Source organism: Streptomyces sp. NPDC059567, from assembly GCF_042735655.1.
GTDB lineage: Bacteria > Actinomycetota > Actinomycetes > Streptomycetales > Streptomycetaceae > Streptomyces.
The window spans coordinates 71871-124906 of the sequence record NZ_JBHWBS010000005.1 but is presented as its reverse complement, the minus strand read 5'-3'; the positions used below and the strand labels follow the sequence as shown (position 1 = coordinate 124906).

At 71.5% G+C, this 53036-nt stretch carries 58 protein-coding genes and 1 pseudogene (1 of these 59 only partly in view); 34 read left to right on the top strand and 25 right to left on the bottom strand.

What is annotated here, in order from left to right; genetic code table 11:
- Positions 1-536: the 5' portion of a response regulator transcription factor gene (locus ACFVZW_RS04720; protein ID WP_383549665.1), read on the bottom strand. Its footprint begins 262 nt before the window's first position; only the first 536 of its 798 coding nucleotides appear in the window; the start codon lies at positions 534-536; the stop codon falls past the left edge of the window.
- 226 nt (positions 537-762) lie between these two features.
- Here ACFVZW_RS04720 and ACFVZW_RS04715 point away from each other — a divergent pair, with 226 nt between their 5' ends.
- The 7 genes from ACFVZW_RS04715 (at position 763) to ACFVZW_RS04685 (ending at position 5351) form a co-directional block, all read left to right on the top strand.
- Positions 763-1566 (top strand): alpha/beta hydrolase, encoded by an 804-nt coding sequence (locus tag ACFVZW_RS04715; protein ID WP_384516691.1) that lies wholly within the window; start codon positions 763-765, stop codon positions 1564-1566.
- Positions 1567-1611: 45 nt separating this feature from the next.
- A complete protein-coding gene (locus tag ACFVZW_RS04710) occupies positions 1612-1866 on the top strand; it encodes a MoaD/ThiS family protein (protein ID WP_329117999.1) in 255 nt (84 codons plus the stop codon).
- A 10-nt stretch (positions 1867-1876) separates the two neighbouring features.
- Positions 1877-2971, top strand: a complete 1095-nt coding sequence (locus ACFVZW_RS04705) for a hypothetical protein (RefSeq protein WP_384516688.1) — start codon at positions 1877-1879, stop codon at positions 2969-2971.
- Positions 2972-3061: 90 nt separating this feature from the next.
- On the top strand, positions 3062-3751 hold the full coding sequence (locus ACFVZW_RS04700; RefSeq protein ID WP_384516686.1) for a DUF2993 domain-containing protein: 690 nt from the start codon (positions 3062-3064) through the stop codon (positions 3749-3751).
- A gap of 195 nt (positions 3752-3946) precedes the next feature.
- On the top strand, positions 3947-4027 hold the full coding sequence (locus ACFVZW_RS04695; protein WP_352021666.1) for an Ms5788A family Cys-rich leader peptide: 81 nt from the start codon (positions 3947-3949) through the stop codon (positions 4025-4027).
- Positions 4028-4176: 149 nt separating this feature from the next.
- Complete coding sequence (locus ACFVZW_RS04690; protein WP_384516683.1) at positions 4177-5016, top strand: sulfurtransferase; 840 nt, start codon at positions 4177-4179, stop codon at positions 5014-5016.
- Positions 5017-5063: 47 nt separating this feature from the next.
- Entirely contained in the window at positions 5064-5351 is a 288-nt protein-coding gene (locus tag ACFVZW_RS04685) for a DUF1416 domain-containing protein (protein ID WP_073819964.1), read from the top strand.
- A 140-nt stretch (positions 5352-5491) separates the two neighbouring features.
- Here the strand turns inward: ACFVZW_RS04685 and ACFVZW_RS04680 are convergent, their stop codons facing one another.
- On the bottom strand, positions 5492-6478 hold the full coding sequence (locus tag ACFVZW_RS04680; RefSeq protein ID WP_384516680.1) for a glycosyltransferase: 987 nt from the start codon (positions 6476-6478) through the stop codon (positions 5492-5494).
- 112 nt (positions 6479-6590) lie between these two features.
- On the opposite strand from ACFVZW_RS04680, the gene ACFVZW_RS04675 reads away from it, so the two are divergent.
- From ACFVZW_RS04675 to ACFVZW_RS04665, 3 genes are all read left to right on the top strand, one after another.
- The gene (locus ACFVZW_RS04675; RefSeq protein ID WP_376433122.1) at positions 6591-7055 is read left to right on the top strand and encodes a GtrA family protein; all 465 of its coding nucleotides are present in this window, start codon (positions 6591-6593) and stop codon (positions 7053-7055) included.
- 144 nt (positions 7056-7199) lie between these two features.
- Positions 7200-8663: a hypothetical protein gene (locus ACFVZW_RS04670; RefSeq protein ID WP_384516678.1), complete on the top strand. Its 1464-nt coding sequence runs from the start codon at positions 7200-7202 to the stop codon at positions 8661-8663.
- A gap of 9 nt (positions 8664-8672) precedes the next feature.
- Complete coding sequence (locus ACFVZW_RS04665; protein WP_384516675.1) at positions 8673-8939, top strand: DUF3099 domain-containing protein; 267 nt, start codon at positions 8673-8675, stop codon at positions 8937-8939.
- Positions 8940-8980: 41 nt separating this feature from the next.
- Here ACFVZW_RS04665 and ACFVZW_RS04660 read toward each other — a convergent pair whose 3' ends face one another.
- Positions 8981-9343 (bottom strand): DsrE family protein, encoded by a 363-nt coding sequence (locus ACFVZW_RS04660; protein ID WP_137994334.1) that lies wholly within the window; start codon positions 9341-9343, stop codon positions 8981-8983.
- Positions 9344-9449: 106 nt separating this feature from the next.
- On the opposite strand from ACFVZW_RS04660, the gene ACFVZW_RS04655 reads away from it, so the two are divergent.
- From ACFVZW_RS04655 to ACFVZW_RS04630, 6 genes are all read left to right on the top strand, one after another.
- Positions 9450-10337: a hypothetical protein gene (locus tag ACFVZW_RS04655; RefSeq protein ID WP_384516672.1), complete on the top strand. Its 888-nt coding sequence runs from the start codon at positions 9450-9452 to the stop codon at positions 10335-10337.
- Positions 10334-11182, top strand: a complete 849-nt coding sequence (locus tag ACFVZW_RS04650) for a hypothetical protein (protein ID WP_384516669.1) — start codon at positions 10334-10336, stop codon at positions 11180-11182. Before ACFVZW_RS04655 ends, ACFVZW_RS04650 begins: the two co-directional genes overlap by 4 nt.
- The gene (locus tag ACFVZW_RS04645; RefSeq protein ID WP_384516666.1) at positions 11179-12252 is read left to right on the top strand and encodes a hypothetical protein; all 1074 of its coding nucleotides are present in this window, start codon (positions 11179-11181) and stop codon (positions 12250-12252) included. Before ACFVZW_RS04650 ends, ACFVZW_RS04645 begins: the two co-directional genes overlap by 4 nt.
- A gap of 222 nt (positions 12253-12474) precedes the next feature.
- Entirely contained in the window at positions 12475-13047 is a 573-nt protein-coding gene (locus tag ACFVZW_RS04640) for an FABP family protein (protein WP_383549702.1), read from the top strand.
- A gap of 64 nt (positions 13048-13111) precedes the next feature.
- A complete protein-coding gene (locus ACFVZW_RS04635) occupies positions 13112-13549 on the top strand; it encodes a Fur family transcriptional regulator (protein WP_384516663.1) in 438 nt (145 codons plus the stop codon).
- A 10-nt stretch (positions 13550-13559) separates the two neighbouring features.
- Positions 13560-14525: a YgfZ/GcvT domain-containing protein gene (locus ACFVZW_RS04630; protein WP_384516660.1), complete on the top strand. Its 966-nt coding sequence runs from the start codon at positions 13560-13562 to the stop codon at positions 14523-14525.
- A 36-nt stretch (positions 14526-14561) separates the two neighbouring features.
- Here ACFVZW_RS04630 and dtd read toward each other — a convergent pair whose 3' ends face one another.
- On the bottom strand, positions 14562-14987 hold the full coding sequence (dtd, locus tag ACFVZW_RS04625) for a D-aminoacyl-tRNA deacylase (RefSeq protein WP_383549714.1): 426 nt from the start codon (positions 14985-14987) through the stop codon (positions 14562-14564).
- A 127-nt stretch (positions 14988-15114) separates the two neighbouring features.
- On the opposite strand from dtd, the gene ACFVZW_RS04620 reads away from it, so the two are divergent.
- Both ACFVZW_RS04620 and ACFVZW_RS04615 read left to right on the top strand, forming a co-directional pair.
- Entirely contained in the window at positions 15115-15708 is a 594-nt protein-coding gene (locus tag ACFVZW_RS04620) for an ABC transporter substrate-binding protein (RefSeq protein WP_384516657.1), read from the top strand.
- Between the two features lie 75 nt (positions 15709-15783).
- Positions 15784-17028 (top strand): GNAT family N-acetyltransferase, encoded by a 1245-nt coding sequence (locus ACFVZW_RS04615; RefSeq protein WP_384516655.1) that lies wholly within the window; start codon positions 15784-15786, stop codon positions 17026-17028.
- Between the two features lie 25 nt (positions 17029-17053).
- Here ACFVZW_RS04615 and ACFVZW_RS04610 read toward each other — a convergent pair whose 3' ends face one another.
- Complete coding sequence (locus ACFVZW_RS04610; RefSeq protein ID WP_384516652.1) at positions 17054-17809, bottom strand: ABC transporter permease; 756 nt, start codon at positions 17807-17809, stop codon at positions 17054-17056.
- On the bottom strand, positions 17802-18767 hold the full coding sequence (locus ACFVZW_RS04605; protein WP_384516650.1) for an ATP-binding cassette domain-containing protein: 966 nt from the start codon (positions 18765-18767) through the stop codon (positions 17802-17804). Before ACFVZW_RS04605 ends, ACFVZW_RS04610 begins: the two co-directional genes overlap by 8 nt.
- A 100-nt stretch (positions 18768-18867) precedes the next feature.
- On the opposite strand from ACFVZW_RS04605, the gene ACFVZW_RS04600 reads away from it, so the two are divergent.
- From ACFVZW_RS04600 to ACFVZW_RS04590, 3 genes are all read left to right on the top strand, one after another.
- Positions 18868-19635, top strand: coding sequence for a TetR/AcrR family transcriptional regulator (locus ACFVZW_RS04600; protein ID WP_384516647.1), 768 nt, complete (start codon positions 18868-18870; stop codon positions 19633-19635).
- Positions 19632-20246 (top strand): TetR/AcrR family transcriptional regulator, encoded by a 615-nt coding sequence (locus ACFVZW_RS04595; protein ID WP_384516645.1) that lies wholly within the window; start codon positions 19632-19634, stop codon positions 20244-20246. Before ACFVZW_RS04600 ends, ACFVZW_RS04595 begins: the two co-directional genes overlap by 4 nt.
- Before the next feature lie 62 nt (positions 20247-20308).
- Positions 20309-22288 (top strand): HelD family protein, encoded by a 1980-nt coding sequence (locus ACFVZW_RS04590; protein ID WP_384516642.1) that lies wholly within the window; start codon positions 20309-20311, stop codon positions 22286-22288.
- A 197-nt stretch (positions 22289-22485) separates the two neighbouring features.
- On the opposite strand, the gene ACFVZW_RS04585 is transcribed toward ACFVZW_RS04590, so the two are convergent.
- Entirely contained in the window at positions 22486-23358 is an 873-nt protein-coding gene (locus tag ACFVZW_RS04585; RefSeq protein ID WP_384516639.1) for a LysR family transcriptional regulator, read from the bottom strand.
- A gap of 72 nt (positions 23359-23430) precedes the next feature.
- Here ACFVZW_RS04585 and ACFVZW_RS04580 point away from each other — a divergent pair.
- Positions 23431-24307, top strand: a pseudogene (locus ACFVZW_RS04580) (DMT family transporter); the annotation flags it as partial.
- On the opposite strand, the gene ACFVZW_RS04575 reads toward ACFVZW_RS04580, so the two are convergent.
- The 8 genes from ACFVZW_RS04575 to ACFVZW_RS04540 all read right to left on the bottom strand — a co-directional run bounded on the left by ACFVZW_RS04575 (position 24272) and on the right by ACFVZW_RS04540 (position 31955).
- Complete coding sequence (locus ACFVZW_RS04575; RefSeq protein ID WP_384516637.1) at positions 24272-25870, bottom strand: MFS transporter; 1599 nt, start codon at positions 25868-25870, stop codon at positions 24272-24274. The pseudogene ACFVZW_RS04580 and the gene ACFVZW_RS04575 sit on opposite strands and share 36 nt — an antisense overlap.
- A 114-nt stretch (positions 25871-25984) precedes the next feature.
- Positions 25985-26470, bottom strand: a complete 486-nt coding sequence (locus tag ACFVZW_RS04570; RefSeq protein ID WP_384516634.1) for a MarR family winged helix-turn-helix transcriptional regulator — start codon at positions 26468-26470, stop codon at positions 25985-25987.
- A 166-nt stretch (positions 26471-26636) separates the two neighbouring features.
- Positions 26637-27173 carry a hypothetical protein gene (locus ACFVZW_RS04565; RefSeq protein ID WP_384516632.1) on the bottom strand — a complete coding sequence of 179 codons (537 nt, stop codon included), beginning with the start codon at positions 27171-27173 and terminating at the stop codon, positions 26637-26639.
- Complete coding sequence (locus ACFVZW_RS04560; RefSeq protein WP_384516629.1) at positions 27170-28630, bottom strand: hypothetical protein; 1461 nt, start codon at positions 28628-28630, stop codon at positions 27170-27172. The genes ACFVZW_RS04565 and ACFVZW_RS04560 overlap by 4 nt, the downstream gene beginning before the upstream one ends.
- 17 nt (positions 28631-28647) lie before the next feature.
- Entirely contained in the window at positions 28648-29127 is a 480-nt protein-coding gene (locus ACFVZW_RS04555; RefSeq protein ID WP_384516626.1) for a hypothetical protein, read from the bottom strand.
- A 354-nt stretch (positions 29128-29481) separates the two neighbouring features.
- On the bottom strand, positions 29482-30090 hold the full coding sequence (locus tag ACFVZW_RS04550; RefSeq protein ID WP_384516624.1) for an isochorismatase family protein: 609 nt from the start codon (positions 30088-30090) through the stop codon (positions 29482-29484).
- Positions 30091-30398: 308 nt separating this feature from the next.
- Positions 30399-31382, bottom strand: a complete 984-nt coding sequence (locus ACFVZW_RS04545; protein ID WP_384516621.1) for a GlxA family transcriptional regulator — start codon at positions 31380-31382, stop codon at positions 30399-30401.
- 129 nt (positions 31383-31511) lie between these two features.
- Positions 31512-31955 carry a hypothetical protein gene (locus tag ACFVZW_RS04540; protein WP_384516618.1) on the bottom strand — a complete coding sequence of 148 codons (444 nt, stop codon included), beginning with the start codon at positions 31953-31955 and terminating at the stop codon, positions 31512-31514.
- A gap of 205 nt (positions 31956-32160) precedes the next feature.
- On the opposite strand from ACFVZW_RS04540, the gene ACFVZW_RS04535 reads away from it, so the two are divergent.
- A complete protein-coding gene (locus tag ACFVZW_RS04535; RefSeq protein WP_384516615.1) occupies positions 32161-32955 on the top strand; it encodes an SDR family NAD(P)-dependent oxidoreductase in 795 nt (264 codons plus the stop codon).
- 355 nt (positions 32956-33310) lie between these two features.
- On the opposite strand, the gene ACFVZW_RS04530 is transcribed toward ACFVZW_RS04535, so the two are convergent.
- The 3 genes from ACFVZW_RS04530 to ACFVZW_RS04520 form a co-directional block, all read right to left on the bottom strand.
- Positions 33311-34315, bottom strand: coding sequence for an NADP-dependent oxidoreductase (locus ACFVZW_RS04530; RefSeq protein WP_384516792.1), 1005 nt, complete (start codon positions 34313-34315; stop codon positions 33311-33313).
- 171 nt (positions 34316-34486) lie between these two features.
- Positions 34487-34825: a hypothetical protein gene (locus ACFVZW_RS04525; RefSeq protein ID WP_384516613.1), complete on the bottom strand. Its 339-nt coding sequence runs from the start codon at positions 34823-34825 to the stop codon at positions 34487-34489.
- Between the two features lie 60 nt (positions 34826-34885).
- Positions 34886-35578, bottom strand: coding sequence for an SDR family oxidoreductase (locus ACFVZW_RS04520; protein WP_384516611.1), 693 nt, complete (start codon positions 35576-35578; stop codon positions 34886-34888).
- A gap of 125 nt (positions 35579-35703) precedes the next feature.
- Between ACFVZW_RS04520 and ACFVZW_RS04515 the strand changes: the two genes are divergently transcribed.
- The 4 genes from ACFVZW_RS04515 (at position 35704) to ACFVZW_RS04500 (ending at position 37985) form a co-directional block, all read left to right on the top strand.
- Complete coding sequence (locus ACFVZW_RS04515) at positions 35704-36288, top strand: TetR/AcrR family transcriptional regulator (RefSeq protein ID WP_384516608.1); 585 nt, start codon at positions 35704-35706, stop codon at positions 36286-36288.
- Positions 36289-36532: 244 nt separating this feature from the next.
- Positions 36533-36955, top strand: coding sequence for a helix-turn-helix domain-containing protein (locus ACFVZW_RS04510; RefSeq protein WP_383549763.1), 423 nt, complete (start codon positions 36533-36535; stop codon positions 36953-36955).
- A gap of 28 nt (positions 36956-36983) precedes the next feature.
- On the top strand, positions 36984-37547 hold the full coding sequence (locus ACFVZW_RS04505) for a hypothetical protein (protein ID WP_384516606.1): 564 nt from the start codon (positions 36984-36986) through the stop codon (positions 37545-37547).
- Between the two features lie 96 nt (positions 37548-37643).
- A complete protein-coding gene (locus tag ACFVZW_RS04500) occupies positions 37644-37985 on the top strand; it encodes a DUF2516 family protein (RefSeq protein WP_384516603.1) in 342 nt (113 codons plus the stop codon).
- A gap of 37 nt (positions 37986-38022) precedes the next feature.
- Here ACFVZW_RS04500 and ACFVZW_RS04495 read toward each other — a convergent pair whose 3' ends face one another.
- The 3 genes from ACFVZW_RS04495 to ACFVZW_RS04485 form a co-directional block, all read right to left on the bottom strand.
- Positions 38023-39294 carry a PP2C family protein-serine/threonine phosphatase gene (locus ACFVZW_RS04495; RefSeq protein WP_384516600.1) on the bottom strand — a complete coding sequence of 424 codons (1272 nt, stop codon included), beginning with the start codon at positions 39292-39294 and terminating at the stop codon, positions 38023-38025.
- Positions 39295-39690: 396 nt separating this feature from the next.
- Positions 39691-40767, bottom strand: a complete 1077-nt coding sequence (locus ACFVZW_RS04490; protein ID WP_384516597.1) for an NlpC/P60 family protein — start codon at positions 40765-40767, stop codon at positions 39691-39693.
- 259 nt (positions 40768-41026) lie between these two features.
- A complete protein-coding gene (locus tag ACFVZW_RS04485; RefSeq protein ID WP_384516595.1) occupies positions 41027-41833 on the bottom strand; it encodes a class I SAM-dependent methyltransferase in 807 nt (268 codons plus the stop codon).
- Positions 41834-42032: 199 nt separating this feature from the next.
- Here ACFVZW_RS04485 and mshA point away from each other — a divergent pair, with 199 nt between their 5' ends.
- The 3 genes from mshA to ACFVZW_RS04470 all read left to right on the top strand — a co-directional run bounded on the left by mshA (position 42033) and on the right by ACFVZW_RS04470 (position 45622).
- Complete coding sequence (gene mshA, locus ACFVZW_RS04480) at positions 42033-43376, top strand: D-inositol-3-phosphate glycosyltransferase (protein ID WP_384516592.1); 1344 nt, start codon at positions 42033-42035, stop codon at positions 43374-43376.
- Entirely contained in the window at positions 43369-43863 is a 495-nt protein-coding gene (locus tag ACFVZW_RS04475) for a YbjN domain-containing protein (RefSeq protein WP_384516589.1), read from the top strand. Before mshA ends, ACFVZW_RS04475 begins: the two co-directional genes overlap by 8 nt.
- Positions 43864-43984: 121 nt before the next feature.
- Complete coding sequence (locus ACFVZW_RS04470) at positions 43985-45622, top strand: glycosyl hydrolase family 28-related protein (protein WP_384516586.1); 1638 nt, start codon at positions 43985-43987, stop codon at positions 45620-45622.
- Here the strand turns inward: ACFVZW_RS04470 and ACFVZW_RS04465 are convergent.
- Positions 45612-47102 (bottom strand): MDR family MFS transporter, encoded by a 1491-nt coding sequence (locus ACFVZW_RS04465; RefSeq protein ID WP_384516583.1) that lies wholly within the window; start codon positions 47100-47102, stop codon positions 45612-45614. The genes ACFVZW_RS04470 and ACFVZW_RS04465 overlap by 11 nt on opposite strands.
- Positions 47103-47226: 124 nt before the next feature.
- On the opposite strand from ACFVZW_RS04465, the gene ACFVZW_RS04460 reads away from it, so the two are divergent.
- Entirely contained in the window at positions 47227-47988 is a 762-nt protein-coding gene (locus tag ACFVZW_RS04460) for a phosphoglyceromutase (protein WP_376433186.1), read from the top strand.
- Between the two features lie 157 nt (positions 47989-48145).
- On the opposite strand, the gene ACFVZW_RS04455 is transcribed toward ACFVZW_RS04460, so the two are convergent.
- Positions 48146-48637, bottom strand: coding sequence for an SRPBCC family protein (locus ACFVZW_RS04455; RefSeq protein WP_384516580.1), 492 nt, complete (start codon positions 48635-48637; stop codon positions 48146-48148).
- Between the two features lie 277 nt (positions 48638-48914).
- On the opposite strand from ACFVZW_RS04455, the gene ACFVZW_RS04450 reads away from it, so the two are divergent.
- Positions 48915-49382: a GNAT family N-acetyltransferase gene (locus ACFVZW_RS04450; protein ID WP_384516577.1), complete on the top strand. Its 468-nt coding sequence runs from the start codon at positions 48915-48917 to the stop codon at positions 49380-49382.
- A 78-nt stretch (positions 49383-49460) separates the two neighbouring features.
- Here ACFVZW_RS04450 and ACFVZW_RS04445 read toward each other — a convergent pair whose 3' ends face one another.
- The gene (locus tag ACFVZW_RS04445) at positions 49461-49610 is read right to left on the bottom strand and encodes a hypothetical protein (protein ID WP_384516574.1); all 150 of its coding nucleotides are present in this window, start codon (positions 49608-49610) and stop codon (positions 49461-49463) included.
- A gap of 451 nt (positions 49611-50061) precedes the next feature.
- Positions 50062-50742: a phosphate signaling complex protein PhoU gene (gene phoU, locus ACFVZW_RS04440; protein ID WP_383549807.1), complete on the bottom strand. Its 681-nt coding sequence runs from the start codon at positions 50740-50742 to the stop codon at positions 50062-50064.
- Positions 50743-51006: 264 nt separating this feature from the next.
- Here phoU and ACFVZW_RS04435 point away from each other — a divergent pair, with 264 nt between their 5' ends.
- Entirely contained in the window at positions 51007-52236 is a 1230-nt protein-coding gene (locus ACFVZW_RS04435; RefSeq protein ID WP_384516570.1) for a sensor histidine kinase, read from the top strand.
- Complete coding sequence (locus tag ACFVZW_RS04430; protein WP_017242433.1) at positions 52233-52913, top strand: response regulator transcription factor; 681 nt, start codon at positions 52233-52235, stop codon at positions 52911-52913. The genes ACFVZW_RS04435 and ACFVZW_RS04430 overlap by 4 nt, the downstream gene beginning before the upstream one ends.
- The last annotated feature ends 123 nt before the right edge of the window (positions 52914-53036 follow it).

The following is a 53036-nucleotide window of genomic DNA, read 5'->3' as shown; positions in this document are numbered from 1 at the left end:
CATACCTCCTGGAGGAGCTGGGCGCGGGTGAAGACCCGGCCCGGGTGCTGCGCGAGGTACTTCAGGAGCTCGAACTCCTTGAAGGTCAGGTCCAGGACCCGGCCCTTGAGCTTGGCGCTGTACGTCGCCTCGTCCACCGAGAGATCACCGTTGCGGATCTCCATCGGGGAGTCGTCGGAGACGATCTGCTGGCGGCCCATCGCGAGCCGCAGCCGGGCCTCGACCTCGGCCGGTCCCGCGGTGTCCAGGAGGACGTCGTCGATGCCCCAGTCGGCGGTGACGGCCGCGAGACCGCCCTCCGTGACGACGAGGATCAGCGGGCAGCCCGGCCCGGTGGAGCGGAGCAGCTGACAGAGGCTGCGCACCTGCGGGAGGTCGCGCCTGCCGTCGATCAGGATGACGTCCGCGCCGGGGGTGTCCACGAGGGCGGGGCCCTCGGCGGGAGCCACGCGCACGTTGTGCAGCAGCAGGCCGAGTGCGGGAAGCACCTCGGTCGACGGCTGGAGTGCGTTGGTGAGGAGCAGCAGTGAGCTCATCGAGCCCTCCCTGCTTCGGTGCCCTGTCGGTCGTGCTTCGTTCGCTCGTCCATGACGTCGGTTCCTCCTCGGTCCCTGCGAGGACTACGGCACTGCTTCGTACGCATCACTGCTGGCTCTCGCGCCCTGAGAGCTTTTGTTCATCCGGTCGTAACAACGGTCGGTAAACACAAAAGGACCCGGGGGCTGCGTTGCCCGGATCCTCATGCCAAGCAGAATAGCCCACATGACTTCCGAGGCTGAGGGTCGATTTCACATCGTGGATGTTTCCTCGATCACTTCCGGCTCCCAGCGTGCCACTTTGCGCACCGACGACGGTGTCCGTATCGAGGCTGTTTACGAACCGTATACGCGGGGTGTCACCGATACGGCCGTCGTCCTCGCCCACGGCTTCACCGGCTCGGCCGACCGGCCCGCCGTCCGCCGTGCGGCGAAGGCGCTCGCCGAGCACGCGGCCGTCGTCACCTTCTCCTTCCGGGGGCACGGCCGTTCGGGTGGTCGCTCCACCGTCGGCGACCGGGAGGTCCTCGATCTCGCGGCCGCGGTGCGCTGGGCCCGGGAGCGGGGCCACGCGCGCGTGGTGACCGTCGGCTTCTCCATGGGCGGCTCGATCGTCCTGCGCCACGCGGCCCTGGAGCGGGACACGGGCGGGCACAGCGACGCGGTCGCCGCCGTCAGCGCGCCCGCCCGCTGGTACTACCGGGGTACGCCCTCGATGCGACGGGTCCACTGGGTGATCACCCGCCCGATGGGCCGGCTGGTCGGCCGCTACGGGCTCGGCACCCGGATCGACAACCGCGACTGGGATCCCGTGCCGCTGTCGCCGGTCGAGGCGGTCCCGATGATCGCGCCGACCCCGCTGCTGATCGTGCACGGCGACCGCGACCCGTACTTCCCGGTCGACCACCCGCGGATGCTGGCGGCGGCCGGCGAGTGCGAGCTGTGGCTGGAGCGCGGCATGGGACACGCCGAGAACGCGGCGGGCGAGGAGCTGCTCGGCCGACTGGGGGACTGGCTCACCCGCCGATAGCCCATCATGGACAGCGGCGCGCACACGAACGAAGGGAGCGCCGCTATGGCAGCGGGAACCATCCGCTACTGGGCCGCGGCCAAGGCCGCCGCCGGTGTCGCCGAGGAGCCGTACACCGCCGGGACCCTGGCCGAGGCGCTGGAGACGGCCCGCGAGAAGCACCCGGGCGAGCTCGTCCGGGTACTCCAGCGGTGTTCGTTCCTCGTCGACGGTGACCCCGTCGGGACCCGTGCCCATGAGACGGTACGGCTTGCCGAGGGCGGCACGGTCGAGGTGCTCCCGCCGTTCGCAGGAGGGTGAACCGCACAGCATGAGCAGCGATCAGCAGCAGCCGTACGATCCGGGCCGCGACCCGTACGCGGGTCAGCAGCCGTACGGGCAGCAGCAGGGCCGGCAGGAGTACGGCCGGCAGCAGTACGGACAGCAGTACCAGGACCCCCACGTCACGCAGACGTGGGAGGGCCAGACCTGGGACACCCAGTACCAGCCCGTCGTCCAGCCCTTCGCCGCGGACGCCGCGTACCTGCCTCCGCAGCCCGCCGCGCAGGCCCTGCCGCCCGAGGCGCCGGTCGCCCACGGGGAGCCGGCCGCCGGGCCCGCGACCGCGGCGCCCGAGTACTCCGCCCCCACCACCGGCGGCAACGCCCGGATCACCGACGCCCAGCGCGCCAGGGCCGAGGGCCGCTCGCCGATCATCGAGCCGGGGATGCAGCCGGCCGCCCTCACCGCGGTCCTCGGCGTCCTGCTCGCCGCCGGCGCGGCGGTCGGCCCGTACGCGCTGCTCGTGCCGCTCGTGCTGCTCCAGGCCGTCACCGCCGCCGGCTGGTTCCGGCTCAACGGCATGTGGCCGGCCCGGCAGGGCATCGCCCTCGCCTTCGCCGGCGGCCTGACCGCCGATGTGGCGCTGCTCGCCGCCGGCCGGGAGAACGCCCCGGCCGCGATCATCGGCACCCTCGGCGTCTGGGTGCTGCTCACCCTCGTCCTCCAGCTGCGCAGCCACGCCGACCCCGACGAGCGCATGTACGGCCTGATGGCGACCGTCGCGTCGGCCGCGCTGGCCATCGTGGCCACCGGGCACCTCGGTGCCGCCCCGGACGCCGTGGTCGTCGGCGGGGTCGCGGTCGCCGCCGCCGTCCTCGCCCGGGCGCTCCCGCTGCCCGGCGCGGCCTCCGTCGTCGTGGCGCTCCTCGCCGCCGCGGGCGCCGGCATCGCGGCCGGCGGGTTCACCGGCCTGGGCGCCTCCGGGGCTCTGCTCGGCCTCGGTGCCGGGGTGTGCGCGCTGGTCGGGCTGCGGGCCGCGAGCTATGACTACCCGTCCCGCTTCGTCCACATGACCGCGGGCGTCGCGCTTCCGCTGACGGCCGCCGCGCCCGCCGTCTACCTGCTGGGCCGTGCGCTCGCGTAGCGCTTCTCACGAGCCCGAGGGAACCATCCGGCCCTCCGACACGTCGATCTTCGTGTCGGGGGGCCGGAGACTTTCTTGGGGGGACAGCTCGTGCGAGCACTGCGCGTACTGCTGATCGTGGCCGTCGTGCTCGGCGGGATCTTCGTCGGTCTCGACCGTCTGGCGGTCAATTACGCGGAGTCGGAGGCCGCCGACCGGGTGCGGCTCGGCCCGGCCCGCTCCGGATCGACCGATGTCGACATCAAGGGCTTCCCGTTCCTGACCCAGGTCATGGACCAGCGTCTCGACGAGGTCGACGTGAAGCTGACCGGCGTCGAGGCCACGGCCGGGGGCCGGAAGATCCGGATCGGCGAGTTGTCCGCCGCGTTCCACGACGTGACGCTGAACGGCGACTACACGAGCGCCCGCGCGGGCAGTGTCAGCGGGACCGCGCTGATCTCGTACGAGGACCTAGCCGCGGCCTCCGAGCGCGAGGTGAAGGTCGCCTACGGCGGCAACGGCAAGCTGAAGGTCACGGGCGGGGTCAAGATCCTGGGCCGTACGGTCACCAAGAGCGTCGTCTCGACGGTGACGCTCGTCGACGGGGACACGATCCGGGTGCGGGCCGACAAGGTGCCCGGCGACGGCATCCCCGGCCTCGAGGACCTCGTCCGCAAGCGCACCGACTTCGACCGGGAGATCGGTGGACTGCCGGCGGGCATGAAGCTGGAGAAGGTCGAGGCCCGCGAGGACGGCCTGGCCGTCGCCGTGACCGGCAAGGACGTCGTGCTGGCGGGCTGATCCGCCCCTCGACCGCTCCTTCTCCACATGGTGAGACGGTCCCGTCCGATCCGTAGAAGCAGAACCGGGACGCCCCGGTCCGGACCGGGGCCGCGACCCGTTTCCACGTGATCACGTCTCGCATCTCGGACGATCGCGTCTCAAAATACGACACACCGGTGACACGGCCGCCTGTCCGTCCCTACGATCGTGGGCATGAAGCGACAGGCGGAACTCACGAAGCGGCGGGCAGTAGACCTGTGCCGCGTCGCCGCCATGCTCTGTCGCTCCGTCTGAGCGGGACGCCCGATTCCCGTATTCCTCAGGCCCTTCGACGAACCGTCGGGGCCACCCCGTGTAGCCGTACGCGACCTCGTACACGCGATGACGCGTACCCGCACCACCCTGCACCACACCGCCGAACACTGCCCCGGAGGAGAAACAGCATGAGCCGCAGCGACGTCCTGGTAGACGCCGGCTGGGTCGAGGCGAACCTCGACAACCCGCAGGTGGCCGTCGTCGAGGTCGACGAGGACACCTCGGCGTACGAGAAGAACCACATCCGCAACGCGATCCGGATCGACTGGACCAAGGACCTGCAGGACCCGGTCCGCCGTGACTTCATCGACCAGGAGGGCTTCGAGAAGCTCCTCTCGGCCAAGGGCATCGCGAACGACACCACGGTCGTCCTCTACGGCGGCAACAACAACTGGTTCGCCTCCTACGCCTACTGGTACTTCAAGCTCTACGGCCACCAGGACGTCAAGCTCCTGGACGGCGGCCGCAAGAAGTGGGAGCTCGACTCCCGCGACCTCGTCGCCGAGGTCCCGGCCCGCCCGGCCACCGAGTACAAGGCCAAGGCCCAGGACACCTCGATCCGCGCCTTCCGCGACGACGTCGTGTCCGCGATCGGCGCCCAGAACCTGGTCGACGTGCGTTCGCCCGACGAGTTCTCCGGCAAGCTGCTCGCCCCGGCCCACCTCCCGCAGGAGCAGTCGCAGCGCCCCGGCCACGTGCCGAGCGCCCGCAACATCCCGTGGTCGAAGAACGCCAACGACGACGGCACCTTCAAGTCGGACGACGAGCTCAAGGCCCTCTACGAGGACGAGCAGGTCGACCTGGCGAAGGACACCATCGCCTACTGCCGCATCGGTGAGCGCTCCGCGCTGACCTGGTTCGTGCTGCACGAGCTGCTCGGTGTCGAGAACGTCAAGAACTACGACGGCTCGTGGACCGAGTACGGCTCCCTCGTCGGTGTGCCGATCGAGCTCGGCGCCAACAAGTAAGTCTCCGGACCCCTCCCCGGACCTCCCCGACCGTAAGGACAGAAGACATGTGCGGTGCGCAGCCCGGCGGCCCCGACGCCTCGACGATCAAGCCCGGTGAGACCACCATCCAGGGCTTCGTGACCAAGGACGGCCAGCCCGTCACCGGTTACGTCCGCCTCCTGGACTCGACCGGCGAGTTCACCGCGGAGGTCCCGACCTCCGCCACCGGCCAGTTCCGCTTCTACGCGGCCGAGGGCACCTGGACCGTGCGCGCCCTGGTTCCCGGCGGCACCGCCGACCGTCAGGTCGTGGCCCAGCAGGGTGGTCTCGCGGAGGTCGCCATCGCGGTGTGACGCCGCGACGCGAACAGGCCGAAGGGCCGCACCTTCCGGGGGTTGGACGCCACCGAACCATCAGGTGCGGCCCTTCGTGCCGAACGGAACAGCCCCCGCCGGGTACGCCCGGCGGGGGCTGTTCCGTATGTCACGGGGAACTACGAGCGGGCCAGCGTGTCTTCCTGCTCGCGCGGCGTCTTGTCCAGGTCGAAGCCCTTGGTGGAGCGGCTCGGCGCCGGGTACGCGAGGTGGGCGAGACGGGACTGCTCCTGGCGCAGGTGCATGAACGACTCGAGGATGTACCCCACCAGCAGCACGAGCACCGCGATGGTCATGATCGCCGCGGCGAGGATGGCCGTCGGGAAGCGCGGCACCTCGCCCGTGTTGATGTAGTCGACGATGACCGGCGTGCCGAGGCCCAGCGAGACGAGGGCGAGCAGGCCCGCGAGCACGCTGTGGAAGAGCGAGGGGCGCTGACGACGGGCCAGGCCGAGGATCATCTTGAGGATGCGCCAGCCGTCCCGGTAGGTGCGCAGCTTGCTCTCGCTGCCGGCCGGGCGGTCCTTGAAGTCGACGGGCAGTTCCGCCGTGGGGAGCCGCAGGTTGAGCGCGTGGACCGTCATCTCGGTCTCGGTCTCGAACTCGTGCGACAGGGCCGGGAAGGACTTGATGTAGCGGCGCGAGAAGACGCGGTAACCGCTCAGCATGTCGGTGACGTCGTTGCCGAAGAGCGTACGGACGGCGCCCGTCAGCATCTTGTTGCCGACGGCGTGACCCGGACGGTACGCACCCTCGACCGTCTCGCGACGGGCACCGACGACGTGGTCGTAGGGGCCCTCGAAGAGCAGGTCGACCAGATCGCCGGCACGCGACGCGTCGTAGGTGTCGTCGCCGTCGATGATCAGCAGCGCGTCCGCGTCGACGTCGGCGAAGGCGCGACGGATGACGTTGCCCTTGCCCTTGCGCTTCTCGTGCCGCACGATCGCGCCGGCCTCGAGGGCGACTTCCACCGTGCGGTCGGTCGAGGCGTTGTCGTAGACGTATATCTCGGCCTCGGGCAGCGCTGCCCGGAGATCACGGACCACCTTGCCAATGGCCGCCTCCTCGTTGTAGCAGGGGACGACGCAGGCGATCGTGGGTCTCATCTGTTGATCCTTTAGACTTGTGGAATCCCCACGAGGCGATGGGGGCATCCAGAGACCACGAGTGGTCATGGGTGGAGTCACGTGAGAATACCCTGCGGCTAGGCTCCTTTTCATGTCCGATCAACTGTCCCTCCGCCTCCGCCTGCGTGACGTCATCCGCGGCCTGTGGCGGGAAGTCGCCAAGTTCGGGGTCGTCGGGGCCGTCGCCTTCGTCGTGGACGCCGGCGGCTTCAATCTGCTCGTCTTCGGCCTTCCGGGGGTCGGCGACGGGCCCATGGCGTCCATGCCGGTCCTGGCATCGGTGGTCGCCACGGCGGCGGCGATGGTGGTCGGCTGGATAGGCAACCGCCACTGGACCTACCGTGACCAGCGCTCGGAGACGTCGTCGCGCGAGGTCGTCGTCTTCGTCCTCGTGAACCTCGCCGGGATCGTGATCACGGCCGCCCCGGTCTATCTGTCGCGTGCGCTGGGGTTCGACTCGGCGCTGACCGACAACATCACCCGGCTCTTCGGCTGGGCCGTGGCCACGCTGGTCCGGTTCGTCGTCTACCGGCGCTATGTGTTCCAGGCGGCGTAACGCCTCGGAGTGCCTGATGGAGCCCGGTCAAGGCAGCTCCTCCGCGTTCACCTGATGGGCGTTCGGTGCGTGCGGCGTGTTGACCTTGTGCTGTTAGGCTCCCGCCTCATGACACCTGAGCGACCCGTGCGACCGATCTCGCGGATGTGGTCAAATCTGTCGGATCGTCCGCTCTGGCCCTGGGGTCTCGCCGCCATCGCCGCGTTCTGCGGCTGGGGCACGGCCATGCTGTTCTCCCCCGGTTACCTGAGCCTCGACAGCGTCGACCAGCTCCAGCAGGCGCTGGGCAAGACGCCCGTGACGGACTGGCACCCGCCCGTGATGGCCCTGCTGTGGCGGGCGCTCATCGACGTGACGGGCAGCCCCGGCGCCATGGCCGCCCTCCAGTCCGCCGTCCTGTGGGCGGCGCTGTGGGTCATCGCCTGGCGGGTCTGGGCGCGCACCGGCAACCGTGGCGGCTCCCTCGCGATCCTCGCCATCGGACTGGCCCCGCACATCATCACCTTCACCGGTGTGGTGTGGAAGGACGTCCAGATGGCGTTCGCCCTCCTCGCCGCCTGCGCGATCGCCTTCGTCGCCCGTGATCTGCCGGCCGACCGCACCGTCACGCGCTGGCTGCTGCTGGCGCTCGGGGCGATCCTCATCACCTACGCGATCCTGGCCCGCAAGAACGCGCTGCTGGCCGGCGTCCCGGTCTTCTACCTGCTCGTACGCTCCCTGTGGCCCACGCCCGGACGGCGGAAGTGGCTGATCTCGGCGGGAGCCCTGCTCGCCACCGCGGCCGTGGCGAGCGGAGTCGTCTCCTCCGTCGCGAAGCCGCTGGAGACCCGCCAGTTCTCGCAGATCCTGCTCGACGACCTGGTGCACGTCCTGACCGTGGAGGAGGTGCGGGCGGCGGCCGGGAAGGCGGCGACGTCGCCGGACTTCCAGGAGGCCATGGTCACCACGACCAAGCGGTGCACGCCCGAGAAGAACCTGTCCGACGCCTACTGGCGCTGCTACCCGCGCGACACGTCCCTGGGTCTGACCGAGCTGGGTCGGCACGCGGACGAGCTGACCGACATGTGGATCAGCGAGATCCCGGGCCATCTGCCCGAGTACGCCCAGTACCGCCTTCAGGTCTTCTCCAAGGTGCTGTTCCAGGGCCGGTACACGTACCAGGACGGAACCATCGCGGACGCGCCCGGAATCGGTGAGCCGGTGGAGCGGCGCACGCAGATCCTCAAGTACTACGTCGTCGGCATGGGCGAGGACCTCCCGATGATCTTCGCGGGCTGGTTCTGGCTGGCCGTCGCGCTCACGCTGACCTTCAAGCCGGGCCGCGGGCAGTACGCGATGCCGGTCCGCGTCCTGGGCATCAGCTCGGCGCTGTACATCGCCGGCTACCTGCCGACGGTGCCCGCGGGCGACTTCCGGTACTTCTACTGGCCCGCTCTCGCCGGCACGCTCGCCCTGCTGCTGGTCTGGCTGGGGCGGAAGGCGGCGACGGGCTCCGGCCAGGCGGACGCCACCGCGACGGAGGCGGCTCCCGTCCCCCTGCGCAAGCGGGACGGCGACGACGCGGCCGCGGCTCCCGCCGAGCTGTCAGTGGCCGACGCCCGGTCGTAATCTGAAGGTATGTACGCGCGACGGCGCCACGTCTACTTCTGGATGATGGGCATCTGCCTGGTGCTCTTCGTCGGGGCGTGGGCCGTCGTGCGGCTCTTCTCGATGCCGGTCGCCATCGGGATGTGCGTGGTCGCCATGGTCATCCCGCCGATCGCCGCGATGGTCGCGAACCGGCGGGGGCCCGAGGACCGCTGGTGGGACGCCCCGTCCGGGGACCCGCAGTCCGACGAGTGGTGGGACGAGCTCGACGGCAAGAAGCGCCACGACGACCGCTGAGCGCGTGGCGCCTCGGGGCCCGATTACGGGAGAACCCCGACTCAGTAGACGAGCGCCTGGGTGCCGTCCGTCATGGCCTCCTGGACGAAGACCTGCGCGCCGGCGATCCGTACGCCCTCCAGGACGTCCTTCTCCGTGATCTCGCGGCGCGCCGCGCACTGGGTGCAGAGCGTGATCCGCCCCGCCGCCAGGATCGAGTCGATGAGGTCCGGCAGCGGCGCGGCATGCGGCAGCTCGAACTCGGCCGCGCGCCCCGGGAGCGCGAACCACGAGGACTCGCCCGTCAGCCAGAGCGAGACCTCGACGCCGCTCGCCACGGCGACCGCGGCCACGGTGAAGGCCTGGGAGCAGCGTTCGGGGGCGTCGGCCCCGGCGGTCACCTTGATCACGAGCTTCTTCGCCATATACCGAACTGTAATGCGGACCACTGCAACCCCATGCATCACTCACGGGTCAGTTGGGTGCGCGGGTTACGGAATCTGCGCTTCAGGTCTCGTGGGGGGACCCCCTTTGGAAGCCACAGAATCAACGGAAAACGCCGGAACGGCACCGGAGCCGGTATCGACGCCGGCCCCGGACGCGGGCCCGGACGCGGCCCCGGTCGCGGTCGCGCCGCCGGCCCTGGAGACGCCGTCGGCCGAGGACGCGCCACCGGCTTCGGAGGCCGAGTCGCCGCGTCCTCGCCAGGTCGGCCGGACCATCGCGCTGATCGCCGTCGCCGCCGTGCTCGGCATCGTCGGCGGTACGGCGGTGGGGTACGGCATCCAGGCCGAGCGGGAGCCGACGCCGCTGCCCGCGCTCAACCAGCCGGACCTCGCCTACCCGAAGCCGCTCCCGAGGGACCAGAAGCCGGTTCCGCTCACGGCCGCCGAGGACCGCAGGGTCAGGACGGACGGCGATCTGCGCAAGCTGCTGCTGCCGAAACCGGCTGGCGCGCAGAAGGCGGAGTTCGCGGACGAGGACGGCTGGATGTCGCTGCGCGCGTACGCGAACGACTTCATCAGCCCCGGCTCCGCGCTCAGCTACCAGCTGGAGAACCGGATCCGGCGCATCGCGACCACGTCGTGGAAGGCGGGCGGGAACCGTTCGGTCGAGATCCGGCTGCTCCAGTACCGGTCCAGCGACGTCCTCGGCGCGAAGGAGCATGCCGAGGACCAGATGGCGTACATGCCCGATGAGAAGTACGCCCGGAACGAGGGCGATCCGATCAAGGGCTCCGCCAACGGCCGCTACTACATCTTCCCGGTGCACAAGGAGTCCGGATACCTGGACTTCTACGAGGCCCGGGCGTACTTCCACCGCGGCGACATCATGGTCGAGATCTCGGTCTTCGACACCAAGAAGATCTCGAAGAAGGACATCAGTTCGTTGGCCGAGCGACAGTTGGGGCGCCTGTGAGCGAGGACCGGAACACCGCGATCGACGTGAACGACGTGTTCGCCGCGACCGTCCCCGCCGAGGAGCCGAAGAAGCCCGGCACACCCGGCCGGGGACGCAAGCTGCTGACGGTCGTGCTGCCCGCGGTCCTCGTGCTCGGGGCGGTCGGCGGTGGCGTCACGTACACGCGCGTCACCGTGGACTCCGCGGATCGCACGGCGCCGACGGTGGTGTGGGAGCAGCCGGACCTGTCGAAGATGCCGAAGGACCCGGCGCTCGACGTCGCCCGCGGCAAGTCGGCGACGCCGCTCGGCAAGCTGCTGCTGCCGGTGCCGTCCGCCTATGAGCTCGGCCCCGACATCGAGCTCTACGGGAACGACGGCGAGCTGGGCGCGAAGGAGGCCGTCGCCCTGCTGAAGCAGGACGGCAAGGGGCTCTCCGGCAAGAAGCGTCGCGACTACGAGAAGCGGGTCGACCGGCTGGGCGTGCAGGGGATCGCCGTCCGCTCCTTCGCCTGGCCGGAGCAGGGCCTGGTGGTCGACATGCACCTCACGCGGATGAAGGACAAGAAGAGGATCCGCGACATGTTCGAGCTCCGGAAGGAGCTGTCCGGTCTCCTGGGGTTCCCGAAGGGGCCGAAGATCGGCGGGCACGCCAACTCCGCCTGCTTCATGGTTCCGGAGAACAAGGACCTGGACAAGAAGGAGAAGGCCGTACAGCTGGAGGGGATGCTGTGCGCGGCGTACGACTCCGAGGTCTTCGTCACGGTCACCGCCGCGGGCGCCAAGCCGTTCGAGAGGTCGGCGGTGGCCGAGCTGGTGAAGAAGCAGCTGGACCACATCAAGTCCCCGGGGGAGTACGTATGACGACCGAGCAGACGGATACGGCGACGGACACGAAGATCCCGTCCCAGGCCGAGCCGCAGGACGTGCTCCCGGCCCCGGCGGAGCCGGAGGCGACCGCCGCCCCGGAGACCCCGGCCGCCGAGCCCGCCCAGCCGGCCCCGGCGGTTCCGGCCGCCGAGGCCGAGGTCCCGCAGACCCCTGCGGTTCCGGCCGCCGAGGCCGAGGTCCCGCAGACCCCTGCCGTTCCGGCCGCCGAGGCCGAGCCCGAGGTCCCGCAGGCCCCGCAGACCCAGCAGGTCCCGCTCACCCTTGCGGGGCCGCCGGGGGCGCCTGCCCGGAAGCTCTCGCGTCGCGTCCTGTGGGCCGCAGCCCGCTGGACCGCCGCCGTGCTCGTGTGCGGCGGGCTCGGGACCGGGACCGCGTTCGCGATCGCCTCCATGGAGCGCCATGAGGTGCCCGGTCTCGCGACCGAGAGCGACGGCCGCTGGGAGTACCCGAAGCTCAGCCTTCCGGCGCTCCCGGCCGACACCCAGCGCCCCTTCACCGATGGCAACGTGGGCGAGATCCACCACGCCGACCTGCGCAAACTCCTGCTGCCGGCCCCGGTGGGTGCCACGCCCGACCCGAAGCTGAACGGCGGCTGGGCCACCGTGGACCAGTACCTCTCCGCGTACCGGCCGGAAGACCGCGCCGAGCTGAAGGAAGCGCTGACCGAGTCCGCGCTGCGGCACATCGCGGCCCGTGGCTGGACCACGGCCGACGGTACGACGACCCGGATTCACCTGCTCCAGTTCAACTCGGTGGCCTTCGCCGAGGCGTACAAGGACGACGCCGTACGGGCCGGCTCGGTCGACGCCCCGCTCCTCGGGGTCGAGGGCATCAAGATGGAGAGTGAGCTCGCGAGCGCGGTCCGCGTGCCCTACACCGCCCTCTACACCTTCATCGAAGCGCCGAAGGACGCCGATCAGACCCGCTGGGCCTACATCCAGGCGGGCGACACGCTCGCGCTGGTCACGCAGACCCGGAAGGGGGAGGCGCTGCAGGTTCCGTTCCAGCAGACCGTCACCCTCCAGAACCAGCTCCTGGGCTGATCGCGCTAGACCCACCTCACAGAGAGGGCCGGGCCCCCGCAGACTAAGCTGGGGTCCGGCCCGTTCTGCCTTCACCGCTCATTCGAGGAGCACCTGTGATCATCTTCTTCGAAGTCCTCCTGGCCCTGGTCTGTGTCGCCGTGCTCGCGTTCACCGGTCTGGCCGTGAAGAAGCTGTACCAGGGCCAGCGGTAATCACCTCTACAGATCGACAGAGCTGCTCATGATCGAGATCCCGTCCGACCTCAACCCGGACCTCGTCCCCCTCGCGTTCCTCCTCGGAACGTGGGAAGGCGCGGGCGTGGCCGACTTCCCCGGCGCCGAGAAGTGCAACTTCGGCCAGTCCGTGACGTTCAGCCACGACGGCCGTGACTTCCTCGAGTACCACTCGCACTCCTGGGTCCTGGACAACGACGGAAACCAGGTCCGCCCGCTGGAGAGCGAGAGCGGCTACTGGCGGATCGACAAGGACCGCAAGGTCGAGACCGTCATGGTCCGCGACCAGGGCATCGTGGAGATCTGGTACGGCGAGCTCGCCGACAAGAAGCCGCAGATCGACCTGGTGACGGACGCCGTGGCCCGCACGGCGGCCTCCGGCGCGTACAGCGGCGGCAAGCGGCTCTACGGCTACGTCAAGGGCGACCTGATGTGGGTGGGCGAGAAGGCCACCCCCGAGGTCCCGCTCCGCCCGTACATGTCGGCGCACCTGAAGAAGGTCGTCACGCCGGAGGAGGTCGCGGAGATGGCGCGCAACCTCCCCGACATGCCGGACGACGGCATCGCCTTCTTCAAGTAATCCCACGAGAACCAGCACCACAGGACCCGCCGGGATTCCGCCACGCCCTCCTACACTGGGGGGCGTGGTGAGCACCGACTGGAAGAGCGACCTGCGGCAGCGCGGCTATCGACTGACGCCCCAGCGCCAGCTTGTCCTGGAGGCCGTGGACACGCTGGAGCATGCGACTCCCGACGACATCCTCGGCGAGGTCCGCAAGACCGCGTCCGGTGTGAACATCTCCACCGTGTACCGGACCCTTGAGCTCCTGGAGGAGCTCGGGCTCGTGTCCCACGCCCATCTCGGGCACGGGGCGCCGACGTACCACCTCGCCGATCGGCACCACCATCTGCACCTGGTCTGCCGGGACTGTACGGACGTCATCGAGGCGGACGTGGAGGTGGCCGCGGAGTTCACCGGGAAGCTGCGGGAGACCTTCGGTTTCGAGACGGACATGAAGCATTTCGCGATCTTCGGCCGGTGCCGGGACTGCGCCGAGAAGGACGCCGCCGCCGAGTCGTAGGCTTTTCCTCATGAAGAGCCCTCTGCTGTCCCTGCCCGGCGCCGTCCCCGCCGAAGGCCGTGACGAAGGCGTCGCCGCACACTACGGCGATCTGTTCCGTGAGCAGCGCGCCCTCGCCGCGGGCGACGGCTTCGTCGATCTCTCGCACCGCGGTGTCGTCACCGTCACCGGCGACGACCGGCTGAGCTGGCTCCACCTGCTGCTCACGCAGCACGTCAGCGAGCTGCCGGCCGGCCGGGCCACCGAGGCCCTGATCCTCTCCGCCAACGGCCACATCGAGCACGCCCTCTACCTCGTCGACGACGGCGAGACGGTCTGGGCGCATGTCGAGCCCGGCACCCAGGACGAGCTCATCGCCTATCTGGAGTCGATGAAGTTCTTCTACCGGGTCGAGGTCGCCGACCGTACGGACGATTTCGCCGTCGTCCACCTGCCGGCCGGCTCCATCGCCGAGGTGCCGGCGGGTGCGGTTGTACAGGAGACCCCGCACGGCCGCGATCTGTTCCTGCCCCGCGCCGACCTGGAGTCCTTCGCGGCCTCCCACGGACCGGCCGCCGGCATCCTCGGGTACGAGGCGCTGCGGATCGAGGCGCACCGGCCGCGGCTCGGTTTCGAGACCGACCACCGGACCATTCCGCACGAGCTGGGCTGGATCGGCAGCGCGGTGCATCTGCAGAAGGGCTGCTACCGCGGGCAGGAGACCGTCGCCCGTGTCCACAACCTGGGGAAGCCGCCGCGGCGGCTGGTCTTCCTGCACCTGGACGGCAGCGAGGTCCATCTGCCGGGCCACGGCACCCCGATCCGGCTCGCGGCGGACGGCGGCGAGGGCCGGCAGCTCGGCTTCATCACCACCTCCGCCCGCCACCACGAGCTGGGGCCGATCGCGCTGGCGATGGTGAAGCGGAACGTGCCGGTGGACGCGGAGCTGATCGCCGGCGACACCGCCGCCGCGCAGGAGACCGTCGTCGAGCCGTAGCCCGCCGCACCGCGGAGCCCGCTGGACCTTCAGACCCTAGACCTCGACGAGCACCGTGAACGGGCCGTGATTCGTGAGCGAGACGCGCATGGCCGCTCCGAACCGGCCCGTTTCCACGCGCGCGCCCAGCGCGCGCAGCTGCGCCACCACCTCGTCGACGAGGGGCTCGGCGACGGGGCCGGGTGCCGCGGCGTTCCAGGTGGGCCGACGGCCCTTGCGGGCGTCCCCGTAGAGGGTGAACTGAGAAATCACCAACAAGGGCGCATTCACGTCCGAACAGGATTTCTCTCCCTCCAGCATCCGGACGGACCACAGCTTTCTGGCGAGCTGGGCCGCCTTCTCCGGGGTGTCGTCATGGGTGACTCCCACCAGCACACACAGTCCTTCGCCGACGATCTCGCCGACCGTCTCCCCTGCGACGACGACGCTCGCGCCGTCGACTCTCTGTACCACTGCTCGCATACGGACCAACCTACAGACCGACGCATCTGCGGCTGAACGGGTGCAGAGCGCCTGCACACACACGTGCGGGAGTGGCACCATGCGTGTCAGGCGGTGCGGCTCCGCACCGGTCGAGGGGACGATTCACATGAGTGCACCTGGCGCCGGGCAGACGCCTTCCGGTCCCGTACAGCTGACCCGGGTCGGCGCGGCCGTACGACCACCCGTGCAGCGGAGGGCCGAGCCCGCCCTGCCGGAACGGCCCACACCCGATCTCACCGCCCTGCGGCTGCCGGAGCTGCGCACCCTGCGCCGTGACGCCCAGGGGGACGAGGCGGACCTGAGCTACGTACGGCGGATGCTGCAGGGCCGGATCGACATCCTGCGGGCCGAGCTCGCCCGGCGTACGGATCCGGAGGCGCCGATCCTGGACCGGCTCTCGGAGATCCTGGCGGACGCGCCGTCGCGGCTGCGGACCTCGGCGCGGCACGTGACGCTGTCGACGCCCCGCAGCGAGGAGTACCGGCGGCTCGCGACGGAGATGCTCTCGGAGGTCGAGCTGTCGGACCTCGGCGCGCGGACGGACGACGAACTGCACGCGGCGATGGGCCGGCTCGCGGGGTACGAACAGCAGGTCTCGAGGCGGCGGCAGCAGCTGCAGCGGACGGCCGACGACTGCAGCGCCGAGATCGCCCGCCGCTACCGCGAGGGCGAGGCGCAGGTGGACGACCTGCTCATCTGAGACAGCGCGGACGGCATGTGGTGTCGGTGGAAAACCCGGGTGCGGGCTGTGTCGGGGGCGGCATAGCCTCGGAGGATGACTCTTGAGGTGCGCGCTGTCGGCGAGTCCGAGTACCCCGACTGGCTCCGGGCCGTCAATACCGGGTTCCTCCGGCCGCCGGTGGTGACGGACGAGGAGGTCGCCGACCGGCTGCCGCACACCGATCTCTCCCGTGTGCTCGGCGTCTTCGACGGCGGCCGGGTGGTCGCCACCTTCCGTTCGTTCACGCAGGAGTTGAGCGCCGTCGGCGGCGGCTCGCTCGTCGCCGACGCCGTCAGTGGCGTCACGGTGTCCGCCACGCATCGCCGGCAGGGGCTGCTCAACCGGATGATGGCGCGCGATCTCGCCGCCGCGAAGGAGCGGGGCGACGCGGTCGCCACGCTCATCGCCGCCGAGTACCCGATCTACGGCCGGTACGGCTTCGGCCCCGCGACCTGGACGGCCGAGTGGACCGTGGACGTCCGCCGCGCCGGTCTCGACCCGCGGCGCACCGGGCGGCCCGAGGACGGCGGCCGGATCGAGTTCGCCGACGGCGAGGAGATCCGCAAGATCGGCCCCGGGCTGCACCGCGGGCTCGCCGGCGTCCGGGCCGGGATGGTCGAGCGGGACAGCCGCCGCTGGGACGTCGAGACGGGTCTCGCCTTCCACAACTCCCCGTGGACCGAGCCCTTCTACGTCGTCTTCCGCGACGAGGGCGGCGAGCCCCAGGGCTTCGCCGCCTACACCTGCGACGACACCTGGGGCGACGCCAAGCAGCCCCTCAACACGGCCAAGGTCAAGGATCTGATCGCCGTCACGCCGGCGGCCGAGCGGGCGCTGTGGCGCTATCTGTGCTCGATCGACTGGGTCACCACGGTCAAGTCCGGCAACCGCGCCCCCGACGACCTCCTCCCGCTGCTGCTGCCCGACCCGCGGGCCGCCCACATCACCACGCAGGCCGACATGCTGTGGGTCCGGGTGCTGGATGTGGCCAAGGTCCTGGAGGGCCGTACGTACGGGACCTCCGGCAGCCTGGTCCTCGATCTGCGGGACCCGGCCGGTCTGGCGGGCGGCCGCTACCGTCTGGACGCCTCCCCGGACGGCGCCACATGCGCGCCGTCCACCGCCTCGGCCGATCTCGCCCTCGACATCGCCGAGTTGGGCACGCTCTCGCTCGGTGACGAGTCGGTGGTACGGCTCGCGGCCCTCGGCCGGGTCGAGGAGGTCACCCCGGGGGCCGCGGCCCGCGCGGACGCCCTGCTGCGGACCTCCCGCCGGCCCTGGTGCCCGGACATCTTCTGACCGTCGGGTACCGGCCGCGTGGCCGTCACGCCGTCCGGCGGCGGAAGAGCGCTCCGGACGCGGTGACCGCGAGGGCGAGCAGAGCGGCGCACCAACCCAGCGCGATCCACGGGGTGTTGCCGACCGGCTGGTCGAGGAGCAGTCCGCGCAGCGACTCGATGACCGGGGTCACCGGCTGGTGTTCGGCGAAGCCGTGCAGCCAGCCGGGCATGGTCTCGATGGGCACGAACGCGCTGCTCGGGTAGGGCAGGAACATCATGAAGAAGGTGACTCCGCCCGCCGCCTCGGGCGTGCGGGTGAGCAGTCCGACGGCCGCGGACAGCCAGGAGATCGCCGTGATGAAGGCGACGAGCAGACCGATCGCGGCCAGCCAGCCCAGAGGTGTGGCCGAGGGGCGGAAGCCGATGGCGAAGGCGGCTCCGAAGACGAGCGCGGTGGAGATGAGGTTGCGGGCCACACTGGCGCCGACATGGCCGGCGAGGATCGGCGTACCGCCGATGTCGAGCGAGCGGAACCGGTCGATGATGCCGCCCTTCATGTCCTCGCTGACGGCCACGGCGGTCCCGGCCGAGCCGAATCCCGAGCAGAGGATGAGGACCCCGGGCACGACGTACGTCACGTACCGCGTTCCGGTGTCGATGGCCCCGCCGAAGAAGTAGACGAAGATCAGCATCAGCATGAGCGGCAGCATCATCGAGGTGATGACGGCGTCGATGTTGCGGCGGCTGATGCGGATGCCCCGGCCGGTCAGGGTGCCGGTCACGGTGAGGACGTCAGACATGGGCGGTCTCCTTGTCGGTCAGGGCGAGGAAGACGTCGTCGAGGGTCGCGGTGTGGAGCGAGAAGCGGACGATGTCCGTGCGGTCCGGGTCGAGCGCGTCGAGGAGGGCCCGTACCTCGGCGGCGCTGCCGTCGGTCGGCAGGCCCAGGGTGAGGGTGTCGGGGGAGTGGTGGCTCGGGGCGGGCGCGTCGGGTGAGCGCCGGCCCGCCCGGTCCGCGAGCCGGAGGTAGGCGTCGTGGTCGCGCAGGACGAGGTCGAGGCGGTGGCCGGCGACGCGTGACTTGAGCGCGTCGGCGCTGCCCTCGGCGACGATCCGGCCGGAGTCCATGACGGCGATGCGGTCGGCGAGCCGGTCGGCCTCCTCCAGGTACTGGGTGGTGAGGAAGACAGTGGTGCCGCTGTCGGAGAGGTCCCGGACCACCTGCCAGAGCTCCATGCGGCTGCGCGGGTCGAGGCCGGTGGTCGGTTCGTCGAGGAAGATCACCGCGGTGTCCTCGGGGTCGCGGACGAGCCCGGCCGCGAGGTCGAGGCGGCGCCGCATTCCTCCCGAGTAGGTCCGGGCGAGGCGCCCGCCGGCGGCGGTGAGGCCGAAGCGCTCCAGGAGTTCGGCGGCGCGCCGGTCGGCGGCCGCGCGGGAGAGGCCCGAGAGGCGGGCCATCATGCGCAGGTTCTCGCTGCCGGTCTGGGTCTCGTCGACGGCGGCGAACTGGCCGGTGAGGCTGATGGCGCGGCGGACCCGGGAGCGTTCGGTGGCGATGTCGTGCCCGGCCACGCGCGCGTGCCCGGCGTCGGGTGCGGTGAGGGTGGCGAGGATGCGGACGGTGGTGGTCTTGCCGGCGCCGTTGGGGCCGAGCAGGGCGAAGACGGTGCCCTGCTCGACGCGGAGGTCGAGGGAGTCGAGGACGGTGAGCTCTCCGTAGCCCTTGCGCAGCCCGGTGGCTTCGATGGCGGATGGCATGGCGGTTCCCCCTGGATCGCTACTGCGTATGCCTTACGCGTTACTGTGTAAGGGTTACGCATTACTAGGATGGTCGTCAAGCGGATGAAGGGCGGCTGTGGTGGCGGACGACAAGAGCGGGGGCGGCGGAGGCTTCCTGCCCGCGAGCATCGAGGCCGCCTGGGGGCTGCGTGAGCGCCCCTCCAAGGGCCCCAAGCCCGGGCTCACCCTCGACCGGATCGTGGCGACGGCCACCGGCATCGCCTCGGCGGAGGGGCTCGACGCGGTCTCCATGGGGCGGATCGCCAAGGAGCTCGGCGTCTCGACCATGTCCCTCTACCGGTACGTCGGCGCCAAGAGCGAGCTGTACGTCCTGATGCAGGACGTGGCCACGGGCGCCCCGCCCGCGCCGCTCCCGGCCGGCACCGGCTGGCGCGAGGGGATCGAGCACTGGTCCTGGGCGATCCGCGAGGTCTATCACCGCAACCTCTGGATGCTCCGCGTCCCGCTCTCCGGCCCGCCCGCCACGCCGAACACGGTCGCCTGGTGGGAGCGGGCGATGGAGGCCCTGGAGGGCACCGGTCTCGACGAGGGCGCCAAGATCTCGGTGATCATGCTGGTCGGCGGATTCGTGCGCAACGAGGCGCTGATGATGGCCGACCTCGCCGCCGTCATCAGCGCGAGCGGGCAGGGCCCCGAGGAGGTGCTCGCCCGGTACGGCCACACCCTGCGGCGCCTCGCCGATCCGGCCCGCTATCCGGCGGTGGCGCGGATGCTCGACTCGGGCGTGATGGACGAGCCGGACGAGCCGGACCATGAGTTCCGCTTCGGTCTGGAGCGGATCCTCGACGGGGTCGCGCTGCTGGTGGAGCGGGAGGGCGGGAAGTGACCGGGCTTCGGGAGCGGAAGAAGGAGCGGACCCGGCAGGCCATCTCGGAGGCCGCCATCACGCTCTTCCTGGAGAAGGGCTTCGACGCGGTTCCGGTCGCCGAGATCGCGACCGCCGCCGAGGTCTCCAAGCCGACCCTCTTCAGATACTTCCCGACCAAGGAGGACCTGGCGCTCTACCGGTTCGCGGACCACGAGGACGAGGCGGCCCGCGTGGTGGCCGGGCGCGGCGAGGGGGTCGCGCCGCTCGATGCCCTGCGGGCGCACGTCCTCGCCGGTCTGGAGCTGCGAGAGCCGGTGACCGGGCTCTGCGACCACCCGGCCGTCCTCGCCTTCCAGCGCCTGCTGTACGGCACTCCGGCGCTGGTCGCGCGGCTCCACGCGTACCAGAACCGGTCGGAGGCCGCCCTCGCGGAAGCGCTGGGCGGCGGTGGCGCCGGCCTGGACGCGCGGCTCGCGGCCGGCCAGATCGTGGCCGTCCTGCGGATCCTGGCAGAGGAGAACGTGCGCCGGATCGCGGCGGGGGAGAGCGCGGACGCGGTCCATCCGGACGCGGTGGCGGCTGCCGAAGGGGCGTTCCGCGCGCTGCGGGACGGTCTCGCGTACGGGTGACCCAGCATCTGTAACTCGATAAGAAATTTAACTCGGTAACGTTATTCGCCTAGGCTGGGCGCATGACGTCTCTCGACCATGAACTCCTCCAGGAACGGACCCACCACGACGCCTGCCACGCCGCCCTGGCCCGGATGGCCGAGGACGTGGCCGAACAGGTCGTCATCGGCGAGAACGCCTCGGCCTCAGGTGCCGACGCCGAAGCGCTCGGCTACCACCTGCGCACCCAGGCCAAGGAGTTCGGCGAGCAGCCACCCGGCCCCCTCTTCTTCGGCCGCCTCGACCGCGAGGACGGCCAGACCCACCACATCGGCCGCCGCAGGATCGCCGAACACCCGGCCGCGCCGCCGCTCGTCGTCGACTGGCGCGCTCCCGTCTCCCGGGCCTACTACCAGGCCGGATCGCACGACCCGCAGGGCCTGGTGCGGCGGCGCCGGTTCGGCTGGGCCCCGTACAGCCTGGGCGACTCGGCCGATCTGACCGGCCTGGAGGACGAGTACCTCACCGCCGGCGAGGATCCCGGCCTCAGCCCCCTGGTGTCCGGGGAGATCGAGCGCCCCCGGGTCGGCCCGATGCGGGACATCGCCGCCACCATCCAGCCCGAACAGGACGATCTCGTACGGTCCGAGCCCACCGCCTCCGTGTGCGTGCAGGGCGCGCCGGGCACCGGCAAGACCGCCGTCGGCCTGCACCGGGCCGCGTACCTCCTCTACACCCACCCGCAGCGCGTCCGCCGCTCCGGCCTCCTCGTCCTCGGCCCCAACCGCACCTTCCTCTCCTACATCTCCGAGGTGCTGCCCGCCCTCGGCGAGACGGGGATCCGGCAGTCGACCGTCGACGAGGAGATCGCCCTCCACGAGGTCCGCGCGGTGGACGGCGAGGCCGCGGCGCGGGTCAAGCACGACGCGCGGATGGCGGAGGTGCTGCGCCGGGCCCTGTACGCGCGGGTGGCCGTCCCCGAAGGGGAGCTGGCCCTCGCCGACGGCCCGCTCCGGCTGCGCGTCGGGCCGGAGAAGCTCGCGGAGATCGTCACGGCGGTACGGGAGGAGGCCCCGCCCTACGCCACCGGCCGCGAACGCGTCCGCGCCCGGGTCGTCCGCGTCCTCCAGCTCGCGGCGGAACGGCGGGCCGGGCCCCTGGGCAACGCCTGGGTGAGGAGGACCGAACGGGCCCGGCCGGTCTCCGCGTTCGTGGACGCCTGCTGGCCGAGGACGACACCCCAGGAGGTGCTCGCCGAGGTCCTGACCGATCCGCGGGACGAGGCCCTGTCGGAGGCCGAGCGGGACGCGATCCGCTGGACGAAGCCGCCCCGCTCCCACCGCTCGGCGAAGTGGAGCGCCGCCGACCTCGTCCTGCTCGACGAACTGGCCGGGCTGATCGCCCGCCCGGAGGGCTACGGCCATGTCGTCGTCGACGAGGCCCAGGACCTGTCCCCGATGCAGTGCCGGGCGATCGCCCGCCGGGCGGTCTTCGGTTCGCTGACCGTGCTCGGCGACCTGGCCCAGGGCACCACCCCGTGGGCGGCGCGCGACTGGCGCGAGCAACTGGCCCATCTGGGCAAGCCGGAGGCCGGGATCGTGCCGCTGACCACGGGCTACCGGGTGCCGGCCGCGATCGTCGAGCTCGCCAACCGGCTGCTGCCGGAGCTGGGGACCGACGTGCCGGCCGGGCGGTCGCTGCGCGCGGACGGGGAGGTGACGGTCGCCCGGGTCGCGGACGTGGCCCAGGGCGTCGTCGACGCGGTCCGCGCGGCGCTGGCGAAGGAGGGCTCGGTGGGCGTGATCGCGGCGGAGGGCCAGGTCGGCCCGCTGACGCGGGCGTTGGAGGGGGCCGGGGGCTCGCGGCTGACCGTGCTGCCGGCGACGACGGCGAAGGGGCTCGAGTACGACCACGTCGTCGTCGCCGAGCCCGCCGCGATCGTGGCGGCCGAGGAACGGGGCCTGCACCGGCTCTACGTCGTGCTCACCCGGGCCGTCTCCCGGCTGGACATCGTCCACAGCAACCCGCTGCCGACCTGCCTGACGGACGCGCAGGCTCTGTGAGGTGCCGGCAGCGGACGGGGCGGGCGTTCTGAGGCGCCGGCACCGGGGGGCTGGTCAGTCGTGCGGCCGGGCGGCCGTTGTGACGTGCCGGCACCGGGCGGTCGGCCTTTCTGAGGCGCCGGCGCCGGGGCCGGTCAGTCGTTGCGAGGCGCCGGCACCGGGCCGGGCGGCCGTTCCGAAGTGCCGTACCGGGCCGGTCAGTCGTTCTGTAGTGCCGACAGGAGGCCGCGTACGGCGGGCAGGGTCAGGGAGGACTCCCGTACCGCCGCGTGGATCGAGCGGACCGGTTCCGGGCCGCGCACCCGGCGGACGGCCACCTGCGGATGGCGGCTGCCCAGGCCCAGCAGGGGCACCAGGCTGATGCCGAGACCGGCCGCGACGAAGCCCTGCGCGGTGGCGTACTCCTCGCACTCCACCGCGATGTCCGGGGTGAACCCGGCCGCCGCGCATGCCTCCAGGACGGCGTCGAGGCACGGGCCCGGGCGCTCGCTGCCGACCCAGGGCTCGTCGGCGAGCTCCGCCAGGTCGACGGCCCGGCGGTCCGCGAGCGGGTGGCCCTTGGGCAGGACGACACGGTAGGGGTCGTCGAGGAGATGGACGAGCCGCACCCCCTCGCCGGTCGCGCCCCGGGGCCGTACGACGAGGGTGAGGTCCGCCTGCTCCTCGTCGTCCGCCGCGGACTCGCCCACCAGCCGCAGATCGACCCGTACCCCCGGGTGTTCGGCCCGGAACCGGGCCAGGGCCGGGGCGACGAGATCGGCGCCCGCCGTGGCGAAGTAGCGCACCACGATCCGCCCCGTGCGGCCCGCCCGCAGATCCGCGAGGGCCGTCTCCGCCTCCGCGACCTGACGGCCGATCACGGCCGCGTGCTCGGTGAGCAGCCGCCCCGCGGCGGTCGGGCGGACGCCCCGGCCGAAGCGTTCGAGCAGGGCGATGCCGGCTTCCTTCTCCAGGACGGCGATCTGCTGGCTCACGGCGGAGGGGGTGTAGCCGAGGTTCGCCGCGGCGGCGGTGACGGAGCCGCTGGTGACGACGGCCCGGAGCACCTGCATACGTCTCACATCCAGCATGTAGCACAGCTTAACGCTGGATGCATGATTCTTCGCTTGTCCTGTCGAGTCGTGACGAGGACCGTGGAGGCCATGACATCGGCGATACGGATGGGAGTCCTGGCCCTGCTCTGGGGCTCCGGCTTCCTGTGGATCAAGCTGGCACTCGACCACGGCCTCACTCCGGGGTGGATCACCTTCGTCCGGTGCCTGCTGGGCGCCGGCGTGCTCCTCGCCCTCGCGTACGCGGCGCGGCAGCGGCTGCCCCGGGACCGGGGGACCTGGGGGCGTCTCGTCGTCGCGGCCTTCTTCTGCAACGCCCTGCCGTTCTTCCTGTTCGGCGTGGGCGAGCAGACCGTGGGCAGCGGTACCGCGGGCGTCCTGAACGCCACCACTCCGCTCTGGTCCCTGCTCATCGGCCTGGCTCTCGGCGCGGAGCGCCCTCTGTCGGCGGCCCGGCTCGTCGGTCTGGTCCTCGGCTTCGCCGGTGTCCTGCTGATCTTCGCCCCGTGGAGCGGGGGCGGCGGTCTGATGAGCCTCGGCGCGGCGGCCCTGCTGGCGGCCTCGGCGAGTTACGCGGTGGCCTTCGCGTACATGGCCCGCCGGCTCACCGACCGGGGCACCGCGCCGCTGGCGCTCTCCGCCGCGCAGCTGTTGACGGCGACGGTCCTGAGCGTGCCCGCCCTGGCCTCCGGCGGCGAGGCCCGGCCGACGTGGACGGGGGTGCTCGCGGTCGTCGTCCTCGGCATCTTCGCGACCGGTCTCACCTTCCACCTCAACTACCGGATGATCGCGGAAGAGGGCCCGACGAGCGCCGCGACCGTCGGCTATCTGCTGCCGGTGGTGTCGGTGACGCTCGGGGCCCTCGTGCTCGACGAACCGCTGACGGTACGGGTGGTGGCCGGGATGGCGGTCGTGCTGGTGGGGGTGGCCCTCACGCGGTGGGGGCTGCGACCCGGGCACGCTGCCCCCGCGTCTCCTGCTTCGTCGTCTCCTGACTCTGCGTCTCCTGGCCACTCGTCACCTGCGTCTCCGTCCCCTGCGTCTTCGTCTCCTTCGTCTCCGTCCCCTGCGTCTCCGTCCTCCGCCCCTTCGTCGCTCCACGGTTCGGCTGCCGCAGGACGGTGAGCGCGACCACGAAGGCGGCGAGGATCAGGGCGGCGCCGACCCCGAAGGCCAGGTGGTAGCCGCTGGTCAGGGCCTCGGCGGCGGGGCGGCCCGCCGTGGCGAGGGACTCGGTGCGGGAAGCGGCCAGGGTGGAGAGGACCGCGATGCCGAGCGCCATGCCGATCTGCTGGGTGGTGTTGAACAGGCCGGAGGCGAGCCCCGCGTCCTCCTCCTTCGCACCCGACATGCCGAGCGAGGTGAGGGCGGGGAGCGCGAGGCCGAAGCCGGCGGCCAGCAGCATCACGGGCAGCAGGTCGGTGGCGTACGAGGCGTTCACGGGCACCCGGGTCAGCAGTCCGAGGACGCCGAAGAGGAGGACGAGGCCGGTGAGCAGGACGTTGCGCTCTCCGAAGCGGGCGATCAGCCGGGTCGAGACGCCCAGGGACACCGCGCCGATGACGGCCGCGGCCGGCAACATCGCGAGACCGGTCTTGGCGGCGCCGTAACCGAGGACCTTCTGCATGTAGAGCGCGACGAGGATCTGGAAGGAGAAGAGCGCGGCGACCATCAGCATCTGGACGAGGTTGGCGCCCGAGACGCTGCGCGAGCGGAAGATCCGCAGCGGCATCAGGGGGTTCGCGGCCCTGGCCTGGCGGAGGAGGAAGCCGGCGATGAGGGCGAGGGAGAGCGCGCCCAGGCCGACGGTGTGGGCCGAAGCGGCGCCGTACTCCTCGATCTTGACGACCGCGTAGATCCCGACCATCAGTCCGCTGGTGACGAGCAGCGCTCCGATGACGTCCGCGCCGCCTCCGGCCTTCAGGCCGGGGCCCCTGCCGCCCGGCAGCGCGGGGAGGGCGACGAGGAGCGCCGCGATGCCGATCGGGAGGTTGATGAAGAAGATCCAGTTCCAGGTGAGCGCCTCGGTGAGGACTCCGCCGAGGACCTGCCCGATCGAGGCTCCCGCCGCGCCGGTGAAGCTGAACACGGCGATGGCCTTGGCCCGTTCGCGCGGTGCGGTGAAGAGCGTGACGAGGATGCCGAGGCTCACGGCGGAGGCCATCGCGCTGCCGACGCCCTGGAGGAAGCGGGCCGCGATCAGGACGCCGGGGGAGGTGGCGACGCCGGCGAGCAGCGAGGCGGCGGTGAACACTCCCGTGCCCGCGAGGAACATCCGCTTGCGGCCGATCAGGTCGCCGAGGCGGCCGGCGAGGAGGAGCAGCGAGCCGAAGGCGATGAGGTAGGCGTTGACGACCCAGCTGAGTCCGACCGGGGTGAAGCCGAGGTCGCTCTGGATGGCCGGCATGGCGACGGTGACGATGCTGCCGTCGAGGATCGTCATCAGCATCCCCGTGGCCAGGACGCCGAGGGCGACCCAGCGGGAGCGCGCGGGGACGGCCGTCGCCGCGGGGGTGGAGGTGGCAGGCATGGCGGTCTCTCCTGTCGTCGGGAGCCAACAGGAGAGACCGTAGCAGATAGTTTTGTTGCAGACTATCTTTTACGGATCGAGGGTCGGGTGATCGCCGTGCCCGGCTGGTCTCCGCTATCCCTTCTGGCGCGCCCGACGGGCCGGCCTGGTGCCCTCCGCGGGCGTTTCGAGATGCCCCGTGACCAGGCGGTTCAGTGCCCGCAGCAGCACCTCGCGCTCGTCGCCGGGCAGGGAGGTCAGGGCGCTCTCGTGGACCCCGTCGACGATCTTCTGGCTCTTGGCGGCGACCTTCGCCCCCTCCTCGGTCACCGCGATGATCCGCGCCCGCCGGTCGGTGCCGGACGGCCTGCGCTCGGCCAGTCCGGCCTTCTCCAGCGCGTCGACGGTCACCACCATCGTGGTCTTGTCCATGTCCCCGATCTCGGCGAGCTGCGCCTGCGTCCGCTCCTCCTCGAGGGCGTGGACGAGGACGCAGTGCATCCGGGGGGTGAGCCCGATCTCCCCGAGCTCCGCGCTCATCTGCGTACGCAGGACGTGACTGGTGTGGTCGAGGAGGAAGGAGAGGTCGGGTTCGGTGCGGGTGGGTGCCATGGCGGTCATGCCTGCCAGGGTAGCCAAAGTCGATCCGTAGCGGATTATCGGCAAACGGACGACGCGGTGCTGCGGAGCAGCGGGCGCACCCCGCATCCCGCCCGCCCGCACCGCTCACCCCGGTCGGTCGACCGTGCTGCTCACCCCGGTCGGTCGACCGCGCTGTTCACCCCGGTCAGTCGACCGCGCGCAGGTACACCCGGCTGGAGTCGCCGCCGTCGAGCCGGTGCACGGCGACGGTCAGCGCGTTCAGTTCCCCGCCGCACGGCGCGCAGACCTGGCCCTCGCGGACGTCACCCAGGGTCTCCGGCTCCGGCAGCCCCAGACGGGAGAAGGGCGTCATGGGCGTGGCGACCTTCTTGCGCGGGGCGGCGCGGGTGAAGAGCTCCTCCTCGGGGCGCAGGGTCGCGACGAAGGCGTCCACGTCTGCCGTGGGCAGGGTGAAGGTCAGCAGCAGTCCGTCGTCCTGGAACCCGTGCCGGTACGCCGCGCGGGAGTCGGTGGCCCCGGCGGGGATCGCGACGCCCATCTGCTTGCTCACACTCGCGGGTGTCGCCTTCTCGTCCCAGGACGACTCCTGCCCGCGCCCGAGGTCCCGGCCGCCCCTCTCGCCGCCCGAGCCACCGTCGCTGCCTGAGGCGCACCCGGCCATCGCACCGCCGAGCAGAACGCACCCCAGCGCCGCCCCGACCGCCATCCGTTTCGCCCTCATCGCGCGTCTCCGTTCCGCCCCAGGTCGGCGCGGGTGCCGTCCCGCCCCGGCTCGACGGGGCCGGGCGGGGCACCGGCCGCGCCGAGATCGTGGCGCTGCACCGTACCGCTGCCTCTCATGTCGAACTCCTGGGCCAGTCCCGTGGTGTGGAGGCGGGCCATGTCCGCGTCGGTCACGGTGGTCGGTCCGATCGGGGTGTTCTTGCCGGGGTCCCAGTTGTACCGGTCCCAGACATTCACTTGGTACTCGAGGCTGACCTTGGGCTTTCCGTCCGGCCCGGGCTCGACGTTGACGACACCCGTCGTGTTGGTCATGCCGCTGCCGATCGCGAGGTACCAGTTCCGGTCGGAGTGCTCGTAGCTCCGAGGCGGTGTCTCGACAGGGATGCTGACCGGCTTTCCGCCCGACTTCTCGAACGCCTCCAGGGCGTCCCGGCGCCACTTCTCCTGCCGGTCCTCGATGGCGTAGTCCGCCGTGGTCCGCAGAACGTCGTCGTCCCTCAACATGCGGTCCACGTCCAGATCGATCGGGGTACCCAGACCTCGGAGGTAGTGGTCCATGTGGCGTGCGGCATCTGTGTGGCCGATGAAGTCACCTGTGTTGGATATGCCGTTCGCCTGGAGCTGGATCCAGAGATCGCGAGCGCCCGGGGACTCGACGTCGTAGCGGCCGGCGCCACGGTCTGCCGAGACCTGCTTCGACTGCGGACCGAAGAGCCCGGCGGCGAGGAGGTCGTCCCGCTGCTTCGCCCACATCTGTGCGCGGGCCTCGGGGCTGAGTGATGCCCACAGCCGTCGCAGCTCGTCCCGCTGCTTCTCGTTTGCGCCCTCTCCGAGGGCGGCGAGCTTCATGGCGCGGGGCACCTGGTCCTCGTCGAGCGAGGTGTACGTGGCGTGCCCGGCGTTGTGGGGGTCGCCCCCGTGACTCCGGCGCAGCGCCCGGGCGGTGGCGGCGTCGACCTCGGCGGCGTGCGAGACGAGTCCGGTGAGGGTATCGGCGTACCACTGCATCATGTCCTTGGTGCGCTGCGACGTGCCCTTCGCGTCGCATTGCAGCTCCATCACCTTGACGGTGCCGTTGCCGCCATCGAGGACCAGCAGGCCGGGATCGGGCTCGGGCGTATGCGCCGGGTTACCGAGGCGGGCGTCCTCGGCCAGCTTCTTCGCACGGCTCTGGATCTGCGTCAGCTCCTCGTACGCGTCGGCCAGGACGTTGTGGATGCTGAGAGCTTCCGTGTGCAGGTCGCCGAACTCTTTGGCAGTGCTGTTCACGAAGCCCTTGGTGACGCTGGCGTTCACCCCCTCCCAGCGCGCCTTGTCGGACTTGCGGACCAGGGTGTCGCCGACGTCCGCCCTGAGTCGTGCGAGGTGGCCGACCACGGACTTCCAGCTCGCGACCGCGCTGTTCAGCTTGGAGAGGTCGAGTTCGACGAGATCGGTGTAGGTGAAGGTCCCCACTGGTTGTCGACCTCCCGTCACTTCACGTACGACGAGATCTCGGACACCGAGACCGCCCTGCCGTCCCGGTGGCGCAGTCTGGCGGCGATGGCCGCGTCCTCCGCGGCATGGGACTTCTTCGAATAGTCCAGGTGGTTCGAGATGTGGGCACACATCTGGAGGACGGTGTCGACCTGGGAGCTCCACACCGAGAGCGTGGTGAACAGCTCCGCGCCGGTGGCCAGATTGCGGTCCGACAGCTCCTTCGCGGCTTGTGCCGTCGTGCCCGACCCCTGCTTGTCGCTGCCGGACCCGGCTATGTCGGCGCCCTTGCGGAGCTCGTCGTGGAGCCGGAACGCTTCGTGTCCGACCGCGCCGAGGTCGTCCTGGGTGACGACGAGATCGTGGTTCGATCCGCTGCCGGGCCCCGGCGCCACCTGATTGAGCCGCATCCCGACCGCCGCCTGGCGTCCTGCGGCCTCCGACGTGAGACGTGCCCACTCGTCGTTGAACGTCATCCTTGCCCCCGTGTGGATGATCCGACTTGTGCAGTCAAAAGATCACATTAGCAAAGCAGTTGACGCCTCATCGGCCGCGCGACCCGGGAACCCCCTGCCTCTCCGGCCGGCACCTTCGGTCGGGGACTCACGGGCGACCGTGGCGCTGACGCCGGGCTGAAGGCGTACTGGCAGGAACGCCGACGGCTCACCCCCAGCACGATCTGCGTGGCGTTCTCCTCGGCTCCGTGGCTCGGCGTTGGGTGCACACCTGTACGCCCGCGTCGCTGGTCACCGCGGAGGCCAGGCGCAGCGTGTGCAACCCGCCCTCCGCCGAGGTCATCGCTCTCGATGACCTCGGGGAGCGCCCCCGCGTCACACGGTGTGGGTGAGGTGCTCGACGGTCGGTGCCACGCGGCCGAAGAGGTCGCCGATGGTGGTCAGGCTGCCCGTCTGCAGCGTGGCTGCGGGCACCGTGCCGCCGTCGGGCGCGGGCAGCGAGCGGGTGGCGGTCGCCTCGGCGACGACGGTGGGTCGGTAGCCGAGGTTGAAGGCGCCCTGGGCGGTGAAGGTGACGCACATGTGGGTCATGAACCCGGCGAGGACCAGATCGGGTCCGGCGCCCAGGTCGCGCAGGGTCTTCTCCAGGTCGGTGGCGTGGAAGGCGTTGGGGACCTGCTTGACGACGACCGGCTCGCCCTCGACCGGGGCCACCTCGGGGCTGATGGCGCCGATCTCGGCGCGGATGTCGTACGGGGTGCCGTCGCCGCCGTCGTTGACGACATGGACCACGGGCGTGCCCGCCGCACGGGCGGCGGCGAGCAGCCGGGCCCCGGCGGCCAGGGCGGGCTCGGCGCCTTCGAGGGCCATGACGCCGGTGCGGTAGGTGTTCTGGAAGTCGATCATGATCAGGGTGGTGTCGGCGAGGCGGGGCAGCGTGTCGTCGAGGCCGATCACGCTGCGGAGGGTCGCGGAGGCGTTCATGGGCGAGAGGTTCCTTTCGGAGGGGAATCAGGCATGGAGGCATGGCGAGGCCGCGGTCGCGACGGCTCGCCGGGTCGGAAGAGGTACGGGAGGGAAGAGGTACGGGAGGGAAGAAGCGCGGGAGGGAAGAGGCGCGGGTCAGGACGTGGTGTGGGTCAGGACGTGGTGTGGATCAGGACGTGGTGCGTGTCAGGACGTGGTGTGGATCAGGACGTGGTGCGTGTCAGGACGTGGTGCGTGTCAGGACGTGGTGCGTGTCAGGACGTGGTGCGTGTCAGGACGTCGTGCGGGTCAGGACGTCGTGCTTGTCAGGACGTCGTGCGGAAGCGCCGGCGGTAGGAGGCCGGGGTCGTGCTGATCTGCTTGCGGAACGCTCGGTGGAGCGTCTCCACCGAGCCCATCCCGACCGCTGACGCGATCCGCTCCAGCGGCTGGTCGGTGGTCTCCAGCAGCCGCCGGGCCGCCTCGACCCGGGCCGCCTCCACGTAGCAGGCCGGGCTGGTGCCCGTCTCCTGGCGGAAGACCCGGGCGAAGTGACGCTCGCTCAGGCACATGCGCTCGGCCAGCACGGGCGCCGACAGATCGCCGTCGAGGTGCTCCGTGATGAACACGCGCAGCTCGTCGATGTCCCTGCGGGCCGCCACCGGCCGGCTCAGCGGCACGCTGAACTGGCTCTGGCCGCCCTGCCGTCTGAGGTACATCACCAGTTGTCGGGCCACGGCCAGCGCCAAGTCCTCGCCGTGGTCCTCGGCCACCAGGGCGAGCGCCAGGTCCATGCAGGTGCTGATGCCCGCCCCGGTCCACACCCGGCCGGAGCGGACGAAGATCGGGTCGGCGTCGACCCTCACCCGCGGGTGCTCGGCGGCGAGTTGGGCCGCGGTCGACCAGTGCGTGGTCGCCCGTCGTCCGTCGAGCAGTCCGGCGGCCGCGAGCAGATGCGCGCCCACGCATACCGAGGCGATGCGCCGTGCGTGCGGAGCGGTGGCCTTCACCCATTCCACGACCGTGTCGTCGACCCGGGCCACCGGACCCTCCGGACCCGGGTCCACCGCGCCGGGCACCAGCAGCGTGTCCACCGCGGCCCCCACCTCGGCGAAGGTCAGGTCCGGCACCAGGCGCACCCCGGCCGAGGTGACGACCGGTTCGGCGCCGGGACCCGCCAGCCGGACCGTGTAGCCCGCCCGGCCGCCGGTCTCCCGGTTGGCCAGGGCGAAGACCTCGGCCGGGCCGGTGACGTCGAGCAGGTCGACGTCCGGGAAGACCGCGATGACGACTCGGTGTGCGGGGGACATGCGTCCATCGTGGCGACGGCGCCGGATGACCGCAATGACGGCTCTCTGTCACATCCGGCCATCGGCTTCGCCGCGTGGGGCCGGAGTCCTGGGGCGGTGCATGATGCCGCGGCTCGTGGCCGAGGACCGTCAGTCGGCCGGGGGTACGGGTGGCGGGGGCGGCGGGAAGGGCGGTGGGGGTGGAATCCGCGGTCCGGGCGGAGCCGCGCGGGGCGGCGGCGGGGGCGGCGCCGACCAGGGGCGGCCGGGCTGCCGGGGCCGTGCCTGGGAGGGGGCCGGGGGAGGCGTGGCCGGCGGCGGGGGCGGAGGCGGCTCGACCGCCGGCAGCAGCGGACCGCCCGCGCGCAGCCGGGCGATGGTCAGCTCGGTACGGCGGCGTGCCCGCGGGTCCTCGTCGCGTTCGTAGTCCAGCCGGAAGCGGGCGTAGCCGAGGTTGTGGACGGCGAGCAGCCGGTAGCCGAGCGCGTGGGCGATCTCGTCGATCCGACTCCTTCCGGAGGCCGTGACATCGCCGAGGATCAGCTCGACGCGGGCACGACCGTCGAAACGCGCGCGTATCTCGTCGTCGTTCACCTGACCCCGCTCTCGGGAGGATCGGCAGCCACCCGGCTGGTCCGCGCCCCGATCGTCGCACGGCTTTCGGGAGCGTCCTCCGGGGCCGTCCGAATGCCGCGAGGGGGAACTGCCGTTGCGCCGGGCACGGACCGGGTAGGGGAACTGATCACGACTGACCGCGACTGATCCCACCCGCACGAGAGCTCGAAGGACAGGTCCGCTCATGCGCATCGATCTGACAGGACGTACCGCGCTGGTCACCGGCTCCACCCAGGGGATCGGCGCCGCCATCGCGACCGGCCTGGCCCGGGCCGGGGCCCGGGTCGGGGTCAACGGCCGGACGGAGGAGCGGGTGGAACAGGCCGTCGCCGACATCCGCCGCGACGCGCCCGGCGCGGAGCCCGTCGCGGTCGTCGCCGACGTCACCACCGAAGAGGGCGCGCGGCGCGCCGCCGACGTGCTGCCGCAGGTGGACATCCTGGTGAACAGCCTCGGCATCTTCGCCCCTGCCGACCCGCTGGAGATCAGCGACGACGAGTGGCGCCGCTACTTCGAGGTGAACGTGCTGGCCGCGGTGCGGCTGATCCGCCGGTACCTGCCCGGCATGAGCGAGCGCGGATGGGGCCGTATCCAGAACATCGCCAGCGACTCGGCGGTCGTCGTGCCGGCCGAGATGATCCACTACGGCATGTCCAAGACGGCGCTGCTGTCCGTCACGCGCGGCTTCGCCAAGCAGGCGGCCGGCACCGGGGTCACCGTCAACTCGGTGATCGCCGGGCCCACCCGCACCGGCGGCGTGGAGGAGTTCGTGTACGAGTTGGTCGACCGCGAGCTTCCGTGGGACGAGGCCCAGCGCGCCTTCATGCGTGAGTACCGCCCGCAGTCGCTGATCCAGCGCCTCATCGAACCCGAGGAGATCGCCAACATGGTGGTCTACCTCGCCTCCGACCAGGCTTCCGCCACCACCGGTGGTGCGCTGCGGGTGGACGGCGGGTACGTGGACTCGATCCTGCCGTAGGGCGGCTCCCCCGCTGAGACTGAGCACGATAGGTGTCGTCATCCTTCCGTCCCGACCTGCCCTTTCGTGAAGCTCTGAGCGCGACATCTGTCGCCGAATTCGCATCGTTCCTGACGTGATCCGCACTCTTCGCAGGCAAGTTGTCGTCCGGACCGTGCTGCCGGTAGGCGACGCCCACGCCGTGCACGGACACGGCGCGGGTCGGCGCGTTCTTGTACGACGACGGGGTGGGCGTGGGGGAGCTGGACGGTGCGTTCGTGATCGGGTCCTGGTGTGGGAGAAAGGAGCGTGGGGCGGGTTCTTCTCGTTGTGGCGGGCGGCGTTCTCGGCGTCCGGCAGGGCCGTTGCCCTGGGTTCACGTCATGGAGACGACGACCTTGCCGGCCTTCGCGCGGCCTTTCTCGACGTACTCCATGGCCTGAAGGGTCTCGTCGAAGGGGAAGACCTGGTCGACGACGGGGCGGATCTTCCCGGCGTCGATGAGGGGGGTGAGTTCGCGCAGCTGGTCGCCACTGGCCTTCATGAACAGGAAGGAGTACGTGACACCGAGACGCTTGGCCTGGCGCCGGATCTTGGCGCTGAGCGCGGCGATGCCCAGGCGGAGCACCAGGTTCGAGCCGAGTTCGCGGGCGGTGGCCGTGTCGGGCGGGCCCGCGACGGAGATGGCCAGGCCGCCGGGCTTGAGGATGCGCAGGGACTTGGCGAGGTTCTCGCCGCCGAGGGAGTCCAGGACGAGGTCGTAGCCGGTGAGGAGTTCGGAGAAGTCCTGGGTGCGGTAGTCGATGACCTCGTCCGCGCCGAGGTCCTTGACGAGGTCGATCTTGGCGGTGCTCGCGGTGGCGGCCACGTGCGCGCCCAGTGCCTTGGCCAGTTGGATGGTGATGGATCCCAGGCCGCCGGCGCCCGCGTGGATGAGGACCTTCTGGCCCGGCTGGACGTTCGCCCGCTCGACCAGGGCCTGCCAGGCGGTCAGCGCGACCAGGGGGAGGGAGGCGGCCTCGGTCATGGTGAGCGTGGCGGGCTTGGGCGCCAGGTCGTCCTGGTGGACGGCGAGGAGTTCGGCGAAGGTGCCGATGCGGTCCTTGTCGGGCCGCGCCCAGACCTCGTCGCCCACCGCGAAGCGGGTGACGGACGATCCGACGCGGACGACGGTCCCGGCGAGGTCGTTGCCCAGGACGAGCGGGAGACGGTAGGGCAGGATCTGCTTGAGGTCACCGTCGCGGATCTTCATGTCCAGCGGGTTGACACTCGCCGCGTCGATCCTGACCAGGACGTCGTCGGCGCCCACCTGGGGGTCGGGTATCTCGGCGGCACGCATGTTGGACGCGTCACCGTACTTCTCGACCATGAAGGCCTTCATCGTCATCTCCGTTCGTGTGGTCTCCCGTCCAAGCGGGAGGGGTGTTCTGTCCGTGAGGGGTTTGTCTCGTTACGAGACAGTTTGTGGTGTCTTCTGGTCCGCGCGCTCCGCGTCGGCACGGCAGTGGCCAGTGCCTGCGCGGAGAGCCCTGCGGCGGCCGTGTTTCCGGGCTCAGGCCACCGGCACGACCGGGGCGATGACGCTGCCCGCGTCGCCGCCCTGGAGGCGGCCCAGCGAGCCCGCGACGCCCTCGTGCGGTACGCCGAGCGGCATGGCGCTGACCTTGTCGAGGCGCGCGTACTGCTCGTCGGTGAGCTGGACGTCGAGGGCTGCGAGGTAGCTGTCGGCGCTGTCGAGGAAGGTGCCGCTGGCCTCGGCGAAGGGGTCGAAGATCCGGCGGGCCTCGTCGGGCTCGGCGCCGGCGCCCCAGCCGGTGCCGAAGTTCGCGGTGCCGAGCGCGTACTCGGAGACGCGTAGTCCGGTCTTGCGGCCGAAGGCCGTGTAACGCATGAGAAGTCCTTGCGTAAGGGGGCCTGGAAGGCCGTCGTGCCGTGGTGGAGGGGGTGAGCGTCAGCCCGCGTTCGGCTGGGGCGCCGCGGACAGGCTCTGCTTGACGTACCTGCTGGTCTCGTCGGCGAGGATCTCGGGCAGGCCGGTCTCGATGCCGTAAAGGGCCTGGGCCGCGACGTCGGCGGCGGCGACCTTCTGATCGGCGGGCACGCCGGCGGCCATGTCGGTGTCCATGTAGCCGACGTGCAGCGCCGAGACGGTGATCCCGCGGGGCGCCAGTTCCCCGCGGCTCGCGTCGCTCAGCGCCCAGGCGGCGGCCTTGGAAGCCGCGTAGGAGCCGAGGCCTGCCGGGTGGAACCAGGACAGGGCGGACAGGACGTTGAGTACGGCGCCGCCGCCGTTGCCCTCGATGACGGGAGCGAAGGCCCGTGTGGCGACGAGCGGGCCGAAGAAGTTGGTCTCCATCTCGCGACGTACCTCGTCCAGGTCGCCGCCGACCAGCGTCGCGCCGGTGGAGACGCCCGCGTTGTTGATCAGAAGCGTCGCGTCCGACGCGATGCGGGCGGCCTCCCGTATCGACTCCTGGTCCGTCACGTCGAGGCGCAGTGGGCGGGCGCCCGGCAGGTCGACCGTCTCGGGACGGCGGGCCGCCGCGTAGACCTTGGCGCCATGCTCCACGAGCTGGGCGGCCAGGTGCCGCCCGAGGCCCCGGTTGGCGCCGGTGACCACCGCGACCGCGTTCTTGAGTTCCATGCTCGCTCCTGTCCTTCGCAGGCGCCGTCGGAGCACCCGCGTCAATTAGATTGCAACCACAATCTAAACACGCGGCTAGGATAGATGCCAATCGACATCCAAACTGGTTCGTGCAGGAGGTGGCCATGGGCCGCGTATCGCAGGCGCAGGCGGAGGAGAATCGCAGGCGGGTGGTGGACACCGCGTCGCGGCTGTTCCGGGAGCAAGGCACCCACGTCAGCGTCGCCGATCTCATGAAGGCGGCCGGCCTCACCCACGGCGCCTTCTACAAGCAGTTCGCCTCCAAGGAAGCGCTCGTCGATGAGGTCACCGCCCACGTCTTCGATGAGATCGCACGGCGCAATGCGGCCGGGCTCGAGCGGCACGACGGGCAGCGGGGTGCCGCTCAGCGGGCCCTGATCGACGCCTACCTCTCCGTCGAACACCGTGACAACGCGGCGGACGGCTGCCCGGTCGCGGCTCTCGCCATCGATATCGCGCGCGGACCCGAAGGCCGCGAGGCGCGCCGTACCTACGCGGAGGGCGTGGCCGACTTCGCCGCGTTCCTCGCCCCCGCCGAGGCCGTCGCGGGCGTCGGGGGCGGCGGGGGCGGCCTCGCCCGGCTGTGCACCCTGGTCGGTGCTCTGGTCCTGTCCCGGGCCACGCAGGGCTCCCCGCTCTCCGAGGAGATCCTCGCCGCCGCGCACGCGGCCCTGACGGAAGCCGGCTGACCGGGGCCCGGCATCGGGCGCCGCGCGGCGTGTGCGCACCGGTCGCACCCGCGAGGTGACGCGGGGTCCGAGGCTTCCGTGATCGCGGCCTGATCGGTCTGGCGTAGTTCCGTGCTCCCTGCGGCAGTTGTCGTGCAAATGCGACACCTATCGTGCTCAGGCTCCCCCGCGGCCCGTCGGTGAGGCGCGACACTATTGCAAGCAGGTGCTTGCAATAGTTAGCAGGCGATGGCATCGTCGGGGCATGGCATCACTCAACGTCGGCAATCTTGGCGAGTACCTCCGCGAGCAGCGGCGCACCGCGCAGCTCTCCTTGCGGCAGCTCGCGGAGGCCGCCGGGGTGTCCAATCCGTATCTGAGTCAGATCGAGCGGGGGCTGCGCAAGCCCAGTGCCGAGGTGCTCCAGCAGGTCGCCAAGGCGCTGCGGATCTCCGCCGAGACTCTCTACGTGCGGGCCGGGATTCTCGACGAGAAGGAACGGGAGGAGCTGGAGACGCGCGCCGTCATCCTCGCCGATCCCTCGATCAACGAGCGGCAGAAGCAGGTACTGCTCCAGATCTACGACTCCTTCCGCAAGGAGAACGCCGCCGAGAACGCTGCTGAGCGCGCCGCCGAGACCGTCGACGGTGACGACGCCGCTCCCGATGCCGAACGAACCGTGAGCTAGTACGTACACATCCGGGAGGACCACACCCATGGCCATCATCGAAGAACTGCGTACCCCCCTCTACTTCGCCGCCGGCACCGCCGACCTCGCCGTCCAGCAGGCCAAGAAGGTCCCTGGGCTGATCGAGCAGATCGCCGCCGAGGCGCCCGCGCGGATCGACGCCGTGCGCAAGACCGACCCGAAGGCCGTGCAGGACAAGGTGGCCGACCGGGCCAAGGAGGCCCAGGCCACCGTGCAGTCGAAGCTCGCCGAGGTCGTCGGCAGCCTCGACACCGACCTGAAGAAGCTCGGCGAGACCGCCCAGGACCTGGCCCTCCGGGGCGTCGGCGTCGCCGCCGAGTACGCGGTCAAGGCGCGCGAGAAGTACGAGGAGGTCGCCGCGCACGGCGAGGAGGCCGTGAAGGCGTGGCGCGGTGAGATGGCCGAGGAGATCACCGAGATCGCCGTCGTCGTCGAGCCCGAGCCGGAGGCCAAGCCGGCGGCCAAGGCCGAGACCAAGGCGGAGGAGCCGGCGGCCGAGGCGCCCAAGTCCACCCGCAAGACCACCGCCCGCAAGCCGGTCGCCAAGAAGACCGTCGCCGCCGAGAAGTAAGGCGGGGCCGGCCGGGGCACCAATCAGGGTGCCCGGTGCGTTGTACCGGGTACCTTGGCCGCGAGGCGCTCACTTCACCGACTAGGCGGTTCAGACATGTTGCGCGACGGATTCGACCTCGGTCTCTCACTGGTGACCGACCTGGTCTTCCTCGGCTTCGCCCTCGTCTCGTTCGTCTTCGCCGCCATGGCACGCGAGGACGCGTATCGCGCGGCCGACAAGCAGACCAAGAAGTTCTGGCTGATCATCCTCAGCATCAACCTCGCCCTGAACCTGCTTCTGGGCATGCTCTTCCTGCAGATCGCCGGCCTCATCGCCGCCATCGTCTTCATGGTGGACGTCCGGCCCGCGATCAAGCAGATCTCCGGCGGCGGCGGTGGTCGTCGCGGCGGCTCCAGCAGCGACGGTCCGTACGGCCCCTACAACGGCGGCCGGTAGAGCCGGAGGACGCGCGAGTGGACCCAAGGGCCCGGGGCTATCCCCGGGCCCTTTCCAGTGCCAGGACCGCGACGTCGTCCGTCAGCTCCCCGCCGTTCAGCGAGCGCACCTCCGTCACCGCCGCCTCCAGGAGCTCCTCGCCCCGCAGGCCCTCCGCCAGCTGCCGGTTGATCATCTCGACCATCCCGTCCTGGCCGAGCCGCGGCGAACCCGGGCCCGCCGAGCGGCCCTCGATCAGGCCGTCCGTGTACATCAGCAGGCTCCACGCCCCGCCCAGCTCCACCTGGCGCCGCGGCCAGCGGGCGCGCGGCAGCAGGCCGAGGGCCGGGCCGCCGTCCTCGTACGGCAGCAGCCGTGCCGCCTTGCCCTGCCGGGCGATCAGCGGGGAGGGGTGGCCGGCCAGGCACAGGCCCGCCCGGCGCCCGTCCGGGGCGATGTCGACCGTGCAGAGCGTCGCGAAGATCTCCTCGCTCTCCCGTTCGTGCTCCAGGACCTGCTGCATCGTCGAGAGCAGCTCGTCCCCGCACAGACCGGCGAAGGTCAGCGCCCGCCACGCGATGCGCAGCTCCACGCCGAGGGCCGCCTCGTCGGGGCCGTGCCCGCAGACGTCGCCGATCATCGCGTGGACCGTGCCGTCGGGGGTGCGGACGGTGTCGTAGAAGTCCCCGCCGAGCAGGGCGCGCGAGCGGCCCGGTCGGTAGCGGGCCGCGAAGCGCAGCTCGGAGCCCTCCAGGAGGGGGGTGGGGAGCAGCCCGCGCTCCAGACGCGCGTTCTCCTGGGCCCGCAGCCGCGACTCGGTCAGCTTCACCTGCACGGCGTCGGCCCGCTTGCGCTCCACCGCGTAGCGGATCGCCCGGCTCAGCAGCCGGCCGTCGAGCTCCTCGCGGAAGAGGTGGTCCTGGGCCCCGACCCGTACGGCCTCCGCCGCCAGCTCCGCGTCGGCCGAGGCCGCGAGCGCCAGGACGGCGTGGCGCGGCGCGAGCCGCAGGACGTGTCGCAGCGGCGCCAGGGGGTCGTCACCGGCCGCGCGGGGGCCGGGCAGGGCCAGGTCGACCAGGACGCAGTGCACGTCGTCGGTGAGCAGCCGCTCGGCCTCGGTGAGGTTGCGGGCGGTGCGGATACGGACGCGGGTCCCGTCGGCGTCGAGCAATTCGGGTACGGCAAGGGCACCCGCCGGGTCGTCCTCGACGACCAGGAGGGTGAGATCGGTGCCGGTCGCGGCCGTGGCGACCGGGGCGGCCGCGGCAGCGGTGACAGCGCCTGTGGCCGCAGCAGAGTCGTTTCTCTGTCGCGGTACGGGTACGGGCATCGGTCTTTGAATCCTTCCCTCCCCCCGAGGGCGGCAGGACGACGAACGACGTCCCGCCTGTCCGGGACCATAGCGGTACCCCGGCGGGCAACGGAATGGCGATCACGCCACGAGGACCGACAAGCTCTTGGCATATGCCGCGCATGGGGAGGTTGTTGCCTTCGAGGCCATGATGAACATCACGCCTGATGGGGGCGGGGCCGTGGCCGCCGAGGGTGCGGAACCTCTCACTCCGGGCGGTCTTGTGTCGGAACGGACCATTCCGGTCGGCCTCCCGCCCAACGCCTCACTCCGGGCGGACGAGTCCGCGCGGCGGCCTCCTTCCGGATGCCTCCCTCGGCGTGGCAGTCAGCCGCCCGAAGACTCGCTCCGGGCCGCAGCCTCCCGCCCAACGCCTCACTCCGGGCGGACGACTCCCAGGATCTCCATCGAGCCCGCGCCCGCGAGCGTCACGTTCCGCCCCGGCCTCGGGGCGTGGACGATCGCGCCGTTGCCGACGTACATCCCGATGTGGCTCGCGTCCTTGTAGTAGACGATCAGGTCGCCGGGCCGCATGTCCTTGATGTCCACGCGCGGCAGCAGCCGCCACTGCTCCTGCGAGGTGCGCGGGATGGAGCGGCCGGCCACGCCCCAGGCCCGCTGGGTCAGCCCCGAGCAGTCGAAGGAGCCCGGGCCCTCCGCACCCCAGACGTACGGCTTGCCGATCTGCGCCGTGGCGTACTCCACCGCCTGCTTGCCCTGGGGGGTCGCCTTGCCGCTCAGGCCCTTGAGGACGCCCGTGCCCAGCCAGGCGGTCTGCGCCTTGTACTGCTCCTGCTCCTCCAGCCGCAGCAGCCGCGCCCGCTCCTCGGCCGCGAGCTCGGACTCCAGCTTCTTGGCCGCGGTGATCTTGTCGTCGATGTCCTTCTTCGCCCCGGCCTGCTTGACGCGGTTGGCCTCGAGCTTGGTCCAGTTGATGCCCGCCTCCTTGGCGTAGACGTCCAACTGGGCCTGTGTCTTGGCCATTTCGCCGAGCAGGTCCTTGGTGGCCTTCTGTCCCTGCTGGAGCCGGCCGGCGTTGTCGAGGAAGAGCTGCGGATCGTCGGTGAGGACGAACTGGGCGCCCTCCGGCAGCCCGCCGTTGCGGTACTGGGCGCGGGCCGCCGCGCCCGCCTGCGCCTTGAGCGCGTCGATCTTCTCGCGGCCGGCCACGATCATCCTGGCCAGTTCCACGATCTCGGCGGACTGCTCCTTGGCCTTCTCCTCGGCGAGGTTGTACGCGTCGGTGGCGGCGGCGGCCTGCCGGTACAGGCCGTCGATCTCCTTGCGTACCTCTTCGAGGGTCTTCTTCGGCGGGGCGGGCGGCAGCGGGGCCGAGGGCGCGGCGGGCGGCCGCGGGGCGGCGGAGGCCTGGAGGGTCAACGCGGGTGAGGCCAGCACCGTCAGGGCGCAGACCACGGTGATCGCGGCGGTGGCGCAGCGGCGTCGGTTCACAAGCTCCCCCTCGGACGGCCCGGACAAGTCCCGTATCTGATTTACCGTCAGTAACTTCGCGGTGACCTTGGCGATGGTGCCATGCGAAACGTGAAAGCAACAGGGGATACCGGTCCCTGTCGGGTCACTGTCCCCCACGGGGGACGAGGGATGTGGGAGTTGCGTTCCCGACGTACCGTGAATTCACCGGCAGTTGGCATGCCGATGACCCCTGGTACGGCCCGCCGACGGTCCGCGGGCGCGGCGGGCGGCCGGTGCCTCAGCGGGGCGCCAGGGCCTCCCAGCGCACCGTCACCTCGCCCTGCCGCCACCGCCGATGTCCGCCCGTCAGCGGCCAGTCCGCCGCCAGATCGTGTACGGCCCGGATCCAGCGCTGCCGCGCGCCGAGCGAGGCGTACGGAGCGGCCGCCGCCCACGCCCGGTCGAAGTCCCGCAGGAACGCGTGGACCGGCTCGCCCGGCACGTTGCGGTGGATCAGCGCCTTCGGCAGCCGCTCCGCGAGGTCGGAGGGCCGGTCCAACGAGCCGAGCCGGGTCGCGAAGGTCACCGTCCTGGGCCCGCTCCGGTCGAGCGCCACCCACACATGACGCCGCCCGATCTCGTCGCAGGTCCCCTCCACCAGCAGCCCCCCGGGAGCCAGCCGGGCGCACAGCCGCGCCCACACCGCGGCGACCTCGCCCTCGTCGTACTGCCGCAGCACGTTCGCGGCCCGGATCAGCGCGACCTCTCCCGGCACCGGGACCTCGAAGCCGCCGTGCACGAAGGTGAGGCCCGCGCGTTCGTAGGGCTCGGCGGCGGCGACCCGGGCAGGCTCGATCTCGATGCCGACGACCTCGGTGCGCGGGTCGGCGGTGCGCAGCCGGGTGAGCAGCTCGACGGCGGTCCAGGGAGCGGCCCCGTAGCCCAGGTCGACCGCGACGGGCGGCTCGGCGGACCGGCGCAGGGCGGGCCCGTGGACGGCGGCGATCCAGCGGTCCATGCGGCGCAGCCGGTTGGGGTTGGTGGTCCCACGGGTCGCCGTGCCGACGGGGCGGGATGCGGCGGGGAGGGGCGTGCGCGGGGCCATGGAACGAGCGTAAGCGGTGCGCCACGCCGCACCGGCACGGCAATGAATTGGCAAAACGGAAATGGATGGCGTCATTCCGGTGTTGTCCGGCTTGGAGGGCGCTGTGCGCCGTCCGTTTCGCCGTGCCCGCAGTGCCCCGAAGTCCCGCAGTGCCCCCGCAAGGCCCGCTACGCCCCCACTCAGCGGAAGGACCGTCGACGTGAGCCAGTACGTGTCCCGGCTCGCCGGCTCCCTGGCGACGCCGCCCCGGCTCCGGCTCCCCGGACGCCACCGGACCCCGCGCCGGGTGGCCATGCTCAGCGTCCACACCTCGCCCCTCCACCAGCCGGGCACCGGCGACGCCGGCGGCATGAACGTCTACATCGTGGAGCTGGCCAAGCGACTGGCCGCGATCAACATCGAGGTCGAGATCTTCACCCGGGCCACCACCGGCGGTCTCGCCCCGGTCGTCGAGCTCGCGCCGGGCGTCCTGGTCCGGCACGTCGACGCCGGGCCGTACGAGGGGCTGGCCAAGGAGGAGCTGCCGGCCCAGCTCTGCGCCTTCACACACGGCGTGATGCAGGCGTGGGCGGGCCACCGCCCCGGCCACTACGACCTGGTCCACTCCCACTACTGGCTCTCCGGCCATGTCGGCTGGCTCGCCGCCGAGCGGTGGGGCGTCCCGCTCGTGCACGCCATGCACACCATGGCCAAGGTCAAGAACGCGGCGCTCGCCGAGGGCGACACCCCCGAGCCCGCGGCCCGGGTGATCGGCGAGACCCAGATCGTCCGCGCCGCCGACCGGCTGATCGCCAACACCGCCGAGGAGGCCGACGAGCTCGTCCGCTTCTACGAGGCTGAGCCCGGCAAGGTCGCGGTCGTCCATCCGGGGGTCAACCTCGACCACTTCCGCCCGGCCGACGGCCGGGCGGCCGCGCGGGCCCGCCTCGGGCTGCCCGCCGACGCGTTCATCCCCGTCTTCGCGGGCCGCATCCAGCCGCTGAAGGCCCCCGACATCCTGCTGCGGGCCGCGGCCCGGCTCCTGGACGAGGACCCGTCGCTGCGTTCGCGGATGCTCGTGCCGGTCGTCGGCGGGCCGAGCGGCAGCGGTCTCGCCAAGCCGGAGGGGCTGCAGAAGCTCGCCGCACGCCTGGGCATCGCGGACATCGTCCGCTTCCACCCGCCGGTCGGCCAGGACCGCCTCGCGGACTGGTTCCGGGCGGCGTCGGTGCTGGTCATGCCCTCGTACAGCGAGTCCTTCGGGCTCGTCGCCATCGAGGCGCAGGCGGCCGGCACCCCGGTCGTCGCGGCCGCGGTGGGCGGGCTTCCGGTCGCGGTACGGGACGGCGTCACCGGATTCCTCGTCCAGGGGCACGACCCGGCCGACTACGCCAGGGCGCTCGGGCGGTTCGTGGCCGACCCGGCGCTGTCCGCCCGGATGGGCGCGGCGGCGGCCCGGCACGCCGAGTCCTTCGGCTGGGACACGGCCGCCTCCGGCACGGCGGACGTGTACACGGCGGCGATGCACGATCATCGGCGTCGCGTACGCTCGCACCATGGCTGAGGACGTGCGGCGGGTCATCGAGGACACCTTCAAGGACGCCGAACTGGAGTGGGAGTCACCCGAGCCGGGCTCGTACGTGGTGAAGCTCCCCGGCACGCGCAAGCTGTTCACGACGCTCTCGCTGCGCGTCGGCCGCCACTCCCTCTCGCTCAACGCCTTCGTCATCCGCCACCCCGACGAGAACGAGGCGGGCGTCCACCGCTGGCTCCTCGAGCGCAATCTCAAGCTGTACGGCGTGAGTTACGCGATCGACGGCCTCGGCGACATCTACCTGGCCGGCAAGCTGCCGCTCGCCGCCGTCACCCCCGAGGAGCTGGACCGGCTGCTCGGCTCCGTCCTCGAAGCGGCGGACGGGTCCTTCAACACCCTTCTGGAACTGGGCTTCGCGAGCGCGATCCGGCGCGAGTACGAGTGGCGGGTCTCGCGGGGCGAGTCGACCCGGAACCTCGACGCGTTCACGCATCTGACCCAGAAGCCCGCGAACTGACGGCCGCCCTTCAGGCTCTCGCCGGGTAACTGCACGACCCCTTCCGTACCCCGCCCTGGCCGTGCCATGCTCGCCGCCGTCGCACATCTGAATGGTGTTCACATCCATGAAAGGCGGGCTCATGGGAATCAGCAGAAGGCAGTTCGTGGGCGGTGCGGTGGCGGTAGGGGTGGCCGGCACGACCGGCTTCCGGCCGGCGGGCTCCTCCTCGCTCTGGAAGGAGTACGCGGACTCCCCGTACACCCACCCCCAGATCCCCTACGTCGGCCGCGCCGGCGCATGCGGCGGCGCCACCAGGCGGCCCCGCCCGCCGGTCGTCGCCAACGTCCTCTCCTACGGCGCCATCCCCGACGGCTCCGCCGACTCCGCGGCGGCCATCAACCGGGCGCTCGCCGAGGCGGGGGAGCGCGGCGGCGGCACCGTGCTCGTCCCGCCCGGCACGTACCGCATCGACGACTTCATCCGCATGGCCCACAGCGGTGTGGTGCTGCGCGGCGCCGGATCCGCCCGTACGAAACTGCTCGCGACGAAGCACCTCACCGAACTCATCGGCCCGTACGGCTCGCGCTACGGCGGCGACAAGTCCTCCTGGTCCTGGGCCGGCGGCCTCATCTGGCTCGCCCCGCATGCCCGGCATGCCTCCCTCGTCGCGGCGATCCGCGCCCGGGCCTGGCCCTTCGAGGGCTGGACCGGCAACAAGCGTGACGAATGGCGGACCCTGACCACCGTCCGCCCCGCCCGGCGCGGCGACTGGTCCGTGACCGTCGACGACCCGTCAACCCTGCGCCGGGGACAGCTGGTTCTGCTCCGCCTGGCCGATGACGCGGATCACACCCTCCTGGAGCACATGGCGGGCGGGGGCCCGGGCCCCGAGGCGTACTCCTGGGACGACAAGACCAAGCTGACCTCGTACGTGCCCTACGAGTGGCCGGTGCGGGTGATGTCCGTAAAGGGCCGGAAGGTGACCCTCGAACGCCCCCTCCCGCTGGACGTCCGCCCGGAGTGGGACCCGCGGCTGACGACCCTCGCCGAGCCGCTCACCGGCGCGGGCGTCGAGGGGCTGACCCTCGAAGCGGTCGAGACCCCGCAGTCCCCGCACCTCCTCGACAAGGGCTACAACGGCGTCACCTTCCAGTGCGCGTACGACTGCTGGGCCGAGGACGTCGTCGTACGCCATGTCGACAACGGCTTCGGGCTCGTCGCCGCCTCCGCCTGCACGCTGCGGCGCACCCGGGTCGAGGGGAGGGGCTCCCACCACCCGTACTTCTGCCGCGAGGGCGCGCACGACAACCTCGTCGAGGACTTCCGCATCGCGGCCCGCACGGTCCCCGCCCCGGCGGGCACCCAGCTCCACGGCATCAACGTGGAGGGTCTGTCCAGCTACAACGTCTGGTCGCGCGGGGTGATGGAGATGGGCACCTTCGACACCCACCGGGGGATGCCGTTCGCCAACGTACGGACGGAGATCACGGTCGAGAACAACGGCCGGCACGGCGGGGACGCCTCGGCCGGACCGCTGTACGGCGCCCGCTTCACCCACTGGAACGTGACGGTGACGAACGGCCGGGCGGGCCTCGTCAAGATCGACACGATCGCCCCGTACAGCGCGACGGCCGGCATCAGCGAGGTGCGCGAGTTCGACCAGATCGACGTACCGGACTTCGCGGGCGAGCTCCACGCGCGCGTGGAGGCGTACGGGACTCCGGGCGCGGTCCGCCCCCGGAACCTGTACGAGGCGCAGCGGCTGCTCAGGCGCTGAGGGCGCCGCTGTCGCTCTTCTCCGCGAGCGCGACGGGCGTGACGGGCCCGTCGGTCTTGGTGAGTGCGTCGGGCCCGTCGGTCTTCGGGGTCGTCTCGGCCTTCACCGGGGCGGGTGCGGGCCCGTCGTCCAGGGCCTTGCGGAGCCGCGTGGCGTAGCCGACGGCGGCGATGCAGCCGATGACCCCGCAGGCCACCCAGAGGGTGTCGGTGCCCGGGCCGTCCACGACCCAGCCCGCGAGGATCGGGGCGAGGAAGCCGGACAGGGCCCAGGACATGCCCATGACGCCCTGGTAGCGGCCGCGCGCATGCTCGGGGGCGAGCTTGGCGGTGGCGGCGGCGTTGGTGGGGACGTGGGGGGGGGGGCGGGGGGGGCGCGCCCCCACCCGCGGGGGGGGCGCGGCCCGGCGGGGCGCCCGCCGCGGGGCGCCCCCGCGCGCGCGGCCGCGCGCCGGGGCGGCCGGCGCCGGGGGGCGGCGGGGGGGTAGGGGGCCCCCCGCCCCCCTCGCCCCGCTCCCCCCCACGACCACGGTGGCGGCGAAGAGCAGCGGCGTGCCGGCCAGCGCGGTGGCGCCCGTGCCGACGGCGAAGAGCAGCGAGGAGACGGTGAGCAGCATCGCCGGCGAGCGCTTGTCGGTGACCTTGTTGACCAGCAGCTGGAAGGCGACGATCACGACACCGTTGGTGGCGATGACCAGGCCGTACGCGCTGGGCTTCAGGCCGGCTTCGGCCACCGTGAGGGGGAGGCCGACCCAGGGAGCGGTGAAGACGAGGCAGACGAGCAGGTTGAGGAGGACGAGGGTGCGGAAGGGTGCGTCGCGCAGGACGTCGAGGACGCTGACGCGGTCCTTCTCCACGACCTCGCCGGCGGGGTCGCGGCGGGCTTCGGGGCGGGTCTCGGGCAGCCGCAGGAAGACGATCAGGGCGCACAGGATGGTGGCCACGGCCTCGACGAGGAAGAGGGTGCGGTAGCCGAGGAAGATCGCGGCGCCACCCCCGAAGGCGGCGACGGCGAAGCCGAGGTTGAGGGCCCAGTAGTTGAGGGCGAAGGCCCGGCGGCGATCGTGCTCGGGGACCATGTCGGCGATCGTGGCCTGGATGGAGGGACGCACCGCCTGCATCGAGACGCCCATCAGCAGCACGACGGCGGCAACACCCCAGGCGGTGGTGACCAGAGCGAGGGCGGCGGCGCAGGAGGCCGTCACCAGGTGCATGGTGACCATGGTGGGGCGGCGGCCCCACTTGTCGGCGAGCGTCCCGCCGAGCGGGGAACCGGCGACGCCGCCGAGGCCGTGGAGGGCGAGGACGAGTCCGGCGAACCAGGCCGAGTGCCCGAGCTCCTGGGTCAGGTACAGGGAGAGGAAGGTGAGGACGAAGGCGCCGGTGCGGTTGACCAGGGTGGAGAGCCAGAGCCACCAGAAGCCGCCGGGGAGACCGGAGACGGTCGCGCGAGCTGATCGTCTGAGCGAGTCGATGGACATGTGCGGCCGGCCCCCGTGTGTGTAAGTCCCTCTAGCGGCACCCGTAACTTACGCATCTCATACGTCGGACGCCAGCGAATTGACGGTGCGCGTCAATCGTCAGGCGTCGATTAGGCTCGGGCGCATGGCCGACGCACCGTACAAGCTGATCCTCCTCCGCCATGGCGAGAGCGAGTGGAACGCGAAGAACCTGTTCACCGGCTGGGTGGACGTCAACCTCACCGAGAAGGGCGAGAAGGAGGCGGTCCGCGGCGGTGAGCTGCTGAAGGACGCCGGCCTGCTGCCCGACGTACTGCACACCTCCCTCCAGAAGCGCGCCATCCGCACGGCGCAGCTGGCGCTGGAGTCCGCCGACCGCCACTGGATCCCGGTCCACCGCTCCTGGCGTCTGAACGAGCGCCACTACGGTGCGCTCCAGGGCAAGGACAAGGCGCAGACGCTCGCGGAGTTCGGCGAGGAGCAGTTCATGCTCTGGCGCCGCTCGTACGACACCCCGCCGCCGCCGCTCGAGGACGGCACGGAGTTCTCGCAGTCCGACGACCCGCGCTACGCGACGATCCCGCCGGAGCTGCGCCCGCAGACGGAGTGCCTGAAGGACGTCGTCGACCGGATGCTGCCGTACTGGTACGACGGCATCGTCCCGGACCTCCTGGACGGCAAGACGGTCCTGATCGCGGCCCACGGCAACAGCCTGCGCGCCCTGGTCAAGCACCTGGACGGCATCTCGGACGAGGCCATCGCGGGCCTGAACATCCCGACGGGCATCCCGCTGGCGTACGAGCTCGACGAGAACTTCAAGCCCCTGAAGCCGGGCGGCACGTACCTGGACCCGGACGCGGCGGCGGCGGCGATCGAGGCCGTGAAGAACCAGGGCAAGAAGAAGTAGGTAGCGATCATGCCCCTGACCTGCGCTCATGGCGCAGATCAGGGGCATTTTCCCGCTCTGGGCCCACGGTGGGCCCTCAGCGCGGGGAGTCGTCGGGCCTCAGGCGGTGCGGATGTCCTCGGTCGCGACGTTGTCGACGCCGCTGTCCACACGCAGATCAGCCCTTCGCTTCGCGGACGTCCTTTCCCTGCTCGGCGAACGCCTTGAAGTCCTGCATGTGCTGTAGCGACTGCTTGCGGAAACTGCCGGGCATCAGGAGCCCTACCAGCCGCATCAGCAAGCCGCTGAATCGGTACTCGTTCTCGCTCACCCAGAGCGTCGTCTCCGGACCGGCCTCGGTCAGCCGGTCGCGCACGGCGCTCCACATGCCCTCGCCGACGATCTCGCGGTCGAAGTGAACGACGCTCCCTTTCGGGATCCCGTGCAGGTCTGCCGGTTCGCGGCGCGTGATCGTCTCGGTGCCCTCGAACTTCTGCTGCCCCATCTGCAGCACGACCCGCGACTTGGTACCGACCTGCCCGTGCTCCCCGCTCAGCGGCTCGTGCAGCACCAGGCCCCGCAGCCACTTCGGCAGGTGTGCCGGGTCGGCGAGCAGCTGGACCACCCTCTCCCGCGGCAGGGCGATCTCGATCGAGACGGTGTACTTCATGGCGGAGCCCTCCAGGTCCCTGAGCGAACGGGCAACTCCACCAGAGTGTCGGTGATCTCCCCCTCCCGCTCGTGCAGGAGCGCGGCCGGCCTCAGGAGCGTGGGGAGAGAGGGCGCGTGCCGCTAGGGGGCTTCTTCATGCCGCGTGGCTCCTCGACGCGGACGTGCCGGGCCGGCTCCGGTCCTGGGCGGGTCAGCCCTGGTCGCAGCCCGTCCCGTGACCAGGGTTGGAACAAATGCGCGGGCGGGATTCACGGACGGTCGGTAGCCTCCGGGCCATGCCTTCATCGCTCCGCCTCGAGAAGATCACCCCCGACAACGTCGACGCCGCCCTCGCGCTGCGCGTCCACCCGCACCAGGAGAAGAACGTCGCGTCGGTCGCGACCTCGCTCGCGGAGGCGTACGCGTTCGGGGACACCGCCTGGCCCCGGCTGATCTTCGACGGGGACGAGCTCGTCGGCTTCCTCATGGCCTTCATCGACATCCGCTGGGCCAAGGAAGACGACCCCGATGCCCGCCGCAGCGGCCTGTGGCGGCTGAACATCGCGGCCGAGCGGCAGGGCAAGGGATACGGACGGTTCGCCGTCGACGCCGTCCGCGACGAGATCCGGCAGCGCGGTGCGCGTCAGTTCCACGTCACCTGGGAGCCGGGCGAGCACGGGCCCGAGGAGTTCTACCTGAAGCTGGGCTTCCGCAGGACGGGTGAGATGAGTGGGGGGCAGATCGTCGGCGTTCTCGAGGTCTGAGACCCGGGCACATACGAAGCCATCGCCTACGACGAAGCCCCGCCCGGATCTCCGGACGGGGCCCCTCGTCGTACGCGCCTAGCCGGAGCAGCCCCCGCACTGGCACGGCCCGCCGGACTGGCAGCCGCAGCCGCAGCCCGAGCCGCACCCGCAGGCGCCGAGGACGGGCAGGAAGACCGTGTCGCGCGGCGGCTCCTGCTGGGGGTCGGTGGTGGCGGATTCAGGCATGGCGTCCCTCCTCGAAGGCGTACGTCGCCTCCCCTTCATTCCATGCCCACGTCACCGGGCGCATCAACGGCGCACAGGAGTGCGAGCGCCGCCCCGGCGCAGCCCACGCCCCGACGCGGCCCACTCCGCCCAGCGCCCACGCCCGTGCTTGGCCCCGGCGGGCTGCCGTCGAGCAGCGCGAGTCGTCAGGCAGTACCCGCCGTCGGGCACCGCCCGTCCTGGGTGGGCTGCCGCCGGGGCAGGACTTCTCCGCCCCCCGGGCAGCCCCGCGCGCCGGGGCAGGACTTCGCCGCCCCCCCCGGGCAGCCCCGCCCGCCGAGTGCAGGACTTCGCCACCCCCCCCGGCAGCCCCCGCCCGCCGAGCAGCGAGCGGCGGCCATGGCCAAGCACCCGCCCCCGGCCCGACGCCTGGCGCCGGGCACCCGGCCCCGATCCGCCGCCCGCCCGAGGGCTACGCGCCCTCGACCGGGGCGTCCGCCTGCTGCAGCTCGTCCGCGTGCTCGCCCGTCACCAGGTACACGACGCGCTTCGCCACCGACACCGCGTGGTCCGCGAACCGCTCGTAGTACCGGCCCAGCAGCGTCACGTCCACGGCCGTCTCGATGCCGTGCTTCCAGCGGTCGTCCATCAGGTGCTGGAACAGCGTCCGGTGCAGCAGGTCCATCTCGTCGTCGTCCTGCTCCAGCTGGAGCGCCAGGTCGACGTCCTTCGTGATGATGACCTCCGCCGCCTTCGCCATCAGGCGCTGCGCCAGCTGGCCCATCTCCAGGATCGTCGCATGCAGGTCACGCGGCACGGCCGTGGCGGGGAAGCGCAGCCGCGCCAGCTTCGCCACGTGCTGCGCCAGGTCGCCCGACCGCTCCAGGTCCGCGCTCATCCGCAGCGAGGTCACCACGATCCGCAGGTCCGTCGCCACCGGCTGCTGCCGCGCGAGCAGCGCTATCGCCCGGGCCTCCAGGTCGTGCTGAAGGTCGTCGACCTTCTGGTCCGCCGCGATCACGCTCTCCGCGAGCTTCAGATCCGCGTCGAGCATCGCCGTCGTGGCGCGCCCGATCGCCGACCCGACAAGGCGGGCCATCTCGACCAGGCCCTCGCCGATCGAGTCAAGTTCCTCGTGGTACGCGTCCCGCATCGATGTCCCTCTCTCACAAGCGTCCGGGGTCCGGGTGGGGCTTCGGACCCCCACGCTCCCACGTTCGGCCCCCGACAAGTCAGGAGCGTCCACCCCAAGTGAATGACCCCTTTCCCCTCGGTGAACTCTGGGCGACGCAGGCCATCGTCCTCAACGGTTCAAATGAACCGGCACCGTCCCCACGGTGAACTCTGGGCGACGACTGTTCGAGCAGCCACTCGGACGGCTGGGAGAGTGTCCTCGACCCCGCATAACCTGGATGGCATGGACGTGAACGCGGCGGTCGCCGCATTGGCAGCGATCGCCGGGGTGTGCACCGGCGTGATCGCCATGCTGGCGTTCCGCTGGAGCGAGCGCGACCAGGCGCGACCCACCCGGACCTCCCTGCACACGGACGCCGTGCTCCCGCCCGGCGTCGACACCGTGCTGTCGGTGCTGCGCTCCTCCGCGGTCGTTCTCGACGAGAGCGACTCCGTGGTGAAGGCCAGCTCGGCGGCGTACGCCCTCGGCCTGGTCCGCGGCGGGAAGCTGGCCGTCGAGCCCATGCTCAACATGGCCCGCGACACCCGCCGTGACGGAGAGATACGGCAGGTCGAGCTCGACCTGCCCCGGCGCGGCACCGGACGCGGCGAGGCCCTCGCCGTCTCCGCCCGCGTGGCACCGCTCGGCTCCCGCCTGGTGCTGCTCCTGGTCGAGGACCTGACGGAGGCCCGCCGTATCGAAGCGGTACGGCGCGACTTCGTCGCCAATGTGAGTCATGAGCTCAAGACTCCGACAGGCGCGCTCTCCCTGCTCTCCGAGGCCGTCATGGACGCCTCGGACGACCCCGAGGCGGTCACCCGCTTCGCCGGCCGTATGCAGATAGAGGCGACCCGGCTCACCAATCTCGTACAGGAACTCATCGACCTCTCGCGGGTGCAGAACGACGACCCGCTGGAGGACTCCGAGCCCGTACGGGTGGACGAACTGGTCGCCGAGGCCATCGACCGCTCCCGGCACACCGCCTCCACCAAGCAGATCACCATGGTCTCCGGAGGAACGGCCGACCTGTACGTCTGGGGCAGCCGCGGCCAGCTCGCCGCGGCGCTCGGCAACCTCGTCGAGAACGCCGTCAACTACTCACCGGCCCGTACGCGCGTGGGCATCGCCGCCCGCCGCGTGGCCGCCCCCGGCGGCGACCTGATCGAGATAGCGGTGACCGACCAGGGCATCGGCATCTCCGAGAAGGACCGCGAGCGGGTCTTCGAACGCTTCTACCGCGTCGACCCGGCCCGCTCCCGAGCCACCGGAGGCACGGGGCTCGGCCTGGCCATCGTCAAGCACGTGGCCGCCTCGCACGGCGGGGAGGTCACGGTCTGGAGCACCGAAGGCCAGGGCTCCACCTTCACCCTGCGGCTGCCCGAGGCGGGCGCCGTACGGGACCGCCGCCGGTCCGCCTCCCCCACCCCCGATCTCATGACCGAACCGCTCCCTGCCCCGGAGGTCCTTCCGTGACCCGAGTGCTCGTCGTCGAGGATGAGGAATCCTTCAGCGACGCCCTGTCGTACATGCTCCGCAAGGAAGGCTTCGAGGTCGCGGTCGCCGCGACCGGGCCCGACGGTCTCGACGAGTTCGAGCGCAACGGAGCGGATCTCGTCCTCCTCGACCTGATGCTGCCGGGGCTGCCCGGCACCGAGGTGTGCCGCCAGCTGCGCGGCCGCTCGAACGTCCCGGTCATCATGGTGACCGCCAAGGACAGCGAGATCGACAAGGTCGTCGGCCTGGAAATAGGAGCCGACGACTACGTGACGAAGCCCTTCTCCTCGCGGGAGCTGGTCGCCCGCATCCGCGCGGTCCTGCGCCGCCGCGGTGAGCCGGAGGAGGTCACCCCCGCGGCCCTGGAGGCCGGTCCGGTCCGCATGGACGTGGACCGCCACGTCGTCACGGTCTCGGGCGGCAAGGTCGACCTCCCGCTGAAGGAGTTCGACCTCCTGGAGATGCTGCTGCGGAACGCGGGCCGCGTCCTGACGCGTATGCAGCTGATCGACCGGGTCTGGGGCGCGGACTACGTCGGCGACACCAAGACCCTGGACGTCCACGTCAAGCGTCTGCGGGCGAAGATCGAACCCGACCCGGGCGCCCCGCGCTACCTGGTGACGGTCCGTGGCCTGGGCTACAAGTTCGAGCCGTAAACGGTAGGCCGTGGACGGTGAGCCGCAAGCGGTTGGCCGTACGCAGACGAGAGGGGGGGCCCCCCCCCCGAGAGAGGCGCGGCGCCCCCCCACGACGCGGCGGTGGGGTGTGGAGCGGGCGTG

Excerpts from the sequence above, each read along its gene's own strand:
- ACFVZW_RS04715 (WP_384516691.1), top strand. The coding sequence starts at position 763 with ATGACTTCCGAGGCTGAGGGTCGATTTCACATCGTGGATGTTTCCTCG.
- ACFVZW_RS04710 (WP_329117999.1), top strand. The coding sequence starts at position 1,612 with ATGGCAGCGGGAACCATCCGCTACTGGGCCGCGGCCAAGGCCGCCGCC.
- ACFVZW_RS04705 (WP_384516688.1), top strand. The coding sequence starts at position 1,877 with ATGAGCAGCGATCAGCAGCAGCCGTACGATCCGGGCCGCGACCCGTAC.
- ACFVZW_RS04695 (WP_352021666.1), top strand. The coding sequence starts at position 3,947 with ATGAAGCGACAGGCGGAACTCACGAAGCGGCGGGCAGTAGACCTGTGC.
- ACFVZW_RS04690 (WP_384516683.1), top strand. The coding sequence starts at position 4,177 with ATGAGCCGCAGCGACGTCCTGGTAGACGCCGGCTGGGTCGAGGCGAAC.
- ACFVZW_RS04685 (WP_073819964.1), top strand. The coding sequence starts at position 5,064 with ATGTGCGGTGCGCAGCCCGGCGGCCCCGACGCCTCGACGATCAAGCCC.
- ACFVZW_RS04680 (WP_384516680.1), bottom strand. The coding sequence starts at position 6,478 with ATGAGACCCACGATCGCCTGCGTCGTCCCCTGCTACAACGAGGAGGCG.
- ACFVZW_RS04675 (WP_376433122.1), top strand. The coding sequence starts at position 6,591 with ATGTCCGATCAACTGTCCCTCCGCCTCCGCCTGCGTGACGTCATCCGC.
- ACFVZW_RS04670 (WP_384516678.1), top strand. The coding sequence starts at position 7,200 with ATGTGGTCAAATCTGTCGGATCGTCCGCTCTGGCCCTGGGGTCTCGCC.
- ACFVZW_RS04665 (WP_384516675.1), top strand. The coding sequence starts at position 8,673 with ATGTACGCGCGACGGCGCCACGTCTACTTCTGGATGATGGGCATCTGC.
- ACFVZW_RS04660 (WP_137994334.1), bottom strand. The coding sequence starts at position 9,343 with ATGGCGAAGAAGCTCGTGATCAAGGTGACCGCCGGGGCCGACGCCCCC.
- ACFVZW_RS04645 (WP_384516666.1), top strand. The coding sequence starts at position 11,179 with ATGACGACCGAGCAGACGGATACGGCGACGGACACGAAGATCCCGTCC.
- ACFVZW_RS04640 (WP_383549702.1), top strand. The coding sequence starts at position 12,475 with ATGATCGAGATCCCGTCCGACCTCAACCCGGACCTCGTCCCCCTCGCG.
- ACFVZW_RS04630 (WP_384516660.1), top strand. The coding sequence starts at position 13,560 with ATGAAGAGCCCTCTGCTGTCCCTGCCCGGCGCCGTCCCCGCCGAAGGC.
- dtd (WP_383549714.1), bottom strand. The coding sequence starts at position 14,987 with ATGCGAGCAGTGGTACAGAGAGTCGACGGCGCGAGCGTCGTCGTCGCA.
- ACFVZW_RS04620 (WP_384516657.1), top strand. The coding sequence starts at position 15,115 with ATGAGTGCACCTGGCGCCGGGCAGACGCCTTCCGGTCCCGTACAGCTG.
- ACFVZW_RS04615 (WP_384516655.1), top strand. The coding sequence starts at position 15,784 with ATGACTCTTGAGGTGCGCGCTGTCGGCGAGTCCGAGTACCCCGACTGG.
- ACFVZW_RS04610 (WP_384516652.1), bottom strand. The coding sequence starts at position 17,809 with ATGTCTGACGTCCTCACCGTGACCGGCACCCTGACCGGCCGGGGCATC.
- ACFVZW_RS04605 (WP_384516650.1), bottom strand. The coding sequence starts at position 18,767 with ATGCCATCCGCCATCGAAGCCACCGGGCTGCGCAAGGGCTACGGAGAG.
- ACFVZW_RS04590 (WP_384516642.1), top strand. The coding sequence starts at position 20,309 with ATGACGTCTCTCGACCATGAACTCCTCCAGGAACGGACCCACCACGAC.
- ACFVZW_RS04585 (WP_384516639.1), bottom strand. The coding sequence starts at position 23,358 with ATGCTGGATGTGAGACGTATGCAGGTGCTCCGGGCCGTCGTCACCAGC.
- ACFVZW_RS04575 (WP_384516637.1), bottom strand. The coding sequence starts at position 25,870 with ATGCCTGCCACCTCCACCCCCGCGGCGACGGCCGTCCCCGCGCGCTCC.
- ACFVZW_RS04570 (WP_384516634.1), bottom strand. The coding sequence starts at position 26,470 with ATGACCGCCATGGCACCCACCCGCACCGAACCCGACCTCTCCTTCCTC.
- ACFVZW_RS04565 (WP_384516632.1), bottom strand. The coding sequence starts at position 27,173 with ATGAGGGCGAAACGGATGGCGGTCGGGGCGGCGCTGGGGTGCGTTCTG.
- ACFVZW_RS04555 (WP_384516626.1), bottom strand. The coding sequence starts at position 29,127 with ATGACGTTCAACGACGAGTGGGCACGTCTCACGTCGGAGGCCGCAGGA.
- ACFVZW_RS04550 (WP_384516624.1), bottom strand. The coding sequence starts at position 30,090 with ATGAACGCCTCCGCGACCCTCCGCAGCGTGATCGGCCTCGACGACACG.
- ACFVZW_RS04545 (WP_384516621.1), bottom strand. The coding sequence starts at position 31,382 with ATGTCCCCCGCACACCGAGTCGTCATCGCGGTCTTCCCGGACGTCGAC.
- ACFVZW_RS04535 (WP_384516615.1), top strand. The coding sequence starts at position 32,161 with ATGCGCATCGATCTGACAGGACGTACCGCGCTGGTCACCGGCTCCACC.
- ACFVZW_RS04530 (WP_384516792.1), bottom strand. The coding sequence starts at position 34,315 with ATGAAGGCCTTCATGGTCGAGAAGTACGGTGACGCGTCCAACATGCGT.
- ACFVZW_RS04525 (WP_384516613.1), bottom strand. The coding sequence starts at position 34,825 with ATGCGTTACACGGCCTTCGGCCGCAAGACCGGACTACGCGTCTCCGAG.
- ACFVZW_RS04520 (WP_384516611.1), bottom strand. The coding sequence starts at position 35,578 with ATGGAACTCAAGAACGCGGTCGCGGTGGTCACCGGCGCCAACCGGGGC.
- ACFVZW_RS04515 (WP_384516608.1), top strand. The coding sequence starts at position 35,704 with ATGGGCCGCGTATCGCAGGCGCAGGCGGAGGAGAATCGCAGGCGGGTG.
- ACFVZW_RS04510 (WP_383549763.1), top strand. The coding sequence starts at position 36,533 with ATGGCATCACTCAACGTCGGCAATCTTGGCGAGTACCTCCGCGAGCAG.
- ACFVZW_RS04505 (WP_384516606.1), top strand. The coding sequence starts at position 36,984 with ATGGCCATCATCGAAGAACTGCGTACCCCCCTCTACTTCGCCGCCGGC.
- ACFVZW_RS04500 (WP_384516603.1), top strand. The coding sequence starts at position 37,644 with ATGTTGCGCGACGGATTCGACCTCGGTCTCTCACTGGTGACCGACCTG.
- ACFVZW_RS04495 (WP_384516600.1), bottom strand. The coding sequence starts at position 39,294 with ATGCCCGTACCCGTACCGCGACAGAGAAACGACTCTGCTGCGGCCACA.
- ACFVZW_RS04485 (WP_384516595.1), bottom strand. The coding sequence starts at position 41,833 with ATGGCCCCGCGCACGCCCCTCCCCGCCGCATCCCGCCCCGTCGGCACG.
- ACFVZW_RS04475 (WP_384516589.1), top strand. The coding sequence starts at position 43,369 with ATGGCTGAGGACGTGCGGCGGGTCATCGAGGACACCTTCAAGGACGCC.
- ACFVZW_RS04470 (WP_384516586.1), top strand. The coding sequence starts at position 43,985 with ATGGGAATCAGCAGAAGGCAGTTCGTGGGCGGTGCGGTGGCGGTAGGG.
- ACFVZW_RS04465 (WP_384516583.1), bottom strand. The coding sequence starts at position 47,102 with ATGTCCATCGACTCGCTCAGACGATCAGCTCGCGCGACCGTCTCCGGT.
- ACFVZW_RS04460 (WP_376433186.1), top strand. The coding sequence starts at position 47,227 with ATGGCCGACGCACCGTACAAGCTGATCCTCCTCCGCCATGGCGAGAGC.
- ACFVZW_RS04455 (WP_384516580.1), bottom strand. The coding sequence starts at position 48,637 with ATGAAGTACACCGTCTCGATCGAGATCGCCCTGCCGCGGGAGAGGGTG.
- ACFVZW_RS04450 (WP_384516577.1), top strand. The coding sequence starts at position 48,915 with ATGCCTTCATCGCTCCGCCTCGAGAAGATCACCCCCGACAACGTCGAC.
- ACFVZW_RS04445 (WP_384516574.1), bottom strand. The coding sequence starts at position 49,610 with ATGCCTGAATCCGCCACCACCGACCCCCAGCAGGAGCCGCCGCGCGAC.
- phoU (WP_383549807.1), bottom strand. The coding sequence starts at position 50,742 with ATGCGGGACGCGTACCACGAGGAACTTGACTCGATCGGCGAGGGCCTG.
- ACFVZW_RS04435 (WP_384516570.1), top strand. The coding sequence starts at position 51,007 with ATGGACGTGAACGCGGCGGTCGCCGCATTGGCAGCGATCGCCGGGGTG.